The following is a 57,018-nucleotide window of genomic DNA, read 5'->3' as shown; positions in this document are numbered from 1 at the left end:
CACCGAAATTGTACATCGGCGCGCCGATGACGAGGAGATCGGCCGCCATCAGCTCGGCGGTCAGCCGGTCGCTCTCCGCCAGCACCGCGCGCTGCGCGTCGTCGCGCCGGTCCGGCGGGCAGAAGGCGGCCGCGATCCAGGCCGCCGAGACCGGATTCGGCGGCGCGGCTCCGACATCCCGGTCGGTGACCTCATCTCTGGGCCGGAGGGCGGACCAGCGGTCGACGAACCGGCGGCTCAGACGCCGCGTGTGGGAGCCGTGCCGGTCGCGGCCGGAGAGGCCCGGGCGGGCGCTGGAATCGATATGCAGGAGGCGCAGGGGTTCCGGGAGCGACATGGGGACGTCAGCCTCATCGACTCTGTTGCTGGCGACTGGACCATCGTCCATCAAAGCCCTGCTGACGAACGCGCATTGCTCACCCGATGGCTGAGTCTCCTTCATCCCTGCGGCGCCGCCGGCTGCCGCCCCTGGCGGCCCTGCGGGCCTTCGAGGCGGCCGCGCGCCATCTCAGCTTCCGCCGGGCCGCCGCCGAACTCGGGGTGACGCCGACCGCGATCAGCCATCAGATCCGGCTTCTCGAAGCGACCTTGGGCCTGGCCCTGTTCGTCCGCGCGGTCCGGCGCGTGGCCCTGACCGCGGCCGGCCAGTGGCTCTATCCGGCCCTGCGCGACGGCTTCGATGCCTTCGAACGCGGCCTCGCCGACCTGTCCCCGCAGACGGGCCGCAAGGCGGTGACGCTGACCGCCACGACCTTGTTCACGGCGCGCCGCCTGCTGCCGGCGCTGGGTGCGTTCCGCGCGCAGCATCCGAGCTTCGATCTGCGGCTGCACGCGTCGGACGCATTGGTCGAACTCGACGGGGGTGTCGCGGATATCGCCGTCCGTTACGGGGCAGGGCCTTTTCCCGGATTGGTCTCGGAACCGCTCCTGTCCGAGCGGTTCGGCGTCCTGTGCGCGCCGAGCCTCGGCCTGTCCGTCCCGGAGGACTTGAGGCGCGCCACGCTGCTGCACGTGGACTGGACACAGCCGAGCCTCGCGCCCGACTGGCGGCGCTGGGCACGGCTGGCGGGCCTGACCGGCCTCGCGGTCGATGCGGGGCCGCGCCTCACCGACGACGGCCACGGCCTTCAGGCGGCGGTCGCGGGCCACGGCGTCGTCGTGGCCAGCCTCGTGCTTGCGGCGCCCGAAATCGAGGCGGGCCTGCTCGTTCACCCGTTCGGCCCGGTGATCCCGGGCGAGACCTACCACGTGGCCGCGACCCCCGAGACCATGGCCTGCGCCGACATCCGCGCCGTGCGCGACTGGCTCAGGAACAGCGTGCGGTGATGCGGCCCGCTTTGGGGACGCTTATCCGGCATCACCTGAACGCATGCCGACCCTAGAGCCGCAACCGCGCCGGATGCGGGTCGGATCAGAAACGACTGCCGGCGTGGCGGTCGTCGTGATTCCGTTCGGAAGCCATCGGGACAGGGCAGCCTGGGTCTTGCGATGTCGATCACCGATCCACCCCCCGTCACGGTTCCCATGCGCAAGGAGGCCGAGCGCGCCCGGCGCATCCGAGCCGCCGATGCGATGGTGGCCCGGATGCGGGACTACGCGAGCCGCGAGGGCGGCCGGTTCGTCGTGTTCGGGTCCTTCGTTACGGGTCGCATGGGTCACGACAGCGACCTCGACGTGATGATCGACTTTCCCGACGCCGGGCGGCGGGCGGCGTGGGATTTTCTCGAAAACCTGTCCGCCGAGCACGGCCTCGCGCTGGACCCGTTCGATCAGGCGACGACGAAACCCGCGTTCGCGGCGCGCGTCGAGGCCACCGGGCTACACCTGCCGTGACGGATACGCGCTGGCTCGATGTCGAAGACGATCTCGCGGCGGCGACCCGCCATTTCCGCAATACCGCCCGCCTGTACGATGCGGGCGGCTTCGACGAGCCCGACCTCGACGGTTATCGGGCGCGGATGGGCCTTCAGCATGCGATGCAGGCCGGCTACACCGCGCTGGAAGGCGCCCTCCACCGCATCCTCGACATCCTGGGCGAAGAGGCTCCCACCGGTCCGAACGCCCACGCGGATCTCGTGCGCCGCGTCTCTCGCCCCGTGAGGCTGCCCGATCGGAGCCGGCCAGCGATCCTCACATCCGAGGCTGCGGCCGATGCCGATGAGGCGCGGCGGTTTCGCCACCGGGCCGCCCACGACTACGACAGCTTCCAGCCCGACCCGGCCGCGCCGTCGATCGCCGCCGCCCGCCGGCTGGCGGACTCGCTCGAACCCAGCATCCGCGCCTTTAGGGACCAGATCGATCCCCCGTCGACCGCCGGTTGACGAGGTCTCGCGACCTCCCGCACCCGGGGTGTTCCCTCACCCGAACACGTGCCCCCCGTTGATCCGCAGCCCCACCGGGTGCCCGGCGGCGTAGCGGACGCCGTCGGAATCCTCCACCGCCAGCACCCGCCCCTCCGCGTCGGCCACCTCGATCCGCTGGCGGCCTTGCGTCCGGTACGAGCTGCGCACGGTGCCGGACAGGTGCGCGGATTCGGGCTCGGCGAGCTGCAGCTGCCAGGGGCGGACGTAAAGCTTGACCGGGCCGATCGTGCCGGCCGGCGCGACGACCGGCGTCTCCCGCCCGCGCACCCGCACCCGGCCACCCTCGGCGATCGCCTCGACCTCGACGGAATCGCCCAGGAACTTCATCACCGTGGCGGAGGCCGGGTTCTCCTGCACCTCGTCCGGCGTACCGACCTGCTCCAGGCGGCCGCGATCCAGCACCGCCACCCGGTCGGACAGCTCCAGCGCCTCGTCCTGATCGTGGGTCACGAAGATCGTGGTCTGGCCGGTCCGGTCGTGGATCTCGCGCAGCCAGCGGCGCAGGTCCTTGCGCACCTGGGCGTCCAGCGCCCCGAAGGGCTCGTCGAGGAGCAGCACCCGCGGCTCGACCGCCAGCGCGCGTGCCAGCGCCACCCGCTGCCGCTGGCCGCCGGAGAGCTGGGACGGGTAGCGGTCGCCGAAGCCCGAGAGCCGGATCAGGTCGAGAAGGTCGCCGACCCGGCGCTTGATCTCGGCCTTGGCCGGACGGTCGGCGCGGCGGCGCGCGTTCAGCCCGTAGGCGATGTTGTCGGCCACGCTCATGTGCTTGAACAGGGCGTAGTGCTGGAACACGAAGCCCACCGCCCGCTCCTGCACGGCCAGCCCGGTGGCGTCGTCGTCGCCGAACAGGATCCGGCCCCGGTCCGGCGCGTCGAGCCCGGCGATGATCCGCAGGAGCGTCGTCTTGCCCGAGCCCGAGGGGCCGAGCAGGCCGATCAGCTCGCCCGCCCGCACGTCGAGGGACAGGTCGTGCAGCACCGCCGCCGTGTCGAAGGTCTTCGAGACGTTCTCGACCCGGATCGCCGTGGAGGGGCGATCCAGGGCGCCGTCAGTGCGCCCGGCCGTGCGCGAGTTCGCCGGCGAAGCGCCATTCGAGGACGGATTTGAGGACGAGGGTGATGAGGGCAAGGACGGCGAGGAGCGAAGCGACCGCGAATGCGGCGACGAAGTTGTACTCATTGTAGAGGATCTCCACGTGGAGTGGGATGGTGTTGGTCAGGCCGCGGATGTGGCCCGACACCACCGACACCGCTCCGAATTCGCCCATCGCCCGGGCATTGCAGAGGAGCACGCTGTAGAGCAGGCCCCAGCGGATATTGGGCAGCGTCACCGTGCGGAACGCGTGCAGGCCCGAGGCGCCGAGCGTCAGCGCGGCCTCCTCCTCCGCGGTGCCCTGCTCCTGCATCAGCGGGATCAGCTCGCGGGCGACGAACGGGAAGGTCACGAACACCGTCGCCAGCACGATGCCGGGCAGGGCGAACAGGATCTGGACGCCGTGGTTGATCAGCCAGGTGCCGAACAGGCCCTGGGAGCCGAACAGCAGCACGTAGATCAGGCCGGAGACCACCGGCGAGACCGAGAACGGCAGGTCGATCAAGGTGATCAGCAGCGCCTTGCCGGGGAACTCGAACTTGGCGATCGCCCAGGAAGCGGCCAGACCGAACACCACGTTGAACGGCACCGCGATCGCCGCCACGGTGAGCGTCAGGCGGATCGCGCTCCAGGCGTCGGGCTCCCGGAACGCGTCCAGGAAGGCGCCGAGCCCCTTCGAGAAGGCCTGGGCGAACACCGCGAAGAGCGGCAGGACCAGGAACACGGCCAGGAACGCCACCGCGATCCCGATCAGGACCACGCGGGTGACCGCCCCCTCGGAGGCGGCCGAGGCCGGCTTGGTCGCCGGCACGAAGGCGGGGGAAAAGATCTCAGACATAGCCGAACCGCCGCCGTGACCAGGCCTGGATGAGGTTGATGGCGAGCAGCGTCAGGAACGAGATTCCGAGCATGATCGTCGCGATGGCCGCCGCGCCGCCGTAGTCGAACTCGGACAGCTTGATGACGATCAGCAGGGGCGCGATCTCCGACACGTAGGGCAGGTTGCCGGCGATGAAGATGATCGAGCCGTACTCGCCGACCCCCCGGGCGAAGGCGAGGGCGAAGCCGGTGAGCACCGCCGGGATCAGCGGCGGCAGCACCACCCGGGTGAGGGTGACGAGGCGCGTCGCTCCGAGGGTGGCCGAGGCCTCCTCGATCTCCTTGTCGATCTCGGCGATCAGCGGCTGCACGGTCCGCACCGCGAAGGGCAGGCCGATGAACACCATGGCGATGAAGATGCCCACCGGCGTGTAGGCCGCCTGGATGCCGAGCCGGGCGAGCGGCGCCCCGAGCAGCCCGTCCGGCGCGTAGAGCGCGGCCAGCGCGATGCCGGCCACCGCGGTCGGCAGCGCGAAGGGCAGGTCGACGGCGGCGTCGACCAGCTTGCGGCCCGGGAAGCGGTAGCGGGTCAGCACCCAGGCCACCAGGAAGCCGAAGGCCGAGGCGACGAGCGCCGCGAGGGCCGAGACGCCGAAGCTGATCCGCAGGGCGCTGGCCACCCGCGGATCGGTGGCGACCTCCCAGATCCCCGACAGGCCGAGCCCGGAGGCCTTCACCACGAGGCCGGCCAGCGGCAGCAGGACGATCAGACCGAGGCAGGCCAGCGTGTAGCCGAAGCTGATCCCGAAACCCGGGATCACGCTCGGCCGGCGGAAGGTGCGTTTCAGACGGGGGGTCTCGACCATGGCGCGCGTCTCAGCGGCCAGCCCGGCTCAGCCGGTCGAACAGACCGCCAGCGTCGAAATTCCGCTTCTGGATCTCGTCCCAGGAGCCCTGCAGGTCCTCGATCTTGAACAGCTTGATCTCGGGGAGCTGGGCGAGGTCGGCCGGGGCCGCCGCCTCCCGCTTGATCGGCCGGTAATGGTGCTTGGCGAAGATCGCCTGCGCGCGGTCGCCGTAGAGGAAGTCGAGATAGGCCTGCGCGGCCTTGGTCGTCCCCTTGCGCTCGGCATTGGCCGCCACGAGGGCCACCGGCGGCTCGGCGTAGATCGAGCTCGGCGGCGAGACGATGTCGAACTTGTCGGCGCCGAACTCCTGAAGCACGAGGTAGGCCTCGTTCTCCCAGGTCGGCAGCACGTCGCCGAGCCCGCGCTGCGCGAAGGTCACGGTCGAGCCGCGGGCGCCGGTGTCGAGCACCGGCACGTTCCTGTAGACCTGCCCCACGAAGGCGTCGGCCTTGGCGGCATCCTGGTCCTGATTGTAGGCGTAGCCCCAGGCCGCGAGGAAGTTCCAGCGCCCGCCCGCCGAGGTCTTCGGGTTCGGGGTGATCACCTTCACGTCGGGCTTCACGAGGTCGGCCCAGTCCTTGACGCCCTTCGGATTGCCCTTGCGGACGAGGAACACCACCGTCGAGGTGTAGGGCGTCGCCGTGTTGGGCAGCTTGGTGCGCCAATCCTCCGGGATCTTGTGCGTGAGCTTGGCGATCGCATCGATGTCCGACGGGATGCCGAGGGTGACCACATCGGCGTCGACCCCGTCGATCACCGTGCGCGCCTGCGCGCCCGAACCGCCATGCGAGGCCCGCACCGTGATCGCCTCGCCGGTCTTGGTTTTCCAGTCCTCGGCGAAGGCGGCGTTGATCTCGCGGTAGAGTTCCCGGGTCGGATCGTAGGAGACGTTGAGCAGGGCCGTCTCGGCGGAGGCCGGCCCGATGCCGGCCCACAGCCCGGCGCCGGCCAGCAGGGACAGACCGATCGCCCGGATACCTCGCCCTCGCGCGGCAGCGTTCTTCATCACGTCCGATCCCCGGCGAGTCGCAGTCCATCGCGGGGCGGGAAAGCCCCGAAGAGCGTGCGAAATCGTTCTTTTTATCGAACGATGTCAAGCCGCGGACGTGGTCTTGCCGAGCCCGCCGGCCACCGCAAGATCGGCGGAACCGGCCAGAAAGCAAGCACTGTCAGCGCCCTATAGAGTCGGAATGCATGGATCTTCTCCGGCCGCTGCCGTGCGGGGAAGAATCTCAGCGTCTCCGGCGGTTTTACAGAACGAACGATCTGATGTGCGCTGGCGCACCCTCGAGCCGTCGTGGCTGGAGCGTCGCTGCCAGCGGGCTGCCCTGGATGGCAGCCTCGATCAGCCCTCTCGATCAGCCCTTGGGCTTCGCGAGTTGCGCGATGAGGGCCTCCAGCCGCTGGCTGACCGGTGCCGCGAGGGCTTCGGCGTAATGGGAGCGCAGGCTCCGGCCGAGATGGCGGCGGATGCCCGCGGCCAGGGGCGGTGTGTCGGGCGTCTGTTCCGACGGGGACGGACGCTCGGGATGCGGCTTCGGCATGGTCGGACATCCCCGCGGCGGTACTGCACGAGAGTCGCAGGGCTTGGTTAAGGACCCGTCACCGCGCATCCCGTCCGGACCGGGCCCACCCGGCCGTGGGGCCCGGAACGGGGCTGTCGCAGGCCGGAACTGGCGCCGCGGGGGACACGTTGCCCGCCCTTGAGACCCCCAAGTTGCCCGGAGCCGCGCGTGTCCCGTTCGATCGCCCTGATGACCCTGGCCATCCTCGCCGTGACGACGGCCGCCTCGCCGGGCCTCGCCCAGACGAAGCCGGGCGAGATCAAGGGCGTCGACGCGATGGGCGACAAATCCAGGAGCGCGCAGGACGGCTGGAGCCAGGCGCCCGTTCCGCGCGAGGAATCCGCCGCCAAGGATGCGCCGAACCCCGGCGGCCAGTCGATCAAGGAGAATGCCGACCGTCCGGTGCCCAAGGCGAACCCCGGCGGGTCCTCCGCGACCGAGCCTCAGGCGCCCCTCGACCACCGCACCGCGAGCCCGTCCGGCACGAATCCGGCCGCACCGAGCAAGTAAAAAAGATCATTTCCTAAGAGGATGATAACTAGTCGGGCGAACGTACTGGATCGCCCGAAACACAGCGGCCATCCGTGTCACATCTGTGTCACGCAACCGCACTTGCCTCGCGCACGCTTTTTTGGGACACCCTGGAATTATACCAGATCGCTTTTATGGAGCGGAGATGACGGTCCAGGTCTCAAGGCGTGGCCTGCTCAAGGGGGCCGGTGCCGGCCTCGCGGGCGGCTCGCTGGGCGCACTCGGGTTCGGCGGACTCGAGCCCGCCATGGCCGCCGCGGTGCGGCCCTTCAAGCTCGCGCAGATGCGCGAGACCCGCAACACCTGCCCGTACTGCTCGGTGGCGTGCGGCGTCATCCTGTACAGCCTGGGCGACCGTTCGAAGAACGCCCGGTCCTCGGTGATGCACATCGAGGGTGATCCCGATCACCCGATCAACCGCGGCACGCTCTGCCCGAAGGGCTCGGCGCTGCTCGACTTCGTGCATGCCGAGACCCGCACCAAGTACCCGCTCCACCGGGCGCCGGGCTCCTCCGAGTTCAAGCGCGTGTCCTGGGACTTCGCCCTCGACCGCATCGCGCAGCTCATGAAGGAGGACCGGGACAAGAACTTCGTGGCCAAGAACGGCGACCTCACGGTCAACCGCTGGACCACGATGGGCTTCCTCGGGGCCTCGGCCACCACCAACGAGACGGCGTGGCTGACCTACAAGACAGTCCGAAGCATGGGGGCCCTGGTCTTCGACAATCAGGCCAGGGTTTGACACGGTCCGTCGGTCGCCAGTTTGGCGCCCTCCTTCGGACGCGGTGCGATGACCAACCTCTGGATGGACATCAAGCACGCGGACGTGATCACCGTGATGGGCGGCAATGCCGCCGAGGCGCACCCCTGCGGCTTCAAGTGGGTCGTTGAGGCGAAAGCCCATAACAATGCCAAGCTGATCGTCGTCGATCCGCGCTTCACCCGCACGGCGTCGGTGGCCGATCTCTACTGCCCGATCCGGCAGGGGACCGACATCGCGTTCCTGTCGGGCGTGGCCAAGTACCTGCTCGACAACGACAAGCTGCAACACCGCTACGTGTCCGCCTACACCAACGCCGGGTACGTGGTCCGGGAGGGCTACGACTTCCAGGACGGGCTGTTCACGGGCTACGACGCGGACAAGCGCGACTACGACAAGACCACCTGGGACTACGAGATCGGCCCCGACGGCTACGCCGTGGTCGACGAGACGATGCAGCACCCGCGCTGCGTGATGCAGCTCCTGAAGAAGCACGTCTCGATCTACACCCCCGAGATGGTCGAGAAGATCTGCGGCTCGCCCAAGGAGACCTTCCTGAAGGTCTGCGAGTTGATGGCGACGACGGCCGCGCCCGAGCGCACCATGGCGTCGCTCTACGCGCTGGGCTGGACGCACCACTCGAAGGGTTCGCAGAACATCCGCTCGATGTGCGTCGTGCAGACCCTGCTCGGCAACATCGGCATGCTCGGCGGCGGTATGCAGGCGCTGCGCGGTCACTCCAACATTCAGGGGCTGACCGATATCGGGCTGATGTCGAACCTGATCCCCGGATATCTCAACATCCCGGTGGAGAAGGAGCCCGACTACGCGAGCTACATCGCCAAGCGGCAGTTCAAGCCGCTGCGTCCCGGACAGACGAGCTACTGGCAGAACTACAACAAGTTCTTCGTTTCGTTCCAGAAGGCGATGTGGGGCGACAAGGCCACCAAGGAGAACGACTGGGCGTACGATTACCTGCCCAAGCTCGACGTGCCGACCTACGACGTGCTGCGCGGGTTCGAGCTCGCCAAGCAGGGCAAGATGACCGGATACGTCATCCAGGGCTTCAACCCCCTGATGTCGTTCCCGAATCGCGCCAAGATGACGGAAGCCTTCTCCAAGATGAAGTTCATCGTGGTGATGGATCCGCTCAAGACGGAGACGGCCCGGTTCTGGGAAAACCACGGCGAGTACAACGACGTCGATCCGACCAAGATCCAGACCGAGGTGTTCGAGCTTCCGACCACCCTGTTCGTGGAGGAGGAAGGCTCGCTCTCGAACTCCAGCCGCTGGCTGCAGTGGCACTGGCAGGCGCAGGACGCGCCGGGCGAGTGCCGCTCCGACATCGAGATCATGTCGGAAATCTTCCTGCGGATCCGCAACGCCTACAAGAAGGACGGCGGGGCGTTCCCGGACGCGATCGTCAATCTGAAGTGGGATTACGCGATCGCCGAGTCGCCCACGCCGACGGAGCTCGCCCGCGAGCTCAACGGCTACACGGTGGCGCCGACCCCGGACCTCAACGGGACCATCATCCCGGCGGGCAAGCAGGTCGACGGCTTCGCGCAGCTCAAGGACGACGGGACCACGGCCTGCGGCTGCTGGATCTACTCGGGCTGCTACACCGAGAAGGGCAACACCATGGCCCGCCGGGACAATACGGATCCCGGCGACCGCGGCATCGCTCCGAACTGGGCCTTCGCGTGGCCGGCCAACCGGCGCGTGCTCTACAACCGCGCCTCGTGCGACCCCGAGGGGCGCCCGTGGTCGGAGAAGAAGAAGCTCATCGAGTGGAACGGCAAGCAGTGGATCGGCTTCGACGTGCCGGACTACGGCGTCACCGTCGCCCCCGATAAGGGCGTCGGCCCGTTCATCCTCAACCAGGAGGGCGTCGCCCGCCTGTGGACCCGGGGTCTCATGCGCGACGGGCCGTTCCCGACGCATTACGAGCCCTTCGAGTCCCCGGTGGCCAACCTCGCCTTCCCGCGGATCAAGGGCGCGCCCGCGTCCCGGATCTTCAAGGACGATCTGGCCGATCTCGGCGACGCGAAGGACTTTCCCTACGCGGCGACGAGCTACCGCCTGACCGAGCACTTCCACGGCTGGACCAAGCACGCCCGGATCAACGCGATCCTCCAGCCGGAGGCCTTCGTGGAGATCTCGGAGGAGCTCGCCAAGGAGAAGGGCATCGCCAAGGGCTCCTGGGTCCGCGTCTGGTCGAAGCGCGGCTCGCTCAAGGCCAAGGCCCTGGTGACCAAGCGCATCAAGCCGCTGATCTGCGACGGCAAGCCCGTCCACGTCGTCGGCATCCCGCAGCACTGGGGCTTCATGGGCCTGACCAAGAAAGGATGGCACCCGAACTCGCTGACGCCCGTCGTCGGCGACGCGAACACCGAGACGCCGGAGTTCAAGGCCTGGCTCGTGAATATCGAGCCGACCACGCCTCCGTCGGACGCGGTCGCGTAAGGGGGGAGCACGGAAATGGCCGACTACAGCTCCCTCGACATCCGCCAGCGCTCCGCCTCGACGGAGACGCCGCCGGAGATCCGCCGCCAGGTGGAGGTCGCCAAACTCATCGACGTGTCGAAGTGCATCGGCTGCAAGGCCTGCCAATCGGCCTGCGAGGAGTGGAACGACCTGCGCGACGACATCGGTGTCAACACGGGCACCTACCAGAACCCCCACGACCTCACGCCGAAGTCGTGGACCCTGATGCGGTTCACCGAGTACGAGAACCCGGAGACCAACAACCTCGAATGGCTGATCCGCAAGGACGGCTGCATGCACTGCACCGAGCCGGGCTGCCTGAAGGCCTGCCCGTCGCCGGGCGCGATCGTGCAGTACTCCAACGGCATCGTCGACTTCATCGAGGAGAACTGCATCGGCTGCGGCTACTGCGTGAAGGGTTGCCCCTTCAACATCCCGCGCATCAGCCAGACCGACCACAAGGCGTACAAGTGCACCCTGTGCTCGGACCGGGTGGCGGTGGGTCAGGCCCCGGCCTGCGCCAAGGCCTGCCCGACCGGCTCGATCATGTTCGGCACCAAGCAGGCCATGATCGAGCAGGCTGAGACCCGCGTCGAGGATCTGAAGTCGCGGGGCTTCGCGCATGCCGGGCTCTACGACCCGGCCGGCGTCGGCGGGACGCACGTCATGTACGTGCTGCACCATGCCGACCAGCCGAGCCTCTACGCGGGCCTGCCGAACGACCCGAAGATCTCGCCGCTCGTCGCCTTCTGGAAGGGCGGGGCCAAGGTGTTCGGTCTCGCCGCGATGGGCTTCGCCGCGGTGGCGGGCTTCTTCCACTACGTGACGGCCGGCCCCAATGAGGTCGTGCCCGAGGAAGAGGAAGAGGCGGTCGAGTACGACGAGGCCAAGCGCCGGGAGACCGGCGACGAGGCACGGCCGCATTGATCGGCATCCCGGGCTGCCAATGCGGCCCGGGAAACGCGACGCGCCCCCTCTCCCGTGCGGGAGAGGGTTGGGGTGAGGGTCGAGAAGGTTCAGGATCGAGCACGTCGTCGACGTGGGATCGGGTTGCGCCTTCTCCGGATCGTCCTCATCCCTCACCCTGTCCCTCTCCCGCACGGGAGAGGGGACCCGCGATCCCTTCGGAAACGGGCGGGATCGGATAACCGAAGACGGCGGGGCCCAGAGGCCCTATCCTGAATTTCAGAGCCCCCTCCGCCGAGGCGCAGGGCCGGCGCCGCATCAGGCAGGTGAAGGCCGATGACGATCCACAGCGATATCCGCGACGGCGATTCCCGCCCCCTGCACCACGCCAAGTCCGAGGCGCCGGAGGTGCTGTACGTCCCGCGCTACACGGGCGTGCAGCGCGTGAACCATTGGATCACCGCGATCCTGTTCACCCTGCTGACCCTTTCGGGTCTGGCGATGTTCACGCCCTACCTGTTCTCGCTCACCGGCCTGTTCGGCGGCGGGCAGGCGACCCGGGCGATCCACCCGTGGTTCGGCGTGGCGCTGGCGGTCAGCTTCTTCTTCCTGTTCGTCCGCTTCTGGAAGCTCAACATCCCCAACAAGGACGATGTCGAGTGGACGAAGCACATCGGCGACGTGGTCACCAACCGCGAGGACCGGCTTCCGGAACTCGGCAAGTACAATGCCGGCCAGAAGGGCGTGTTCTGGGGCCAGACCGCGCTGATCGGCGTGATGTTCGTCACCGGCCTCGTGATCTGGAACACCTATTTCGGCGGCTTCACCTCGATCGAGACCCAGCGCTGGGCGCTGCTGGCGCACTCGCTCGCCGCCGTGATCGCCATCGCGATCATCGTGGTGCACATCTATGCCGGCATCTGGGTGCGCGGCACCGGCCGGGCGATGGTCCGCGGCACGGTGACGGGCGGCTGGGCCTACCGGCATCACCGCAAGTGGTTCCGGCAGATCGCCGGCGGCAAGGCGCGCCACGGCTCGGTGGACAAGCGCGGATCCTGATTGGTGGCCAATTTCTTCAAGCGTAAACCCGCGGCTCCGGCCGCGGACAACACCCCGACGCAAGCCGAGGCGCCGAAGCCCCGCCGCCGGGACTTCAACGAGCTGAAGCCCGATCCCGACAAGATCGGGATTTCCGGCTCGGTGCCGTTCGTGCGCCTGCCGGACCCCACGACCCTGTTCGCCGACCGTGCGGCCCGTCTGGACGAGGCCGCCCCCGGGCACCCGCTGGAGGCCTATCTCCGGTTCGTCGCCGAGGTCGCCCGCGCTCAGGCCGCGATCCAGGCCCAGGTGGCGCTCCCGCCGCCGCCGGACGGCGCCGATCTGGCGCTGCGGAGCGAGCACGGGATGCCGCCCCTGTCCCGGCACAGCCTGGAGGCCGATCCGGGCTTCGACGACAGCCTGCTGGCGTTGCTCGACGCCGTGAATCTCGCGACCGCGCCCGAGGCCTCCGCGGCGGCGCGCGAGTCCCTGCGCGCGGCCTCCCGGGAGGACCGTCTCGACCTCGCCCTGCAGGTGTTCGAGGGGGCGCTGCCGGTGGACCGGATCGCCGAATGCGTGTTCGTCTCGGCGGCCCTGCAGGTCCGCCTCGCCGAGCAGGCGGCGCGGCTCGACAGCAAGATCCTGAAGCCGGTGGCCGACGGCGTCTGCCCCTGCTGCGGCGGCGCGCCTGTGGCGAGCGTCGTGGTCGGCTGGACCCCGGCCGACAAGGCCCGCTACCTCAGCTGCTCGCTGTGCGGCACCTACTGGAACCACGTCCGGATCCGCTGCACCGCCTGCGGCTCCGGCGAGGGGATCAGCTATTACGGCCTCGACGAGGTCTCAAAGGACGTCCAGGTCGAGACCTGCACGACCTGCCACAGCTACATCAAGCACCTGCACCAGCACCGGGCGCCGAGTCTCGACCCGGTGGCGGACGACATCGCGTCCTACGGGCTCGACCTCAAGATCGCCGAGGAAGGGTTCCGGCGCGCCGGGCTGAACCTGCTGTTCGTGATCTAGACCGGGCTACGCCTGTCCCATCCGGCCGCCTCAGCCTGAGGTGACCGCGACGCGGACCGCGAAGGATGTGTCCGGCCGGCCGCGCGATCCCTGAGGGCTCCTTCGAGGCCTCCGGTCGCTGCGGCACCTCAGAATGAGGGGGGTGGGTTGGACGAGCATCGAGGATCGAAGGCACGATCCCCGACGGCGGCGAAACCGGAAACCTCCGCGCTCAGCGGTAGCCGTAGCGGCTCTTGGCGGCGGCGAGCAGGTGCAGCGCCTCGCCCGACTTGCCGGCCGAACACTCCGCGGCGGCGTGGGCGAGGTCGGCATTGAAGCGGTCGCCCACGGGCTTGTTGAGGTTGCCGGTGGCGACGTCGCTGTCGACGATCGCCTTGGTGCGCGCGATCTCGGGGCCGCAGCCGCTGCCGGTCGGCAGGGCCAGGGGTGCCGGGATGACGGGCGCGGGCTCCATGACCGCCGGGGTGGCACGCTGCTGGCAGGCCGCCAGCGCCGCGACGGCGAGGGCGGCGAGGCTGAGGCGCATCGGAAGACGGGACGCGGGCACGGCGATCATCCTGTTGCGGCGCGGGGCTGCGCCGCCCGGTTTGTGAGCCGAGCTTGGCAGTGGATCAATCGCCGCCGCGACACGCTCTGCCCGCGTGGGACGCGGGACGCCGGACACCGATCCTGCCGAATTCCGCTGTCACGGGAGCGGGTTGGCGCGCGCTGCCATCATTCTCGGTTGAACGGCGCGCGCCGGATCGTGAGCGGCTACTTCGCCTTGTCGGCCAGCGCCTTCAGGCCGGAATCGTAGATGCCCTGGACCGCGTCGACTGCGACCGTGTCGGGGGCGCCCTTGGCGTTGAACGTCCCGGTCCACGTCACCTTCGAGCCGGAGCCCTCGGGGGCGACCGAGAGGGTCGACTTGTAGTCCGAGACCGGCAGGGGGCTTTCCAGGATCGTGTAGGTGTAGCTCATCACCTTGTCGTCCCGGGAGACCTGCTCCTCCTTGATGGTGCCGCCGCCCTTGAGGCTGAGGGTGCGGACCTTCATGCCGTCCTTGTCGGACAGGGCGCATTTCTCGATGGCCGGGTGCCAGTCGCCGATGCCGCAGAACTCGCCGATCGTCTGCCAGACCTTGGCCGGGGGCGCGGCGATGTCGGCCGTGCGCGTCACGTCCAGGGCGTAGCCCGGCACCGTGGCCGCGGCGAGCGCCAGGGCGGCGAGGGGGAGGGACCGGCAGAAAGCGAAAGGCATCTCGGGGGTGTCTCCGTCCGTGTCGGGTCGCGGCAGGGGCCGCGCGGGCTCTGTGGCCGCGGTGGAGCTAAGTCGGCACGACCGCCCCGGCAATGGGCGGGACCCGCGGCGCGTGACGTTTCCCGCGGACGCGACCTGTGCCGCGTGGGGCGCAGACGCCGGGCGGCGGGCTGGCCTACCAGCCGTCCATCGCGTCCGTATCGGCCGGATAACCGTAGGCGGGGGCCGGCACATAGGCCGGGCGGTAAGAGGCCGACGACCGGCGGCCCATCTGGTCGCCATCCGCCTGCAGCGAGTCGCCGTAGGGGCTGCGATGGCGGGCGAGGCGGATCCCGCCGCGCCCGCCATCGGCCACCGGCATGTCGGCCCCCTCGATCACCACCCGGGTCCGGCCCATGCCCTCGGCCTTCACGAGGTTGAACAGGGTCGCGGCGTTGCGCACCGACAGGCGCACGCAGCCATGCGACGCGGCCCGCCCCAGGTTGCGGACATGGTTGGTGCCGTGGATGGCATGGCCCTGGTTGGTGAAGAACATCGCGAAGGGCATCGGCGCATCGTCCCACTCCTTCGAGAAGTGGGTGCGCTCCATCCGGAACGGGCGGAAGGACCCGGAGGGGGTGTCGTGGCTCTCGACGCCGGTCGAGACGGGCCAGGAATAGCGCGGCTGCCCGTCGACCGTGACCTCCATGCGCTGCGCGCTCTTGTCGACATTGATCAGCACGTCCGCGGAGGCCGAAGCCGGGACGGCGGCCCACACGAGCAGGCCGGACAGGACCGAGACCAGACCGATACGCATGTGCCACTCCGCCTGCGAAACCGCGATGGTTTGCCGACACGCCAAGCCTTTGGCAACGCCAAGGTTCCGGCGGATTCCACCCCTGCGCAGTCACGCTTCGCGGAGCGCCCGGCCGGCGCGATCGAGCCCATGGATGTCGCGCCGGCACGAACCGTGCTGCCGCCGACCGCCGGTTGACAGCGGCCCGGGCCCGGGCGCCTCCTCCGGGTCAGACTTGGTTCGGAGTTCCCATGGCCCTCGACCCCACCCTCGCCGCCGAGATCGAAGCCTCCGTGGCGGAGGGGTTTGCCGATCAGGTCGCCCATACGCAGGCCCTGGTCCGGTTCGCCTCCGTGCGGGGCGAGGAGCATGCCTGCCAGGATTACGTGTTCGAGCAGTTCCGCGCCCGCGGCTACGCCACCGAGCGCTTCGCCATGGACCGGGACGCCATCGCAGCCCATCCCGGCGGCTCGAAGATCGACGCCACGCACCATTCGGACGCGCCGATCGTCGTCTGCCACCACCGGCCCGGCACCGAGACCGGGCGCTCGCTGATCCTGCAGGCCCATGTCGACGTGGTGCCGCCCGGCCCCCTCGACCTCTGGACCCATCGGCCATTCGATCCGGTGATCCAGGGCGACTGGATGTATGGCCGCGGCGCCGGCGACATGAAGGCCGGGCACGCCGCCAACCTGTTCGCCCTCGACGCACTCGCCCGCCTCGGCCTCCAGCCGGCGTCCTCGGTGACGGTGCAATCGGTGGTCGAGGAAGAATCTACCGGCAACGGCGCCCTGATGACCCATCTGCGCGGCTACCGGGCGGACGCCGTGCTGATCCCCGAGCCGGAGGACGAGAAGCTCGTGCGCGCCAATACCGGCGTGCTGTGGTTCACCGTCGAGGTCCGGGGCGTGCCGGTCCATGTCCGCGAGATGGGGGCGGGCGCCAACGCGATCGACGCCACCTATCGGGTGATCGGCGCGTTGCGCGAGATAGAGGCCCGCTGGAACGCCGAGAAGGCATCGCACCCGCATTTCGAGGCCGAGGATCACCCGATCAACCTCAACATCGGCAAGATCGAGGGCGGCGACTGGGCCTCCTCGGTCCCGGCCTGGTGCCGGATCGACTGTCGCATCGCGCTCTATCCAGGCGTGACCGCCGCGCAGGCCGCCGCCGAGATCGAGGCCGCGGTGACCAGCTTTTCCCGCACCGACCCGTTCCTGGCCAACAGCCCGCCGCGGGTGGTGTTCAACGGCTTCTTCGCCGAGGGCTACGTGCTGGAGGAAGGCTCCGAGGCCGAGGCCGTGCTCGGCCGCGCCCACGAGCGGGCGATCGGCGCACCACTCCAGAGCTTCATGACGGCGGGCTATCTCGATACCCGGGTCCACGCCCTCTACGACCGGGTGCCGGCCCTCTGCTACGGCCCGACCTCCCAGAACATCCACGGCTTCGACGAGCGGGTGAGCCTGGCCTCGGTGAAGCGCATCACCACCACCATGGCGCTGTTCGTGGCCGAGTGGTGCGGGACCGAGCGCAGGGCCGGGTGACGTCGACCGGGGCTTGGCGCAGGTCCCCTCTCCCGTGCGGGAGAGGGACAGGGTGAGGGATCAGGTCTTTCAGGACGGGGCGAGCCCGGCCAGCGCGTCGACGGTGTGCTCGGTCCTGAACCTTCTCGTCCCTCACCCCAACCCTCTCCCGCACGGGAGAGGGGGCATGTTGTGCTCGAAAGGCACCGAGGCGCGATATCCCGCTCGCGGTACCTCAGGGGATCAGCCGGTCCGCGCGCAGCTGGGCGAACAGATCGTAGAACGCGTCGTCGGTCGGCTGGTAGGCCGTGAAGCCGAGCCGCCGGCTCTTGCTCATGTCGGTCACGACCTCGATCGGCCGGCCGAGATCCGCATCCGTGTGCCAGGGGGAGGCCAGCTTCTTGAGGTTCGGCTCTGCCAGCCCGTAGCGCTGCGCGATCTCCGCCCAGGCCGGGTCGTCCTGCGCCATCCGGGGCTCCAGGGGCCGGTGCGTACCGTCGAACGGCACCGGCTCGATCCCGAACCACGCGGCGATCCGGCCCCACATCCAGCTCCAGCGGAAGACGTCGCCGTTCACGACGTTGAACGCCTCGTTGGCGGCCTTGGGCTCTGTCGACGCCCACAGCAGCTGGCGGGCGAGGAGCCGCGCGTCGGTCATGTCGGTGAGGCCGTTCCACTGGGCGGCCGAGCCCGGGAAGAGGAACGGGCGCCCCAGCTCCCGGCACAGGGTGGCGTAGCAGGCCAGCGTCGTGCCCATGTTCATGGCGTTGCCCACCGCCTTGCCGATGATCGTGTGCGGGCGGTGGACGCTCCAGGTGAAGCCGTCGCGGTCGGCGGCGGCGAACACCGCATCTTCTTGAGCGTAATAGAAATTCTCGATGTCGAGCCGGCCCTGGTCCTCGCGGAACGGCGTCTGCGGCAGGGTGCCTTTGCCGTAGGCCTCGAACGGGCCGAGATAGTGCTTCAGCCCGGTCACCAGGGCGACGTGGCGGACGCTCTTCTTGGGGCGAAGCGCGTCGAGCAGGTTCTCGATCATGGCCCGGTTGACGCGGATCATCTCCGCCTCGGTCGGGCGCCGCTGCCAAGTGGCGAGGAAGACGTGGCTCGGGGCGAGGTCGGCCAACGCCCGCTCCAGGGAGGCCGGATCCTGCAGGTCGCCGGCCACCGGCGCGACGCCGTCCTGCTGCACCGGGTGACGCGCGAGGCCCGCGACCCGCCAGCCCTCCTGGCTGAGCAGCGCCGCGGTGGCGCTGCCGACGATCCCGCTGGCGCCGACGATCAGAGCGGTGTTCGACATAAACTTCCTCGTGCCCGGCCAAAACCCGGGTCCGAGGCAGGTGGGCCCGGGTGGCATCGCGACAACCCCACCGTGTAGGGCAGGCACCTATGCGGCAGGCTCACGTCATGGTTTCGAAAGGTCGAGACCTTTCGCGGGTCCAGGGCGGAGCCCTGGTGTCGGGCTTTGCCCGGTGTCGGGCTTTGCCCGAGACGGTCAGACCTTCGCCCTGACAATTCACCAAAGGGCTGAAGCCCTTTGGAAACCCGGGTCCAAAGCCCTCAGGCGACCCGGTCGATCGCTGCGCCCAGCACGTCCACGATCTCGCCGATCTGGCTGCGCTCGATGATCAGCGGCGGCGAGAGCGCGATGATGTCGCCGGTCACCCGGGTGAGCAGGCCGCGCTCGAAGCAATCCACGAACACGTCGTAGGCGCGCTTGCCCGGCGCGTCCGGACGCGGCGCCAGCTCGATGCCGGCCACCAGCCCGAGGGTGCGGATGTCGATGACGCCCTTGCGCCCGCGCAGGTCGTGCATCGCCGCGGCCCAGTCGTCCGCGATATCGGCGACGCGGGTGAGGAGACCCTCCTCCCGGTAGATGTCCAGCGTCGCGAGGCCGGCCGCGCAGGCGATCGGGTGGCCGGAATAGGTGTAGCCGTGGAACAGCTCGATCCCGTCCGGGCCCTGCATCAGCGCGTCGTGGACCGCCCGGCTCGCGAAGACCGCACCCATCGGCACCGTGCCGTTGGTCAGGCCCTTGGCGCTGGTCACGAGGTCGGGGACGACGCCGAAATAGTCGGTGGCGAAGGGCGCGCCCAGGCGACCGAAGCCCGAGATCACCTCGTCGAAGATCAGCAGGATGCCGTGCTTGGTGCAGATCTCGCGCAGGCGCTCCAGGTAGCCCTTCGGCGGGATCAGCACGCCGGTCGAGCCCGCCACCGGCTCGACGATGCAGGCCGCGATGGTCTCCGCCCCGTGGAGCGCGACCAGCCGCTCCAGATCCTCGGCGAGTTCCGCCCCGTGCTCGGGCTGGCCCTTCACGAAGGCGTTGCGGGCCGGGTCGTGGGTGTGGCGCAGGTGGTCGGTGCCATTGAGGGTCGGGAAGACCCGCCGGTTCGACACGATGCCGCCGACCGACAGGCCGCCGAAGCCGACGCCGTGATAGCCGCGCTCGCGGCCGATAAGCCGGGTCCGCGTGCCCTGGCCGATCGCCCGCTGGTAGGCGAGGGCGATCTTGAGGGCGGTGTCGACCGATTCCGAGCCGGAATTGGTGAAGAACACCCGGTCGAGGCGCTTGTCCGGACCGCCCGGGGCGATCTCGGCCAGCCGCTCGGCGAACTCGAACGCGATGGGGTGGCCCATCTGGAAGGTCGGGGCGAAATCGAGGGTGGCGAGCTGGCGCTCCACCGCCGCCGCGATGCCCCGGCGGCCGTGGCCGGCATTGACGCACCAGAGGCCCGCGGAGCCGTCGAGGATCTTGCGGCCGTCGTCGGCGGTGTAGTGCATGCCCTCGGCCGACACGAGCAGGCGCGGCGCCGCCTTGAACTGGCGGTTGGCCGTGAACGGCATCCAGAAGGCGTCCATCGCGGGCGTGTTGCGGAGCGGATGGTCGGTCATGGGCGGTTCTCCGGGGCGGGGGGCGCGGATCGGGCGGCGGGACCAGGGGACACCTTCGCGGATCGGGCAACAAGTCCTTTTCTGATCGCCGCCAAGCCCTTGCAGGATCGGGGCCGCGGGTGGCACCGTTGCGGGATCCGCAACACCTGAAACGGGGCGTGCCCGGATGAGCATCGATGTCGGCGCCCGCCTGCGCTTCGTACGCGCGCGCCACGGCCTGTCGCAGCGGACGCTCGCCAAGCGCGCCGGGGTGACGAATTCCGCGATCTCGCTGATCGAGGCCAACCGGGTGAACCCCTCGGTGGGGGCGCTGAAGCGGATCCTCGACGGGGTGCCGATCGGTATGGCCGAGTTCTTCGCCCTGGAGCCGGAGCCGGAGCGCAAGGCGTTCTTCGCCGCCGAGGAACTCACCGAGATCGGCCGGCGCGCCGCCAAGGGGGCGATCTCGTACCGGCAGGTCGGCGACAGCCTGTTCGGGCGCAACCTCCAGATCCTCAAGGAGCGCTACGAGCCCGGCGCCGATACCGGCCGGGTGCCGCTCTCCCACGAGGGGGAGGAGGGCGGGATCGTGCTCTCCGGCCGCCTGGAGGTCACGGTGGATGCCGAGCGCCGGATCCTCGGCCCCGGCGACGCCTACAGCTTCGACAGCCGCCGCCCGCACCGGTTCCGCTGCGTCGGGCCCCACCCGTGCGAGGTGGTGAGCGCCTGCACGCCGCCGAGTTTTTAAGGCGCCAGCGATGGGCGTCTCTCTCCCCCCTCTGCAGGCTACCGGATGCACACTTCGCGGGCCGGGGCGCTCTCTCCTCCCCCTTGCGGGGAGGAGTTGGAGGTGGGGGTGGTGCAGAAGGTACCGTCACGCTCGATCCTGCACCACCCCCACCCCTGGCCCCTCCCCGCAAGGGGGAGGGAAAAGCGTTTTGTTCTGAGATGGTTGAGTGTGGGGTAGCGAAGCGTGATTCGACCAGCCGCTGCGGGGGAGGGAGGGACGCGGGTCTCTTCGCTCCCCTCCTCCATGCGCAATGGGTGAAACCAGCACTACCCTCAAACGCGGAGACGGTTCGGGCGCGCATCCCAATGAAACACCCACCCTGTCGCACGCAGGCGTTGCGGTCACCCGCCCGACGGGCGCATGCAGGGTGGCGTCTGAATGCATAATGCCGCGCGAGGATCGATGGCCGTCACGACCGCAAGCCCGGCCGGCAAGCCCGGACAGAACCAGTCCGCCCGGGCGGCGCTCGCGGCCTTCGTGGGCACCACGATCGAGTGGTACGACTTCTTCATCTACGGCACGGCGGCGGCCCTGGTGTTCGGGCCGCTCTTCTTCACGGCGGAATCCCCCTACATCGCGACGCTCTCGGCCTTCGGCACCTTCGCGGTGGGCTTCCTGGCCCGGCCGCTCGGCGGCCTGATCTTCGGGCATCTCGGCGACCGGTTCGGGCGCAAGCGGGCCCTCGTGGCGACACTCATCATGATGGGCATCGCCACCTCGGGGATCGGCCTGCTGCCGACCTACGCGTCGGTCGGCCTCTGGGCGCCGGTGATGCTGGTCGTCCTTCGGCTGATCCAGGGGCTCGCGGTCGGCGGTGAGTGGGGCGGGGCGGTGCTGATGGCCGCCGAGCACGCGCCCGCCGGGCGCAACACCTTCTTCGCCTCCTTCGCGCAGCTCGGCAGCCCCGCCGGGCAGATCCTGTCGCTCCTGGCCTTCCGGCTGGCCGGCCTCCTCGACAAGGAGAGTTTTCTGAGCTGGGGCTGGCGGGTGCCGTTCCTGGTGAGCATCCTGCTGCTCGCCGTGGGCCTCGCGATCCGCCTCGGCGTCGCGGAATCGCCGGCCTTCGAGAAGACCCGGGCCGCGGGCGGCCCGCCGCCGGCCCCCGTGCGCGAGGTGCTGACGACCCACCTCCGGCCGGTCCTGCTGGCGGCCGGCGCCAACACCTTCGCGATCGCCTCGGTCTACCTGTTCAACACCTTCATGATCGCGTTCACGACGCAGTATCTGGGCATCGCGCGGGCCACGATCCTCGACGCCCTGCTGATCGGCGCCGTGGTGCAGCTGATCATGACCCCCGTGGGCGCCCGGATCGCGGAGCTGATCCGCAACGAGCGGCTGTTCCTGCAGGGCACGCTGGTCTGGGCGATGCTGGCGCCCTATCCGCTGTTCTGGCTGGTGGAGACCAAGTCGGTGCCGCTGATCGTGCTGGGCCTCGCCCTCAACGTGATCGGCAGCGCGACCTTCTACGCGGTGATCGCCGGCTACCTCGCGGGCGCCTTCCCGGCCCGGGTGCGCTACTCGGCGATCTCCATTGCCTACCAGTTCTGCGGCGCCCTCGCCGGCGGCCTGACGCCGATCGTCGGAACGGTGCTGGCCGAGCGGTTCCAGGGCCATTGGTGGCCGATCGCCGTGTTCGGCACGGTGCTGGCGGGCGTGTCCTTCGTCTGCGTGACGCTGATTGGCGGCTACCGGGCGCGCCAGCGCGGCTTTCTGGACGGGTGAGGGCGGATCGCTCGAAAGCCGCGGATCCGGGTAACACCGGATTCAGGCGGGCGGTCTAGCCTCCGCGCATGGATCCCGTCTCCGTCGCCGCCGCCGTCCAGATGCTGGGCGCGGCCCAGAACCAGCAGATCGGCGTCGCCATCGCCCGGCAGCAGCTCGCGGCCGACAAGGCCGTGGCCGGCCTCGTGGCGGAGGGCGCCCAGAACGCGGCGAACGCCGGGCCGCCGGCGCCCCCCGGCCAGGGTCTGAGCGTCGACCTGCGGGTCTGAGCGCCCATGAGGGATCTCATCGGGGCACCGCCCTTTTCCCGGGCGCATGCAGCGAGAGCGGAATGCGACTCGGGATCCAGCGCAAGACATCGCGCAGCGTCCGACTGAAACAACCTGTGCCGCTGGCGCGGCGCTCCATGTGCTGGATCCCGGATCACCTTCCACTGCGTTCCAGGCGTCCGGGAAAGGGCGCGCTTTACGCGGACAGGTCGGAGCCCTGGTCAACACGATCCCCGCCAGCGCGTCGTCACGTGAACAGCGCGGTTCGCCCAGAAGAGATCAGCGCTTGCGCACGAACTCCGTGCGCAGGACCAAGCCCTTGATGGTGTCGTGGCGGCAATCGATCTCCTCGGGATCGTCCGTCAGGCGGATCGACCGGATCACCGTGCCCTGCTTCAGGGTCTGGTTCGCGCCCTTGACCTTCAGGTCCTTGATCAGCGTGACCGAATCGCCGTCGGCGAGCAGGTTGCCCGAGGCGTCGCGGACCTCGGCCCGGGCCGGCGCCGCCGAGGCCTGTCCCGGCGGGAGCCACTCGCCGGTCGCCTCGTCGTACACGTAAGTCTCGTCGTCGCCCGTCAAATCCCAAACCCCCGGTTCGGATCGGGCCGGGTCCGTCAGGATCTCTCGGGCCCGCATCCGCGCATCCCGCCACACCGAACCGGCAACCGATTCGGCGGGGGACGGCCGAGCTTAGCCGATCGGGCCGGCCCCGCGCGAGGGCGGGGCCGGGGAGGGGGGTGCGGACCGGGCCTTACCGCTTGAGCGGCCCGGCCTCGATCACGTCCTCGACGGTCCGCAAACCGGCGCGGGGCGAGTTGACCAGGCAGGCCATGTTGCCCGGCGGGTGCTGGTTCTTCCACATCTTGGTGTGGGCCTGGGGGATCTTGTCCCAGGGGAAGACCTCGCTCATGCAGGGGTCGATCCGCCGGTCGAGCACGAACTGGTTCGCCGCCGAGGCCTGCTTGAGGTGGGCGAAGTGCGAGCCCTGGATCCGCTTCTGCCGCATCCAGACGTAGCGGGCGTCGAAGGTGATGTTGAAGCCGGTCGTGCCGGCGCAGAACACCACCATGCCGCCGCGCTTCACCACCAGCGCCGAGACCGGGAAGGTCGCCTCGCCGGGATGCTCGAACACGATGTCGACATCCTGCTTGCCGGTGATGTCCCAGATCGCCTTGCCGAACTTGCGCGCCTCCTTGGTCCAGGCGTGGAACTCCGGCGAGTTCACCTTCGGGAGTTGGCCCCAGCAGTCGAAGTCCTTGCGGTTGATCACGCCCTTGGCACCGAGGCTCATCACGTAGTCGCGCTTCGACTCGTCCGAGATCACCGCGATGGCGTTGGCGCCGGACGCCGCGCAGAGCTGCACGCCGAACACGCCGAGGCCGCCCGAGGCCCCCCAGATCAGCACGTTCTGGCCCGGCTTCACCGTGTGGGGCGCGTGGCCGAACAGCATGCGGTAGGCGGTGGCCAGCGTCAGCGTGTAGCAGGCCGCCTCCTCCCAGGTGAGGTGCTTGGGCCGCGCCATCAGCTGGCGCGACTGCACCCGGCAGAACTGCGCGAAGGAGCCGTCCCCGGTCTCGTAGCCCCAGATGCGCTGCGAGGGCGAGAGCATCGGGTCGCCGCCGTTGCACTCTTCGTCGTCGCCGTCGTCGCGGTTGCAGTGGACGATGACCTCGTCGCCGACCTTCCAGCGCTTCACCTTGGAGCCGACCTTCCAGACGATGCCGGAGGCGTCGGAGCCCGCGATGTGGTACTCGCCCTTGTGGACGTCGAACGGCGAGATCGGCTCGCCGAGGCCGGCCCAGACGCCGTTGTAGTTGACGCCGGCGGCCATGACGTAGACCAGCACCTCGTCGTCGCCGATCTCCCAGACCGGCAGCACCTCGAGCTGGTGGGACTGCTCCGGGGGCCCGTGGCGCTCGCGCCGGATCGCCCAGGCATACATCTTGGCCGGCACGTGGCCGAGCGGCGGGATCTCACCCATCTCGTAGAGGTCCTTGACCTCCCCGCCCGTCGGACCGACCGCAGCGCTCGCCGCCATCTCGCTCTCCTCTCGTCCCGCGTGGTTCTTGAAGGCCGCGGTTCTCCCTCGCGCTATAGCGGCGTTGCGAAAGGCCTCCAAGTGGGTCGAAAGTCCAAACCCAGAGGATTTCGACGTAAAGACGCCGCCCGCACAGGGGCAGCGTCCACGTATTCAAATTCGGCTTTCCAGGAGACCAAGTATTATTCCGCGCGCCCGCGGCCAGCACCGGCCCCGAGACCTTGCGCGCGGCGCGGCAGGCGTCAGGTGGACTTTATACCAGCGATCGGGCGCCCTCCGGCCGCCTCCCTCAAATCCCGCTGTCGCGGCGCACAAGTTTTTTAAAGCTCCCCGGTGCCGCGCGGGGGCCTCTTGCACTTCCGTCGCGGATGACGCGTGCCCAAGCCTTCGCTACGGTGGCGGCAAGGCTGCGCCGCGCGCGCGGATACAAAGATCAGATGGAGGCCAGGATGGGCGCGAGCGCCGCGGAGACCCGGAGCGACAAGTCTAGCCGCGACAAGCCCTGGATCATCCGCACCTATGCGGGCCACTCCACCGCAACGGAGTCGAACAAGCTCTATCGCGGCAACCTCGCCAAGGGCCAGACCGGCCTGTCGGTGGCCTTCGATCTGCCGACCCAGACGGGCTACGATCCCGACCACGAGCTGTCGCGCGGCGAGGTCGGCAAGGTCGGCGTCTCGATCGCGCATCTCGGCGACATGCGGACCCTGTTCCAGGACATCCCGCTCGCCCAGATGAACACCTCCATGACGATCAACGCCACCGCCCCCTGGCTGCTGGCGCTCTATCTGGCGGTGGCCGAGGAGCAGGGCGCGCCGCTCGCCGCCCTCCAGGGCACGACCCAGAACGACATCATCAAGGAATACCTGTCGCGCGGCACCTACGTGTTCCCGCCCGCGCCCAGCTTACGGCTCACCAAGGACGTGATCCTCTTCACCACGAAGAACGTGCCGAAGTGGAACCCGATGAACGTCTGCTCCTACCACCTGCAGGAGGCGGGGGCGACGCCGGTCCAGGAGCTGTCCTACGCGCTGGCCATCGCGATCGCGGTGCTCGACACGGTGCGGGACGACCCCGAATTCGACGCCGCGAGTTTCTCCGACGTGTTCGGCCGGATCTCGTTCTTCGTGAACGCCGGCCTGCGGTTCGTCACCGAGATCTGCAAGATGCGGGCGTTCTCGGAACTCTGGGACGAGATCGCCCAGGAGCGCTACGGCATCGACGACCCGAAGAAGCGCATTTTTCGCTATGGCGTTCAGGTCAACAGCCTCGGATTGACGGAACAGCAGCCTGAGAACAACGTCCACCGCATCCTGATCGAGATGCTGGCGGTGACGCTCTCGAAGCGCGCCCGCGCCCGCGCCGTGCAGCTGCCGGCCTGGAACGAGGCGCTGGGCCTGCCGCGGCCCTGGGACCAGCAATGGTCCATGCGGATGCAGCAGATCCTGGCCTTCGAGACCGACCTTCTGGAATACGACGACATCTTCGACGGCAGCCACGTGATCGACGCCAAGGTCGAGGCGCTGAAGGCGCAGACCCGGGCCGAGCTGGAGCGGATCGGCGGCATCGGCGGTGCGGTGGCGGCGGTCGAGACCGGGGCGCTCAAGCGCGCGCTGGTCGAGTCGAACGCCCGGCGCATCTCGGCCATCGAGGCCGGCGAGCAGATCGTGGTCGGCGTCAACAAGTGGCAGCAGGGCGAGCCCTCGCCGCTCACCGCCGGGGAGGGGGCGATCTTCTCCGTCTCCGAGACGGTGGAGATGGAGGCGCAGGGCCGCATCCGCGAATGGCGCAGCCGCCGCGACGAGGGGGCCGTGGGCCAGGCCCTCGACGCCCTGGAGCAGGCGGCGCGCTCGGGCGCCAACATCATGCCGCCCTCGATCGAGGCCGCGAAGGCCGGCGTCACCACCGGCGAGTGGGGCGCGCGCCTGCGGACGGTGTTCGGCGAGTACCGGGCGCCCACGGGCGTCACCCTCGAGACGGTCTCGTCCGGGGCCGCCGAGGAGGCGAAGCTCCTGATCGCCGATCTCGGCGAGCGGCTCGGCGAGACGCCCAAGCTCGTGGTCGGCAAGCCCGGCCTCGACGGGCATTCCAACGGCGCAGAGCAGATCGCCCTGCGCGCCCGGGATGTCGGCTTCGACGTCACCTACGACGGCATCCGCCAGACCCCGGCCGAGATCGTCGCCAAGGCCAAGGAGACCGGCGCCCACGTGGTCGGCCTGTCGATCCTGTCGGGGAGCCACGTGCCGCTGGTGCGCGAGGTCCGGGCCAAGATGCGGGAGGCGGGGCTCGACCACATCCCGGTGGTGGTCGGCGGCATCATCTCGCCCGAGGACGAGCTGGTCCTGAAGAACATGGGCGTGCGCGCCGTCTACACGCCGAAGGATTACGCCATCGACCAGATCATGGTCGGGCTCGCCAAGGTGGTGGAGCGGAATCTCGCCCCGGCCGAGGCGCCGCCGAAGCGCGACGCCGTGTACTGAGCGGGGTCCACAGGGGCGGCCGCCGATCCCGCGGCGCGGAGCCCGTATCCGGACGGGGATCCGAAGCATCGTCCCGGGACTCGGAACCGGGGCGATTGCCCAGGCGCGGCCCCTCGGGACGAGGCGGAGGTTCGGACCGGGACGGCTGTCGCCCCGGCGCCCTGTCGCAAGATGTCGATCAATGCTGCGATCCGACCCCAGGTAGATAATACTGCGGCACCGAAGCTTCCGACAAGCGTCTGCCGCACCGACGACCGCGATTGTCACATTTGAGGCGAGAGAGAATTTGTAGCGTCGCCGGACTGCTTCAAGGGTCCGGGGATTCGCGATGGCGCTGTTCGAGTTCGTCAGCCTGCGGTGGCGCCTGCTGCTGGGCGCCGGCGCGCTGGGTGTCGGCGCGCTCGCCGCCGTGACGCTGTCCGGCTCGGCGTTCATGACGGCCGCCGGCGAGCGATCCGCCGACGGTCAGGTCCGCGCGCTCCTGGCCGAGTACACCCAGACCGTGTCGCGCGAGATCGGCCACGCGGTCGACGTCTCGGCGACCGTGGCGCAGGGCGTGTCGGGGCTGATCGCGGCCGGCAAGCCGATCGACCGCGACGGGATTCGCGGCCTCATGGGCAGCGTGATTCGCGCCAACCCGGACTTCGTCGGCCTGTCGGTGGGCATGGAGCCCGACGCGCTCGACGGCCGGGATGCCGAAGCCGGGCGCTTTGCCGTCTACGCATTCTCGCGGGGCGAGCAGGAGCCCGGGTTCGAGCCGCTTCCCCTGACGCAGGAAGCGGGTGCCGAACGCTGGTACGACACGCCGCTCCGCGAGAACCGGCGGGTCCTCGTCGATCCCTACGACTACGTCGTCGACGGCAAGACGGTGCTGATGACCACCGCGGTCGGGGTGATCAGGAACCGTGCGGGCGCGGCGATCGGCATGGCCGGGATCGACATGTCGCTCGCCGCCGCCAAGGCGTTCTGTGCCGGCCTGTCGCCCTTCGGCGTGGGGCGGGTCATGATCGCCGCCAAGGGCGTCTGGGTGTCCCATCCGGACCCTGCGCGCCTCGGCAAGCCCGTGACCGAGCCCGCCTTCGTGGATCTCCTGGGGAGGGTCGAGCGCGGGCGCGGGGACGGGGCCGAGGTCCGGATCGTGGCCGGGCCTGAGGGGGACGCCGAGTTCGTGGCGGCGGCACCGATCGCGTTCCCGGGCGTGACCGAGCGCTGGTCCATGATCATGACGGTGCCGCGCGCTGTCGCGCTGAGGGGCGCAACGGAGGCGCGGAACGCGATGACCCTCGTCGGCACCGCCATCCTCCTGGGACTTCTCGGCCTGGTCTGGCTCGGCTCGCGCGCCTTCGTGCATCCGACCATCGTGATGACCCGGTACATGCGCGATCTCGCCGAGGGTGCGGTCGGGGCGACGGTTCCCTACCTCACGCGTCGGGACGAGATCGGCGCCATGGCCCATGCCGTCGATGTCTTCCGCCAGAACGCGATCGTCCGGTCCGAGCTCGAGGCGGCCCAGCGCGCGGAGCACGAGGCGCGGCGGGGGCGCGTCGAGCGGATCGACGCCCTGGTGGCGGCCTTCCAGCGCACCGTCACCGGGTCGCTGGAGGTGGTCACGGCGGCGGCGTCCGCCCTCGACGGCACGGCGCGCACGATGGGCCGCCTCGCCGACATGACCCGCAGCCGAGCCGCCTCGGCGCAGCGTGCCGCCGGAGAGACGGCGGTCAACGTGCAGTCCGTGGCCGCGGCCGCGGAAGAGATGGTCGGCTCCCTCGCGGAGGTCGAGCGCCAGGTCGACCAATCCAGCACGGTGGCGGCTGATGCCGCGCGCGAAGCCGAAGCCAGCAGCCGCATCATGGAGAATCTGCGCTCCGCCACCGATCAGATCGGCGCCGCCGCGACCACGATCGCGTCGATCGCCTCCCAGACCAACCTCCTGGCGCTGAACGCCACGATCGAAGCCTCCCGCGCCGGCGCGGCGGGCCGGGGCTTCGCCGTGGTCGCCACCGAGATCAAGGCCCTGGCCGATCAGACACGCCGCGCCACGGAGGAGGTCGACCAGCAGATCGCCGGCATCCGGTCGGCGACGGAGGAGACCACGGCGGCGCTGCAGGCGATAAACCGCATCGTCACCTCCATGTCGACGATCAGCGGCACCATCGTCGAGGCGGTGCGGGCCCAGACCGGGGCGACCGGCGACATCTCCCGCAACGCGGGCGAGGCGGCCCAGGGCACGCTGACGGTGACGGATCACGCCGCCGGCGTGCTCACCGTCTCGACCGAAGCCAACGCGGCGGCGGATCAGGTGCTCGCGGCGGCGAAGAACCTCGCCGCACAGTCGCAGATCGTCAATCGGGAGGTCGACGCGTTCCTGCGCGACATCCGGGCCGCGTGACGCGGCGGACCTGACCCATAGCCCGCATCCTGCCGGCCCCGGTGCGCGCCAGGCGCGGATGAGCACAGGACATTTTTACTTCCCACAATGACGGACTCACATCGGAAGCCGCCGCCACAGTCTACGGCTTGCATTATCTGCGCGCCTCGATTTTCATTATCGACTTTGATACAATTTCATCTAGGGACACCTGAAGAAAAACAGATTTCGCGCCCCGCAACGGCTGTGTTATGCGACAGGAAACCTATGGAAGAAACCTCAAGATTCGACACGGGATAGAGGCACGACGCCATGCGCTCCAGCATCACGATCGCCACCAAGCTCGGCCTCAGCCTGGCTGCCCTGGTCCTCCTCATCGTGGCGACCTACGTCCTGGCGCTGGTGGAATTGCGCAGCGTGAACACCACCGCGGCGGAGATGCGGGACGTCCGCCTGCCGGCGACGGATACGCTGGGGCGGATCGGCATCCTCGTGATGCAGCTGCGGGTCAATGGCGGCCGCCTGATCACGGCCGACACGGATGACCTGCGGGCCTCCGTGAAGGCCAAGATCGCCAAGCGCGAGCAGCAACTCGCCGAGAACTATGCCCGCTTCGAAGCCCTGCCGCTCACCCAGCCCGAGCGCGACAGCTTCGCCAGCCTGCGCCGGCACATGGCGACCTACGATGCGGAGCAGGCCCGCGCCATGGCGATGGTTACGGCGGGCGATAGTCCCGGCGGGCTGCACCACTTCAACGCGACGATGTCGGAGCGGATCAACGACGTCCTGACGGATTGGGACCGCTTGGTGGCGCTGAACGCCGCCGGCAGCACGGCGAGCGGCGTCGAGCTCGCGCAGAGCTACGAGCGGGCCAACCTGTCGATGCTGGCGCTCGCCGCCCTCGCCCTCGTGGTCGCGGCCGGCGCCACGCTGCTCGTGATGCGCGGCGTCAGCCGGCCCCTCAAGGCCATCACGCGGGCGACGCAGCGCCTGGCCGGCGGCGACACCGAGGGCGAGATTCCCGAGCAGCAGCGCGGCGACGAGATCGGCCAGCTGGCCGGCGCGGTCGTGATTTTTCGCGACAGCCTGATCCGGACCCGCACCCTCGAGGCGGCCTCGGCCCAGGCCCAGATCGACAGCGAGCGCCGCGCAACCACGGCGGCGATGGCCGACGCGTTCGAGCAGGCGGTCGGCACGATCGTCGGCGGCGTCTCCACCTCCGCGGCCGCCCTGGAGGCGACGGCCCGGTCCCTGACGGCGAGCGCGGCGAAATCCTCCGGTCAGTGGAGCTCGGCCGCCTCCGCGGCGGGTGAGGCCGCCGCCAACGTCAGCACCGTGGCGGCGGCCGCCGAGGAGCTGGGCTCCTCCGTCGAGGAGATCGGCCGGCAGGTCAGCGGCTCGGCGCAGCTCGCCCGGACGGCGGTGAGCGAGGCCACCGAGACGGTGGCGCTGGTGCAGGATCTCAGCGCGGCGGCCGCGACGGTGAACGACGTCGTGGCGCTGATCTCCGGAATCGCGGCCCAGACCAACCTGCTGGCGCTCAACGCCACGATCGAGGCCGCCCGCGCGGGCGCGGCCGGCCGCGGCTTCGCGGTGGTGGCCAGCGAGGTCAAGGCGCTCGCCGAGCAGACCGCCAAGGCGACGGAGGAGATCACGGGCCAGATCGGCCGGATCCAGAACTCGACGGGTCGCGCGGCGGCGGCGATCGACGGGATCGGCCGGCGCATCCGCGAGATCGACGGCGTGGCGGCGAGCATCGCGGCCGCCGTGGAGCAGCAGGGGGCGGCGACCCAGGAGATCGTGCGCAACGTCGCGCAGGCGGCGGCCGGCACCGGCGCCGTCACGGGCACGATCGCGGACCTCGCCCAGGCCGCCGAGGAGACCGGCACGGCCGCCGCCCAGGCCCTCGGAGCCGCCACCGAGATGGCCCGGCAATCCGAGCATCTCACCGTCGAGGTTGGCCGATTCCTCGCGACGGTGCGGGCCGCGTGATCCGCCCCCTCACGGTCGCGTCAGGGATCGCGTAGGAGGGCGCCATGCCGTCCGCCCTGCCCACGATCCTCCTCCTCGCCGTCCCGCTGGCTGCAGCCCTCTCGGCGGGGCTGATCCTGCGCCTCTTCCCGCTGCTGCAGCGCTATGCCCTGGCGCGGCCGAACGCCCGTTCCAGCCACAGGGTACCGACCCCGCAAGGGGGCGGGATCGCCGTGGTGACGGGGCTGGTGACGATCTCGGGCCTGCTGATCGCGGCCCCCGAGATCGGCGGCCGGCCGGACTGGATCTGGCTGGCCGGCTGCACGCTGGCCCTGGCGGTTCTGGGCGCCGTGGACGACGTGCGCCCGCTGCCGGCCGGCCTTCGGCTCGTCGCGCAGGCCGTGGCGGTCGGCCTGCTGGTCTGGCACCTGGACGGACGGTTGCTGCCCGGCCTTCCCCTCGGACTCGAGCGCGGCCTCGCCCTCGTGGCCGGCCTGTGGTTCGTGAACCTGACGAACTTCATGGACGGGCTCGACTGGATGATCGTGGCCGAGATCGTCCCGGTCTCCGGCGCCCTGCTGCTGTTCGGCCTCGCCGGTCTCCTGCCGCCGCTGCCGACGCTGGTGGCCGCCTGCCTGCTCGGCGCGGTGCTGGGTTTCGCGCCGTTCAACCGGCCGGTCGCAAGGCTTTTCCTCGGAGATGTCGGCGCGCTGCCGATCGGGCTCGTCACGGCGTGGCTGCTCTGGCATCTCGCCTTGGCGAATAGCTCGGCGGGCGGTCTCGCGGCCGCCCTGCTGCTGCCGCTCACCTACCTCGCCGATGCCAGCCTCACCCTCGCCGCCCGAGCCCGCCGGAGGGAGCGGATCTGGGAGGCGCACCGGGGCCACTTCTACCAGCGGGCCACCGTGAACGGCCTCACGGTCCCGGGCGTGGTGGGGCGGGTCTTCGCGGTCAATCTCGCGCTGGCGGCGCTCGCCGCCGCGACCTTGTTTTGGCCGTCCTGGCCGGTCACCCTCGCGGCACTCGCGGCCGGGCTCGCCCTGGTCGCGGCCCTGCTCCGCCGCTTCGCCCGCGCCCCGGCGCCGGCCTCCGAAGGTGCCGCCCACCCGTGACCGGACTGATCGCGCTCACCGGGGCGACCGGGTTCATCGGTCGCCACCTGCTCGCCGACCTCACCGCCCGCGGCTACCGGGTGCGGGTGCTGCTGCGCCGGCCCACCGCCCTGCCGGAGGGCGCCGCGAGCGCGGTGGTGGGCGACCTGACGCGCCCGATCAACATGGCCGCCGCGCTGGCCGGCGTCGACGCGGTGGTGCATTCGGCGGGCCTCGCGCATGCCATGTCCGGAGCGCCGGAGGACGATTACCGCACCCTCAACACGGAGGCGACGCGCCGGCTCGCCGAGGCGGCGGCGCGCGCAAAGGTGCGCCGGTTCGTGTTCCTGTCCTCGATCCGCGCGCAGGTGGGGCCGAGCGCGCCGGGCGTGGTCGGGGAGGGTGATCCCGCCGCGCCCACCGACGCCTACGGCCGCTCCAAGCTGGAGGCCGAGCAGGCGCTCGCCGAGACCGGGCTCGACTGGGTCGCCCTGCGCCCGGTCTTGGTCTACGGCCCGGGGGTGAAGGGCAACATGGCCGCGCTCCTGCGGCTCGCCCGCAGCCCCTACCCACTGCCGCTCGGCGGCCTCGCGGCCCGGCGTTCGCTCATCGCCCTGGAGAGCCTGTCGGGGGCCGTCGACACGGTCCTGCGGGCGCCCGGCCCCGTGCGGGCAGCCCTGATCGCCGCCGATCCGGACCCGCTCAGCCTGCCCGAGATGATCGCGGCGCTCCGCGCGGGCCTCGGGCGCGGCCCGGGGCTCGTCCCGGTACCGGCCGGCCTTCTCAAGCTGGCCTGCCGGATGACCGGCCGGGACGCGCAGTTCGCGCGTATCGCCGAGGGGCTGGTGGCCCGCGCCGACGGCCTGGCGGCGCTGGGCTGGCAGCCGGCGGGATCGACCCGGGACGGGCTGGCGCGGCTGGCGCAGGCGGGCGGCTGAAGAGTCCGAGATCCCAAAGGGATCATCCCTTTGGCGGGTGTCGGGCAGAGCCCGACGAACCTCCCAGGGCATTGCCCTGGATCCCAGACAAGGGATGATCCCTCTCGAAACCCGGTTACGCCGCGCTCATCGCGGCAGCCGGCGCGCTTCGCGCCACCTGCTGGGCGTGACGCTCGCGGAAATGCGGCACCGCCGCCTCGAACACCGCCTCGGCGGCGGCCCGGTCGCCTTCCGCCACGGCGGTACGCAGCGCGGCCACCCAGGCATCGAGCCGCACCCGGTCGGCGAAGTTCGGCCGCGCCGCCATCACCCCGTCGATCCCTGGAAGCGCCACGCGCGGCTCGTCCCGGGCGAACAGGATCTCGTTGAGCCGCTCGCCGGGCCGCGCGCCGGTGAACGCAATCTCGATCTCCGCGCCGGGCTCGAAGCCGGCGAGCCGGATCATCCGCTCGGCGAGGTCGGCGATCCGCACCGGCTGGCCCATCTTGAGGACGTAGACCGCGGCGCGCTCCGAATCCGGCGCGGTGCGGGCCTCGCCGTCGGCGTGGGAGGCGGCCGTGAGGACGAGGTCGCAGGCCTCGCGCACGGTCATGAAGTAGCGGACCATCTCGGGATCGGTCACCGTCACCGGGCCGCCCCGGGCGATCTGCGCCTTGAATACCGGCACCACCGAGCCGGCCGAGCCCAGGACGTTGCCGAACCGCACGGCGATCAGCCGGGTGGGGTGATCGGGTCGGGTGGATTGCTCGGCGTCCAGCGCCTGGGCGACCATCTCGGCGAAGCGCTTGGTGACGCCGAGTTGCGAGACCGGTTCGATCGCCTTGTCGGTGGAGATCATCACGAGCGCCCGGGCGCGGGCCGCCACCGCGGCCTCGGCGACGTTGATCGAGCCGAACACGTTGGTCTTGATGCCCTCCTGCCAGTCCCGCTCCAGGTAGGGCACCTGCTTCAGGGCGGCGGCGTGGAGCACGTAATCCGGCCGGAACGCCGCGATGACCTGATGCGTCCGCTCCCGGTCGCGGATGTCGGCCAGGACCCCCGTCACCGCGGCCTCGGCGGCCAGGATCGCCGGGTGCGTGAGGATGCCGTGCAGGGCCGGCTCGGAGGCGTCGAGCACCAGCACGGCGGCGGCCCCGAACGCCACGGCGCGCAGGCAGATCTCGGAGCCGATCGAGCCGCCGCCCCCCGTCACCACCACCCGGCGTCCGGTGAGAAACGCCTCCAGGCGCGCCCGGTCGATCGGCACGGTCGGGCGCAGGAGCAGATCCTCGATCTCCAGCGGCGCCAGTTCCGGGCCTTGGTTCGCCCCTTGCGCGCCCTCGCCGAGGCCGGCCACCCGGGCGAGCGGCAGGCCGAGCCGGCGGGCGCGGGCGATCAGGTCGTCGGGCGACGCCTCCGGCACCAGGGCGCTCGGCGTCGCCACGAGGCGCCGCACCGGCTCGCCCCGGGATGCGAGATCGGCCACCACCCGCTCCAGATCCGGGAAACCGCCGAGCACGGCCACGCCGCGCATGAACTGGCCGCGCTCGTCCGCCCGCGGCGAGAGGATGCCCCGGGGCGCGAGCTTCTTCACCGAGCCCGCCTCGATCGCCCGGATCAGCACGTCGATATCGGCCCCGCGCCCGAGGAGCAGCGTCGGCACGGTGGCGGCCCGGGCGCTCGACTGCCGGGAGCGCGTGTCCTTGAGGTAGCGGAAGGCGAGGCGCGCCCCGCCGAGGAAGAAGATCTGCAGGACCCAGTAGAGCAGGATCGCGATCTTGCCGAAGAAGTAGAAGCCGTAGAGGTCGGCCGAGACCAGGACCCAGTCGGTCACCAGCAGGGCCAGCGCCAGCACGCTCGCCGCCCGGACGATGCCGGCGAGATCCTGCAGCGAGGCGAAGCGCCACTTGGTCCGGTAGAGCCGGAAGCGCGCGTAGACGAGGCCCGCGAAGGCCAGGAACGGCGGCAGCAGCAGGGGCAGGGCGTGCAGGCGCTCGTCCAGCATCCCGCCCTGGAAGCGGAACAGGAAGGTGAGCACCACGGCGGCGGCGGTCGCCGCGAGGTCGTGGGCCACCATCACCGCGGTCTTGTAGAAGCGCTGCTGCATCGGGGGCCGGATGGGGTGCCGCGGGGTATCCGTCGCGGCTCCCGTCCTGTCAACGCACCGCGGCCGCAGCGCGCCGAACGGACGCGCGGCCGTCCGCCGATTTACCTGAAGAGACCGCCGGAGAAGCCGGTCTTGAAATTCTTCTGATAGATCCGGCCCTTGACCGGATCGAGCTTGTCGACGAGCAGCAATCGGACGCGCTCGTTGAAGTCTTCGGTGGTTACGGTCTGTGCTCGACCGGTGATCAGGATTCTGGCCATCATCGCCTCCGCATCGTCGCCCAGGGCACAGGATTGCGCGGAGGGTCGTTTGAACTTGGGGTATGGGTGAGCAATTACAATCGGAACGGGTGACAATGGGTCGGCATCAGGTCAAAGCCCGGGCCGCTTCCCCGGCCGCATCGTCGACCCGGTCGATGTCCGGGGCTTCGATGTGCCGGTAACGGGCCTGAATCAGCCCGAAGGCCCCGAAGGCGGCGTGGCCCGCCGCCACGAGCCCGAGCAGGATCCAGCCGTAGGGCTGGGCGCGCAGCAGGGCGAAGGCCTCGGCCAGCCCCTTGGCGTCGGACGAGCGCTGGTGCCACGCCGCCGCGACGAGGAAGCCGCCGATGATCAGGAAGGCGAGGCCCCGCGCGGCGTAGCCGGAGCGGCCGATCGGCCCGGCCCAGCGCGCGCGGGCCCGACCGTCGAGGGCGAGCCGGTCGGTGACGTCCCCGCGCCACGCCTTCGCGAGGAAGCCGAAGCCGCCGCCGATCACCGCGAAGCCGCCGAGCGCCACGAGCCAGCGGCCAAAGGGCTTGGCGAGCAGCCACGCGGTGCCGTCGTGCATCCCGTCGCCGCCGCTCATCCCGAGCCCGAGGCTCAGGGATGCGGCGCTGGCGGCGAGGCCCACATAGAGCGCGGCGCTGACGAGATGCGCCCCGCGCACCGCCAGGCCCTTGATCCCCGTGCCACGCCGGTCGGCATCGGTGACGGCCTCGACGAGACGCCAGAGCGCGAAGCCGGCGAGCCCCAGGGCGATCAGGCCGACGATCGCCGCGCCGAAGGGCCCGGCCAGCACGGTGCGCAGGGCGTCCTTGCTGTCGCCGGCGCGTCCGCCATGGCCGAGCGCCGCCAGCAGGGCGAGCCCGCCGACCACGAGATAGACCACGCCACGGGCACCGTAGCCGAAACGGGCGACGCGCTCGATCGTGTTGCGGCCGCCGGGAAGGGTGCTCATGCCGGGATCTGCGTGCGGGGGATCGGACGTCCGATGCGGACCCGATCAACGCCCCGCGGGGCGTGCCCGATCCGTTGCCGGCACAGAGACCTGCACCGGTCTACATCGGCGTGCGCTCGGCCCGGCCGGTCAGCGCCACGTAGAAGCCGAGCCCATCCTGGGCCGGCAGGGTTTGCAGGCGCTCGATCAGGCCGCGGCGCTTCGCGTCGAGGAGCAGGCGCCCGGCCGGCTGGAACAGGGTTTCGCCGCCGCCCTCCGGGGGTGGGTCGAGCCGGATCGCCACGGTCTTGCCCTTGGCGAAGCGGCTGCGCTCCAGCATGTCCTTGAGGGAGGCCTCGGCCCGCGCCCGGTTGGCGCCGCGCAGGTCGAGCACCGATTCCGCGTCCGTCACCCCGAGGGAGCCGCGCAGCTTGGCCGCATAGAAATCTTCGAAATGGGGCAAGTCGGTGCCTTGGTGCTCTGCCGGGCCGGGGATCCGGCCCTTGAGTCGGGTGCGGCTCAGGACGTGAGCCCGCGATAGATGTCGCGCACCGGCACGGCGCCATCAAGCTCCGGCAGCGCCACGGTGCCGTCGAGCCCGACCGCCGTGCCGCCCCAATCCGCGGCCTCCCGCCGCCAGACCTCGACCCGGGCCTCGTCGGAATAGACGATCAGCAGAACCTTGAGGCTCGGCACCGTCCGGTAGAAGTCGAACTTGCGCCCGCGGTCCAGGCTCATGGTCGAGGGCGAGAGCACCTCGGCGACCAGCAGCGGATCCGCGGCATAGCCGTCCGGCAGGGGCGGGCCGCAGCGCACCATCACGTCGGGGATCGGCGCGAAGTCGTCCATCGCGTCGCTCAGAATCGCCAGACCCGGCAGGGCGCGGCAGCCGCGCGGCTCGGCCAACGCGTCGAGGCGTCCTGCCAGATTCATGACGATACGCTGATGCCGCTCCCGGGGCGGCGCCATGAGCACCAGCTCGCCGTCGAGCAGTTCCCAGCGCTCGTGCTCCGGGCGGGACTCCACCCAGAGCCGGAACCCCGGCACATCCATCCCTGCATCGCGCTTCACGGCCAGAGCCATCGCCGACCTCCGATCCGGTCTGAGGGTAGCACCGGCGCGGCGGCCCGCACCAGCGCCGGTTCAAAAGGTCACGCGGTCGTAGATCTCGGCCACCGGCAGGGTGCCGCCCAGTTCCGGCAGGTCCACGACACCGTCCGGTCCCACCACCCGCATGACCCAGTCGGCATCGCGCCGCCAGACCTCGATCCGGGCCTCGTTCTGGTAGACGATCAGCAGGGACTGGAGGCTCGGCACGGTGGCGTAGAAGGCGAGCTTGCGTCCCCGGTCGTTGGCCATGGTGCCGGGTGAGAGAACCTCGACGATCACCAGGGGATCGTCGACGAAGCCGGTCGGCGGCATCGGCCCGCAATGGACCACGACATCCGGGTAGGGCGCGTAATCGTCCATCGCATCGCTCAGGATCGCCAAGCCCGGATAGGCGCCGCAGCCGTGCGGCTCGGCGAGGCCATCAAGGCGCTTCACGAGGTTCGTGACGATGCGCTGGTGCCGCGCGCTCGGGGGCGCCATCAGCACCGGCTCGCCGTCGAGCAGTTCCCAACGCTCATCGTCCGGGCGGGGCTCCACCCAGCGCCTGTACGCGGCGACGCTCATGCGCGCGTCGCGCTTCACAGCCCGTGCCATGACGGCCTCCGATCGCGACTCGGAGCCTAGCACGGACCGGGTTCCGCGACGACGGTTTCAGTCGGCGTCATGCTGCGCGCGCGTCGCGCCAGCCGCCAGGAAGCGCTGCGGGTCGACCGGCACGCCGTCGATGCGGGTCTCGTAGTGCAGATGCGCCCCGGTGGAGCGTCCGGTCGATCCGACGGAGCCGATCATGTCGCCCGCGGCGACGCGCTGGCCGGGCGAGACCGCGATCCGGGCGAGATGGCCGAACCGGGTGGTCAGGCCGTGGCCGTGGTCGATTTCCACCATGTTGCCGTAGCCGCCCGCGGCCTCGGCGGCGATGACCCGGCCGGGGGCGGTGGCGCGGGCGGGTTCGCCGTACTCCGCCTTCAGGTCGAGCCCGGTGTGGAGCGCGAGGCCCCGGGTGAACGGGTCGAGCCGGGTTCCGAACGGGCTCGACACGACCGCCACGCCCCGGATCGGCCGGCCCAGCGGCAGCCCGGCGGCGGTCCGGCGCAGGCGCTCGCCATCCGCCAGGGTCCGGCGGGCCAGGGCGAGGCTCGCCTCGAAGCCGGCCCCGTCCAGGATCCGGCTGTCGAGGGGGACCAGCGGGCCGCCGATCCCGTCAGACGGCGCGTCGAAGCGCGCGGGATCGAGGCCGGTCCGACGGATCAGGCCGCGCAGCCGCCGGACCTCGTCGCCGGCCCGCGCGGCCAGGCCGGCGAGGCGCTCGCCCTGGGCCGCCTGCAGGCCCTCGAGGCGAGCTTCCAGGCGGATCAGCCCGGTCTCGGCCTCGAGGGCGCTTCGGCGCGGCTGGGCGTGGGTGGGCTCGGCGCCCTCGTCGGAGCGCAGGTCGGGCTCGTCGTCGACCGGCGTGAGCCCCGCACCCGGGCGCGGGGCCAGCGCGCCGGTGGCGGCCGGGTCGGGGGGCGTCTGCCGCCCGAGGCCGGCCAGGGAAGCGGTGCGGCGCTCCAGCTCGGCCTGCCGCTCCAGCGCCGCCGCGACGCGGTCCGCAAGCCCGGTCTCGGTGCCGGCCCGGTCGCGCCGGTCGCGGTCGAACCGGGCGCGCAGCTCCGCGAGCTGCGCCTCGTAGGCGTCGCGCATCGCCCCCTGCCGGGCCACGAAACCGGCCAGCACCTCGTCGTGGAAGACGATGAGGTACGTCGCGCCGAGCGCCCAGAGCAGCGCGAGCGCGAGCGCGCCGGCGAGCCACGGCGCGGCCCTGCCTGACGCGGAGCGGGAGACGATCTTCAAACCATGCATCGGGACGGCCCCGTAGGAGCCGTCATTCAATACTGGGTAAGGTTAAGGATCCGTCGAGAGTCGTATCGATGCGGCTCGTCTTGCCTCAAGGAAGCGCGCGGGCGGCCTCCAGCACCGCCTCGGCGTGGCTCGGGACCTTCACCTTCGACCAGACCTTCGCGATCCGGCCGTCGCGGTCGACCAGCACGGTGGTGCGCTCGACGCCCATATAGGTGCGCCCGTACATGCTCTTCTGGACCCAGACGCCGTAGGCTTCGAGCACGCCCTTGTCCTCATCCGAGGCGAGCGGGAACGTAAGGCCGTACTTGCCGCAGAACTTGTCGTGGCTCTTCACCGGGTCCGGCGAGAGGCCGACGACCTTCGCGTCGGCCGCCGTGAAATCCGGCAGCAGGCGGTTGAAGTCCTGCGCCTCCAGGGTGCAGCCGCTCGTGTCATCCTTCGGGTAGAAGTAGAGCACGACTTTGTGACCCTTGAGCGCGGACAGCGCGATGCGGCCTCCCGCAGAGGCGGGCAGGTCGAAATCCGGGGCCGGATCGCCCTCTGACAGCGGCATCGTGCCTTCCTTTCGGCCGATTGATGATGTGCAACCGATCCCGTGCCCGGCACCACGCAAACGCGCCGCGCACGCCCGAGCCAAAACCGGAGTCGCGGCCGCTGTAAAGCGCGGACGCGCTTCGATCCACCGGCCGCGGAGCCTGCGGGCTCTGCGGGCCACAATTCCCGCAACAAGGGTCCCGATGGCGGACGAGACGACGTCGGCACGCAGGCCCCGCGGGAGGGCACGGCGCGTAGGGGGCTTCTGCCTCGTGAGCGCGCTCGCCCTGGTGCTGGTCCTCGGCGCCGGGATCGGCCTCGTGGCCCTGCGCCTGTCGAACGGGCCTCTGCAGATCGATGGCCTGTCGCGCCGCGTCGCCGCCGCCGTGGCCGAGCGGATCGGCCCGGGCTGGAGCATCGGCATCCGCGGCAGCAGCCTCGAGATCGACCGCGAGAACGCCCTGAGCCTGCGCTTCTCCGGCCTCGACATCCGCAACCCGCAGGGCGACCTCGTGGTGCGCGCGCCCCTGGCCCTCGTCAGCCTCGACCTCTGGGGGCTGCTCCGGCTCAACCTGCAGCCGCGCTCCATCGAGTTCCGCGAGACGCAGACCACCGCGCTGCTGCACCGGGACGGCTCCATCGCGTTCGCGGCCTCGGAGGCCAATCACCCGGTCGACATCCAGCCGCACACGCCGCCGAGCGTCGACGCGGTCCGGGGCAGCGTGTCGCCGCTCTCGGCCGCCCTCGCGTCGATCTTCGGGGTCGTGCTCGATTCGAGCGGCGTGGTCGGCGCCCTCGACCGGGCCCGGATCACCGATGCGCGCCTGCGCCTGATCGACGACGACGGCCGCGAGCGTGCGGTCTTCGCCCGGGTCAACGGCCTGTTCGGACGCGATCCTGCCAACGGCACACGCACCTTCGAGCTGCGGCTCGACGGGCCGCACGGCGAGTGGCGGTTCGGCGGCGCCCTGCGCGACGGGGGCGAGGGCCAGGAGCGCTCGGGCGTCATCACCCTCGACGACCTGCCGGTCACCGACCTGCTGCTGCTCTCGGGCCAGTCGGGCCTGCCGCTGACCACCGACCTCAAGGTCTCGGCCCGCGCCGACGTGAGCCTCGCGGCCGGGCGCATCAAGACGATGACCGCCAAGGTTCATACCGGCGACGGCACCTTCCTGATCGAGGAGAAGGACTTCAACCCCGTCACGGTCGAAAGCCTCGACGCGACTCTGAACTGGGACGAGGCCGGCCGCGTGATGGCGCTGACCGGCCTGGATTACCGCGGGGCCGGCAACGCCGTGCACCTGACCGGTGCCTGGACCGGCAGCCCGGCGGACGCCGCCACGGCCTGGACGGCGACGCTCACGAGCCGGGACGCCACCCTGCGCGGGGCGACGCCGAAGGACGCGCCGGTGAAGATCGACGCCCTGGACGCGCAGCTCTCCGGCCGCGACGGTGGCATCGCAATCGACGCGCTCAATCTCGCCGCCCCGGGCGTGACCGGGACGATCACCGGGACGATCGGCACCACGGCCGACGACGGCGGCCTCAACCTCCACATCGTCGGCCATGACGGCGAGGTCCGGACGGGCCTGCGCCTCTGGCCGGAGCATATCGCGCCGCCGGCCCGGACCTATCTGGTGGACCAGCTCCGGCGCGGCCGCGTCGATTCGGTCGACATCCGGGTGAAAATGTCCGGGACGGTCCTGGCCGCCGCCACCCGGGGCGAGCCGGCGCCGGACGACGCGGTCCATATCGACTTCCACGTCTCGGACGCGGCGATCGACGTCACGGCCGATGCGCCGCCCGTGACCAAGGGCAACGTCGTCGGAACGATCACCGGGCGCTCGACCACGGTGCGCAACGTGACCGCCGAGGTCCACGGGCCGGACGGGCGCGGGCTGACGATCACGGACGGCAGCTTCGTCATCCCGCAGATCACCCCCGACCGGGTGGTGGCGCAGATCGGCATGCGGCTCACCGGGGGTGCCGACGGCATGGCCTCGGTGCTCCAGGCCAAGCTGTTCAAGAGCGTGATGAGCGTCGATCTCGACCCGGCCACGATCAAGGGCAGCGCCGACCTGCGGGTCGATTTCCCCCTCGACCTCAAGCACATCCCCGACCTGCCCGACCTGCCGCTGACCCTGACCGGCACGCTGGGCGATCTCGCGGTCGACAAGGTCATGGGCAAGGACCGGCTGGAGGCGGGCCGCTTCTCCCTGTCGTACGACCGCGGCGCCTTCACCCTGAAGGGCGATGGCCGGGTCGCGGGCGCCCCGATCTCCGTGGACCTGCGCCAGCCGAAGGTCGGCCAGCCGGGCGAGGCCGTGGTCAACCTCGCCCTCGACGACGCGGTCCGGGGCCGCAAGGGCCTGCCGACCGCGCCGCAGCTCACCGGCACGATCCCGGTCCGCGCCGTGGTGCCGATCGGCCGGCCCGGGACCGGCAAGCCGCCGATCCGGGTCGAGGCGGATCTCGCCAAGGCGGGGATCGACGGGCTGCTCCCGGGGCTGACGAAGCAAGCCGGCAAGCCGGGGCGGCTGACCTTCACCCTCGTGGATGGCGGCCAGGGGCTCGAACTGCGCGACTTCGCCTTCGATGCGGCCCCGGCGCAGGCCCGCGGCACCGTCTTGATCACGCCCGAGGGCGGCCTGGAGCGGGCCGATCTGACGAACTTCAAGCTCTCGCCCGGCGACGACCTGCGCGTCGGCCTCGACCGGACCGGCAGCGGCTACAAGGTGGTGGTCCGGGGCGCGGTGGTGGATGCCCGCCCGTTCCTGAAGTCGCTCGGCGGACCGGACGGGAAGGGCAAGGACACGAAGGACACGAACCCGAAGGATATCGACGCCGACATCCAGGTGCCGATCGTCACGGGCTTCAACGAGGAGGCGCTGACCGGCGCCAACCTGCGGCTGTCGCTGCACGGCAAGACTTTGCGGGCCGCCACCATCAGCGGTCGCTTCCGCGCGGCGCCCTTCGCGGCCTCCGTCACCCGGGGCGAGCGCGGCGTGCCGACGCTGGCGGTGGATTCGGCCGATGCCGGCGCGACGCTCCGCTTCGTCGACATCTACCGGCGGATGCATGGCGGGCGGCTCAATGCCGGGATCGGCCTCAACGACGGCCCGCAGGCCGGCGTCGTGCAGATCCGCGACTTCACCCTGCGCAACGAGCCGGCTTTGTCGAGCATCATGGCGCAGGGACCAGAGCCGGCCGACACCGACGCCGCCCGCGGCCGCCGGGTCGCCCCGGGCCGGGCGGCCGGCGACGTCACCTTCGACCGGATGCGCGCCAACTTCGTCCGCACGGGCACCCGGGTCGCCTTCAGCGACGCGGCGATCTCCAACGCCGCCATGGGCTTCACCCTGTCGGGCTGGCTCGATACCGGGCAGGAGCGCACCCTGATCGACGGCACCTTCGTGCCGCTCTACGGGCTGAACAACGTCGCCGCGCAATTGCCCCTGCTCGGGCCCCTGCTGGGCGGCGGCCACAACGAGGGCCTGTTCGCCGTCAACTTCCGCGTCTCCGGCAAGCTCGCCTCCCCGGACGTGAGCGTGAACCCGCTCTCGGCCATCGCCCCGGGCTTCCTGCGCAAGCTGTTCAGCGCCGGGGGCGGCCCCTTCGCCGACGGGATGCAGGCGGTGCCGCAGTAGAGTCTGGTTTCGAAAGGGCGAGCCCTTTCGCGGGTGCAGGGCAGAGCCCTGTTGTCGAGCTTCGCTCGATGTCGAGCTTCGCCCTGACGACCCACCGAAGGGCGTTGCCCTTCGGAAACCCGTGACACGCCCATCGCGAGTCGACAGACCGGAACCCCGTCAGGTCAGGGGCGGGCAGCCCGGAAGAGCCGCCCGCCGCCCCTCTCACCCGCGGATGAAATCCGCGATCACGGCCGGCGCCGCCGCGTCGAAGCCGACCACGTCGAGCATGCCGGGATCCTCCGGGTCGGCGATGCTGAAGCCGTTGGAGACGAGCCCCACGACAACCAGCTTCGCCGGGATCCCGGTCTTCTCCCGGTACGCCCGCAGCGCCTGGACCGGGTGGACCGGCCCCGCCCAGGTCTCCGAGTCCGTGTAGACCACGAACGCGTCGGCCTTGACGCCCCGCTCCAGCGCCCAGCGCATCGGCAGGGCGCAGTCGGTGGCGCCGAACGGCAGGTCGGCGGTCGCCCGCACCGCCTGATCGAGCCGCATCGACGGCCCGATCGTCAGCGGCGTCAGCGCGCTCCCCTGGTTCCAGGCCCGGCCGGCCTCGGCCGTGAAGCCGAGCACCTGCCAGCGCTCCTCGGTCGCCGCGGTGACGAGCGCCATCGCGGCGGCGGCCTCCCGGGCCGTGAGCGTCGAGCCCGCGACCCAGCTGCCGCCCATCGACCCCGACACGTCCAGCGCCAGGACCAGCCGCTTGCCGGTCGGCTCGACCGCGCTGAACGCCGTGTAGAACGCGGCGTTCAGCGCCTCGACGATCGCGTCGACCGGCTCCCAGGCGCGCTTGCCCCGCTGACCGTGCCCGGAGGCGTAGGTCTTGAGGGCCAGCAGCAGCGCCATCGGGTGGAGGCGCGCCCGGAGGATGCGCTCCCGATCCGACAGCACCGCCCGGACGTGCTCCGTGGCCTCCGAGAAGGGCGCGAGCACCCCCGCGGCGGTCAGGCGGCCGAGCTGGCGCACGAGGGTACCGACCGGCATCCGCGCGATCAGGGCCTCGTTCACCGCTGGGCTCGTCATCAGCCCGGTCGGCAGCGCCTCCCAGGGCAGGCCGTGCGCGCGCACCAGGGCGGCGGCCACCGCCCCGTCGACGCCCTCCGCCTGCACCTGCGCGAAGGCGTGGACGATTTCGGGGGCAGCCTCGGTCACGGTGCCGCGGCAGATCCAGTCGAACAGCGCCTTCCGGGCCGGCTCATCCGTCTCCGGATGGGCCAGCCGCAGGAGGTCGCGGTGCGACCAGCCCTGGCGCGCCCGATACTTCACCGCCTGGAAGGCCAGGGCCTCCACCGGCTTGGCGCAGTACCAGCCGCCGACCGCCCGGCGCAGGCCCCGGCCCCAGCCGCGCATCGCCTCGACGGCGTCGGCGAACTGGAACAGGTGCGTGCCGGTCCGACAGACGCGCGGCAGGGCCGCGAGCGCCGCCCGGCGCGTCGCCAGATCCGGGGACGCCGCCGCGAGCGCGAGGGCGAAGATCGCCGGGTCCTGCTTCGGAGCCCGGCCCGCCTCGCTCACCGCCACGATGGTGGCGACCGCCCGGGCGCCGTCCGCCGCGATGCAGCGCTGCACGGCGACCGCGTTCTCGACGGTCAGCGCGCGCGGGCTCGCGTAGTACGAACCGCCCTCGGAGCCGAGGATCAGGAACCGGTCGAGCCGGGTCCAGTCGCTGACCGCGAAGGCATGGCCTCCGGCGGCGTTCGGCACGGTGCCGGGAATCGGCTCCGCCTGCGGGGTGGCGCGGAGCCGGAACATCTGTGCAAGTTTCGTCATGGCGGGCTCCTCTCGTTCTCTCCTCTCTCCAGCGCGGCCCCTCGCGGGCCGGTGGCTCGTGACGGCGCGCGCAGACACGCGGAGGAGCGGGCATGCGCCGTCCTCCGCCCGCCCGGGCGGCCGAAATCGCGTGTCGTCAGGGGCCGGCGGACGGCCGTGCGGTCATGGGTTTGGAACGGGGTGACGCTCCCGGCTCGCGCCGGAGGGGTGGCTCACGCCGCCCGAGCGGCAGGCCTCGCGGCCTGCGGGATTCGAACCCGTTTCTCCAGATAACCCGTTCCTTTCGGCCCGCACGGCCGTGTTCCCGCCGGTCGATCCGGTCCTCGTCCCGGGCCGGCGGCGGCGAAGGGTTTGTCCGATGCTCCGCGTGAGCTACAGGCCTTGCACCCGCACCCTTCGGATTATCGAGAACCTTCGCCTTCCGGCCCGTGTCCGGGCGATGCGGTCGTGGTGTGAGGAACGGTGTTCGGTGCTCTACCCGCTGAGCTACAGGTCTCACAACCCGGCGGGATTCGAACCCGCGACACACGCCTTATCGAGGTAACCGTTCCTCTCCGGCCCGCATCGTTGGCCAGGATCCGCGCACGATCGGTTTCGCGGCGCCCTGCGGTCATGGTGTCGGGGACGGGTTGCTGAGCTCCGAGACCTTGCGGCCTCGACGGAATTCGAATCCGCAGCCTCCACGGGGCGAGCCCGCGGCGCTCATACCGATAACCGTCCCCTGTCGGCCCGCAGGGCCTTCGAAGGATCGTACAGGGATGTCTGATGAGCGACCTGGCGGCCGCGCCCGCCTTCAGCCTCTGAGGCCGAGGTCCCCAGGATACGGCCTCGATGGCCGCATCAGCCCGGGACGGGCAAACGCCGCGACGCCAATGCCGTCGTGCTGTCTCATGCCATGCTCCGTCCAAACGGGGCTTCGGGTGACGCGGGCATGCCGATGACGGCTCGGGATGGTCCGGTACAAGGATAACCGAGCGTCTCCGGCCCGCGCCGGTGAACGTTAACGGTCTGCCGGTCATGAACGATCGAGGCGGACTAGCCTTATCATCCCCTTGGCCCGAAAGCCGTAAGGGTCGGGGGTGATGCGATAACCTCAGATCACCGGCCCGGCAGGCCGATGGCGGGGGTGATACGGCTGCGCTTCGCTGCCGTCAACGGGAAACTTGAAGATTCTTTCAGTTTGCGCGATGACCGCCGCATGATCACTTCGGCCCAGATCCGCGCCGGTCGCGGACTCCTCAAGTGGACGCAAGGGGTTCTGGCGAGCCGCGCCGCAGTCTCCGCCGTCACCCTGAACATGATCGAGAGCGATCAGGTCCAACCCCGCAACCGGACCCTGGAGGCGATCCGCACCGTCCTGGAAGGGGAGGGGGTCCGGTTCTTCGGCGACGATCAGGACGGATACGGCGTGCTCCTGCGCCCCATCGAGCGGGCTGGTGCCGAGCCGGCACCCGAGCCGGCATCGGCACGAAAAAGCCCGGCGCGGCGGACCGCACCGGGCTGAAGCCAAGTCCCAAGAAAACTACTTCTCGACGAAGGCCTTCTCGATCACGTAGTGGGCCGCCTCGCCGTGGTTGCCCTCCTCGTAGCCGCGGGAGGTCAGGAGTTCCCGGGTGTCGCGGATCATGTCGGGGCTGCCGCAGAGCATGAAGCGGTCGTTCTCGATCGACATCTCCGGCAGGCCGATATCCGCGAACAACTTGCCCGAGACCATCAGGTCGGTGATCCGGCCGCGATTGCGGAACGGCTCGCGGGTCACGGTCGGGTAGTAGATCAGCTGGTTCGCGATCATCTCGCCCAGGAACTCATGCTTCGGCAGCGTCTCCGTGATGGTCTCGCCGTAGGCGAGTTCCTGCACCTGCCGGCAGCCGTGGACCAGCACGACCTTCTCGAACCGTTCGTAGGTCTCCGGATCCTTGATGATCGACAGGAACGGCGCCAGCCCCGTGCCGGTGCCGAGCAGGTAGAGGTGCCGGCCGGGCAGCAGATTGTCGAGCACCAGGGTGCCGGTCGGCTTCTTGCCGATGATGATCGGATCGCCGACCTTGAGGTGCTGGAGCTTGGAGGTCAGCGGCCCGTCCTGGACCTTGATCGAGAAGAACTCCAGCTCCTCCTCGTAATTGGCCGAGACCACCGAATAGGCGCGCAGCAGCGGCCGGCCCTCGACCTCCAGGCCGATCATGGTGAACTCGCCGTTGCGGAAGCGGAACGCCGGATCACGGGTCGTGCGGAACGAGAACAGGTTGTCGGTCCAGTGATGGACCGACAGGACGCGCTCCTCGTAGAACTTGCTCATCGACGGATCAGTCCTCGAATCCTCTGATGCCCGGTTCGGCAGATCCCCGCCGTCCCATCGGACGGGGGCGGATCCTTGCGAGACGGCCCGCCGGGATCCGGATATCAAACATATGCGCGCTGCTTCTTTCGCAGTTGCAGCACGCCCGTCAAGGCGCGACGGGATCACACCCGCGAAAGAAGTGAACGGCCTGGAATCGTTCAAAGATTTAGCGTCTTCGCGGACCCGGCACAGCCGCGCCGCGGACATGGGAGGGTTGCCGCCGACTGCGACGCTCACGCCACGGGGCCGGGACGCAACGGCTTCAGGCCGGCCTCGATCTCGGCCCGGCGCGGTTCGAGGAACGGCGGCAGGGCGAGGGCTTCGCCCAGGGTCTCCAGCGGCTCGTCTGCGGTGAAGCCGGGCCCGTCCGTGGCGATCTCGAACAGGATGCCGTTCGGCTCGCGGAAATAGAGGCTGCGGAAATAGTAGCGGTCGACCGGGCCGCTGGTCGGCACCCGGGCGGCCCGGAGCCGATCGGCCCAGGCCCCGTAATCGGCGTCCGGGATGCGGAAGGCGACGTGATGCACCGCCCCGGCGCCCTGCCGGGCCGGCGCGGAGGGGTCGGTCAGGAGCTGAATCTCGGCGGCCGGTCCGCCGGGGCCCATGGCGTAGACCTCGACCGGTCCGTCCGCCGTCTGGAACGCCCGGTCGCGACGCATGCCCAGCACTTGGGTCAGCACGGCGGCGGTGCGGCCGAGATCCGGCACCGAGAGCCGGATCGGCCCGAGGCCGCGGATCTGGTAGGCGGCCGGCACCGGCGAGCCGGCCCAGGGATGCTCCGGCCCGGTTCCGCCATCATCGACCAGGGCGAGGCGCTGCCCCTCGGGATCCTCGAAATCCAGGGTGAGGCGCCCGTCCCGCAGGACGGGCTCGGCCTCCACGATCCCGGCCTCGCGCAGGCGCGCGTGCCACCACGCCACGGCAGCCTCTCCGGGGACGCGCAGATGCGTCCGGGTGATGCTGTTCGAGCCCCGCCGCTCCCGGGGCGCCGGCCAGTCGAAGAAGGTGATGTCGGTCCCCGGGCTCGCCAGACCGTCCGCGTAGAACAGGTGGTAGGCCGAGACGTCGTCCTGGTTCACGGTCTTCTTGACGAGGCGCAGGCCCAGCGTGCCGGTGTAGAACGCGACGTTTTCCGCCGCGCGGGCGGTCACCGCGGTGAGGTGGTGGATGCCGGTGAGCTGCATGGGTGTCTCAGGGTTCGCGCCGATCTGGCACAGGTGGGGATTGGGGTCCGGGTTGCGAGAGTAGAGCCATCCTAGGCTCCGGCGGCAGATCCCGTATGCCCTTGATCGAGTCGTATCATTGCGTGATACATTGACGCTGTCCATGAGCGTCCAAGATGTCGATTGAGAGTTTTGCGAACGCGGCGACGGAGGCTGTCTTCCACGGACGTCATCCGAAGGGTCTACCCGCGGCGATCCTCGGTACCGCCCGGCGTAAGCTGCGTCAGATTCATGCGGCCACCTCGCTCGACGACCTCAAAGTCCCGCCTGGCAACAGGCTTCATCCGCTTATGAAAGATCGCAGCGGACAGCACGCCATCTGGATCAACGATCAATTCAGGATCTGCTTCCGCTGGACTGACACAGGACCGGCCGAGGTTGAGATCGTTGATTACCACTGACCAGGGGCACTGCCCCGCTCCTCTGGAGATAAGTCCATGGCCATCGCCTACGAAACCGATGTCGTCCTGCCGCCGCTGCATCCCGGTGAGGTTCTGCGGGAAGACTTCCTGATTCCTTTAGGATTGTCCGCCGGGTCGGTCGCGCGCGCCTGCCACGTTCCGCGCACCCGGATCGAGCGGATCGCCGCCGAGCAGATCGGGATCTCCACCGATACGGCCCTTCGCCTCGGCCGCTATTTCGGAACGAGCGCGGAGTTCTGGCTCAACCTGCAACGCCAGTTCGAACTGGATACGCTGAGCCAGACCCTCGGTCCGGAGATCGAGCGGATCGCGCCTCTGACGAGAGAGGCGGCTTGACGATAGCGACGCAGAATAGTCGATGTGGCTCAGGGCGCGGTCGATCTGCTGCAAGGCGCGCCGCTGAAAAAGCAGCTTCGAAGGCGATACTTGGACAGGACGGCCTCGACTTCGGCCGCCGTCGCGAAGTCCCCGCGCATCCCCGCGCATCCTCTCGGCCTGCGCCGCGACGAGATCGGCGACTTCATCAGCTGTCAGTTCGACCACCGCCTCGTCCCGGCCCGCATAGGCCAGCACGAGGCGAGCAATCTCATCCTGCATCTCGGGCGACAGTGCACGGGCGGTTTTCATCGCCCGATCCAAGAGGTCGGTCATGCCTTCGGTATGCACCGATCGCCGCCCGAGAAAAGTGGTGCAGCCCTCAGAGCCCGACCGGCCGCCCCGCGGCCACCACCAGCATCCGGCCGTCCGCGAAGGTCCGCGCGGCGGCGCGGCGGATATCGGCCTGCGTCACGGCCCCCACCAGGGCGTTGCGGCGGGCGATGTAGTCCATGCCCAGCTCCTCGAAGGCGATCTGCACCAGCTGGTGGGCGATCTTGGTCGAGGTGTCGAAGCCGAGCGCGTAGGAGCCGGTGAGGTAGTCCTTGGCCTTCTGCAACTCGTCGTCGTCCGGCCCGTCCGTGATCAGCCGGCCGATCTCGTCGCCGATCACCGACAGCGCCTCGCCGACACGCTCGTTCTTGGTGGCGGTGTAGCCCCAGGTCATCGCGGCCGAGCGGTGGCTGACCAGCGAAGTCCCCACCGAGTAGGCCAGACCGCGCTTCTCGCGCACCTCCTGGAACAGGCGCGACGTGAAGGCGCCGCCGCCCAGGATGTGATTCAGCACGTAGGCCGGGATGAAGTCCGGATCCCGCCAGGGCACGCCCGCCATGCCGAACCGGATCACCGATTGCGGCACGTCGAGATCGACCACGATGCGCCGGCCGAGATCCTGCACCTCGGTGCGCGGCACCGCCTTGAGCTCACCGGCCTCCGGCAGCGCCCCGAAGGCGCGGTTCAGACCCTCGGCGAGCTGCTCGGCGCCGATCGCACCGACCGCCGCGACCTTCACCCGGCCGCGCCCGATGATGCGGGCATGCATCGCCAGGAGGTCGTCCCGGGTGATCGCCGTGACGCTCTCGACCGTTCCGGAGGAGGGGCGCGCATAGGGGTGGCCGGCGAACGCCTCCTTGAAGAAGCGGCGGGAGGCCAGCACCCCCGGATCGTTCTGCTGGTAGCGCAGGCCGGCGATGACCTGGCCGCGCACACGCTCGATCGCGTCCGGGTCGAAGCGGGGCTTGGCCAGGGCCAGGGCCAGGAGCCCGATCGCCTCGTCGGCGTGCTTGACCAGCATCTTCAGCGAGCCGCCGATCGCGTCCGGCCCGGCATGGAAGGACAGCTCGATCGCCCGGGCGGCCAGCCGCTCCTGGAACAGGTCGGAGGTCAGGTCGCCCGCGCCCTCGTCGAGGAGCCGCGCCAGCATCTGCGCGCAGCCCGACTTGCCGGCCGGGTCCTGCGCGGCGCCGCCCTCGAAGGTGAAGGCGAGGGCGATCAGCGGCACGACGGGCGATTCGACGTGCCACGCCTCGATGCCGGGGGCGGTCACGACCGGCAGCGCCGTGGTGGGCGAACTGGCGGGGGTTGCGGTCTCGACCAGGGTCTCGGTCAAGCTCATGGGAACCTCGTATCTCTATCTCGGGCGACGGCGGAGCGGGCCAAGGCTCCCGGGCGGCACGCCCCGTCGCGGCCCCGTGCGGGGCCGCCGGGACGCAGCCGGGGTTACTCGGCGGCCATCGCGACCGGGGCGTCGGGATCCTGCGCCTTCGTCAGGTAGCCGGTGATCGAGCGGGCCGGGGTCAGCCAGCGCTCGGCGGCGTTCTTCAGGCGGTCCTGCGTCACCGCCTCGATGTCGGTCGGCCAGCGGCGGACCTCCTCGATGGTCTCGCCGATCGCCAATGCCGAGCCGTAGATCCGCGCCAGCGACGACTGGCTGTCGGAGGAATAGACCGTCTCGGCCACGAGGCGGGTCTTGGCCCGCTCGATCGCCTCGGCGTCCAGCGCCTCCGCGGGGGCGCGGCGCAGCACCTTGTCGACGGCCTCCTCCAGCTTCTCCAGGGGCACGCCCTCGGCCGGCACCGCGTAGACGGAGAAGCGGGTGTCGTCGATCGCCGAGCCCATGTACCAGGCGCCGGCATTGACCGCGAGGCCGGTCTCCATGACCAGCTTGCGGTAGAGGTAGGAGGTCGAGCCGCCGCCCAGAACCTCGGCCAGCAGCTCGAGATCGTGGCAGCCGCCGTCCCGGGCGGTGATGCAGGAGGGGGTCAGGTAGAGCCGCTGCAGGGTCGGCTGCTCGACCTTCGGGTCGGCCACCGCGACGCGGCGGAGCGCCTTCGGCTCCGGCTCTCGGGCCCGGACACGCTCGGGCCGGGCGCCCTGGGGCGTCACGCGGCCGTAGGTGGTCTCGGCGAGACGGCGGACCTCGTCCGGGGTCACGTCGCCCGCCACCACCAGGATGGCGTTCTCGGGCGTGTAGAAGCGCTTGTAGTAGGCCAGCGCGTGCTCGCGGTTCAGCCCCTCGATCTCGTGCATCCAGCCAATGATCGGGATGCCGTAGGGGTGATGCACGAACAGGCCGGCCGCCATCGCCTCGGAGAGCTGGGCGGACGGGTCGGTCTCGACCCGCATGCGCCGCTCCTCCAGCACCACGTCGCGCTCCGGCGCCACGACGGCGTCGTCGAGGACGAGGCCGCTCATCCGGTCGGCCTCGAATTCCATCATGGTGCCGAGGTGATCCCGGGCGACCCGCTGGAAATAGGCGGTGTAGTCGTAGCTGGTGAAGGCGTTCTCCTGGCCGCCGAGGCCCGACACCGCCTTCGAGAAGGCGCCGACCGGGTGCGTCTCGGTGCCCTTGAACATCAGGTGCTCGAGGAAGTGGGCGATGCCCGACTGGCCGAGCGGATCATCGGCCGAGCCGTTGCGGTACCAGATCATGTGGGTGGCGACGGGCGCCCGGTGGTCGGGCACGACCACGACGTCGAGGCCGTTGTCGAGGGTGAAGGCCGTCACCTCGGGCCCGCCCGCCTCGGACCGCCCGAACGGCGCGGCATCGCCCCGGCCGGCGCTGGCGCCGTAGGCCGAGCCCGGACGCTGCGGGAAGAGGGGGGGCGTCGCCTTCCTGAACAGGTGCATTCCGCTTTCCTTCTGCCGGCCCCGTCACCCGACGCCGCGCGTCGGAACGCCTGTGCGGATCGGGGCCGTCTGGGTCGCCGGCGCGCAAGAACCGCACCGGGACGATCATCTCATGTTGCCATGCCGTGGCGCCGTTGCAACAGCGACACGGCGTTCCGGTTACTGCTGCGCGCGCTGACGGAGGTAGGCCCTGGGATCGGACTCCTCCTTCTCGCGGCTGGCATTGTTGATCGGGTCGCTCGACGGGGGGCGCGCCAGCTTCTTGGGCGACTGCCGGTAGCCGGTCGGCGGATCCGTCAGCACGTCGCGGCTCGGTTCCACGTCGGAGGGCTCCGCGTTGGCGCTCTTGCCCTTGAGCAGGTCGAACGGGCTGAGCAGGCTGTCGTCGCGGTTGTTGTCGCCGGGCTTGCGCTCGGCCTCGGTGGTCAGGCTCGCCCCGGCCCGGCGGCCGTTGCGCATCTCATCCACGGAGAGCGTGGCGTTGTTGTCGTCGTAGCGGCCCCGGGCCTGGGTACCCCTGGGGTTGCGCCGCTCAACCGCCGCGCGCTCGCGCTCGACGATCTCGGGATCCTTCGGCCACGCGGTGCTGGTGGACCGGGCCCGGGGCTGGGGCAGGGCCTTGCCGTCGAGCTTGGGCGGCATCACCAGGGGCGGGCGCTCGTGATAGTCGATCGGGTCCTGGCGCTTCTCCAGGAGGCCGATGCCCGACAGGGCATCGCGCATGAACTCGCCGCGCTCCTGCGCCTGGGCGCCGACCGACAGCAGCGGCGTCAGGGCGAACGCGGCGGGGAGGAGGAGTCGAAGCCTGCGATGCCCGGTCATGCTGCCTCACGGGTTCCGGCCGGGGAGTCCGGCTCGGGGACGGCCGCGGCGCGGCCTGATCCGACGGGTCCCGGCCTGAGACCGGTTTCCGGCGATCGTATGGCGCCTTGACCACGGCAGGCTCGCGCGAGGCTGTCGCCCGGCCGCTGTGGTGCGTGCATCACAGGCGCGCCGCCGGGTCGCCGGGCGCGGTTTCCCCCTGGCGCCGGCCGGCCGGGAACAAGCTGTCGAGGATCAGGCCGATGACGCCGGCCACGATCGCCGCGTCGGCGACATTGAACACGTACCAGGACCATTGGCCGGCATGCAGATGGACGAAGTCGAACACCGCCCCGTAGACCGCCCGGTCGATGGCGTTGCCGAGCGCCCCGCCGACGATCAGCCCGAGGGCGGTCCCGAGGAGCCGCGAGCCCGCCCGGCGCATCCAGAGCCCGAGGCCCAGAGCGGCCGCGAGCGACAGGGCGACGAGCAGCCAGCGCCCGAGCCCGCCCTCCTGCTGGAACAGGCCGTAGGAGACACCCCGGTTCCACACCACCACGAAGTCGGCGAAGGGCGTGAGCCGCCAGGGCTGGGTGAGGACGAGGTCGGTGCCGAAATACAGGCCGAGCTTGGAGGCTTGGTCGAGGAGGAGGGTGAGGAAGAGGGCCGTGAGGCCGGCGCGGAAGGGAGTCATAGGCGGGCAACGAGGCGCGCGTCTCCCTCCCCCCTCTGCGGGGGAGGGTACCCTGCGAAGCAGGGGGGGAGAGGGGCAGCGCGACGATGCGGGTTTCGGCGCCCGGCGCGACCCCTCCGGCACCGTCGCTCCCCTCTCCCGACCCCCTTCGGGGGCCACCCTCCCCCGCAGAGGGGGGAGGGAGATGTAGCGGGGATGATCACGCCGCGCTCGCCTCCGGATGCGCCGCGTCCCACTCGCGCAGGGCCTGGGCGTCGCGGGGGGTCACGTCCGGATAGTCCGGATCGCCGCCCACCTCCGGGCTGACCCGCCAGGAGCGGGCGCATTTGCGCCCCTCGGCCGGGCTCGGCACCACGGCGACGCCGCGCACCTCGTCGAGCCGGAAGGCGTCCGCCGGGCCCTCGCCCGCCACCACGGTGATGGCGGACGTGATGCAGGTATCGGCGAAATCGCAGCCTTCCAGCGCCGCCAGAAGCTCCGGATCCGCCACGTGGACCTGCGGGGCCGCCTCCAGGCTCGCGCCGATGCGCTTAGCCGCACGCTCGATCTCCAGGGCACCGGTCACCACCCGCCGCACCCGCCGGATTTTTTGCCAGCGCTCCGCGAGGGCGGGGTCGAGCCAGGCGGCCGGGGTCTCCGGCAGGGTCTGGAGATGCACCGAGCCGTCCTCGGACGGGTAGCGCTCGAGCCACGCCTCCTCGGCCGTGAAGGCGAGCACCGGGGCGAGCCAGATCGCCGCCCGCCGGAAGGCCTCGTCGATCACCTGCAGGGCCGCCCGGCGGCGCACCGAGGAGACGGGATCGCAGTACAGGGCGTCCTTGCGCACGTCGAAGTAGAAGGACGACAGGTCGCCGGTCATGAAGCCGTTGAGCAGCGCCACCACCCGCTTGGTGTCGAAGGTCGCGTAGGCCTCGCGGATCTCGCCGTCGAGCTCGGCCAGCCGGTGCAGGATCAGCCGCTCCAGCTCCGGCATCTCTTCGTACGCCACGTCTTCGCCCGGGACCCGGTGGGCGAGGGAGCCCAGCATCCAGCGCAGGGAATTCCTGAGCTTCCGGTAGGTCTCGGCAAACGTCTTGATGATCTCCGGGCCGATGCGCAGGTCGTCGGTGTAGTCGGAGGCCGCGACCCACAGGCGCAGGATGTCGGCGCCCGAATCCTTGATGACGCTCTGCGGCGCGACGACGTTGCCCTTCGACTTCGACATCTTCAGGCCCTTGCCGTCGAGCACGAAGCCGTGGGTCAGGACGATGTCGTAGGGCGCCCGGCCGCGGGTGCCGGAGGATTCGAGGAGCGAGGACTGGAACCAGCCGCGGTGCTGGTCGGACCCCTCCAGGTACATGACCCGGTCCTGCCCGCCGTCACGGATGCGGGTGACGCCTGCGAGGCCCGGGAAAGCCTCGGGATCGTCCAGCACGAAGGCGTGGGTCGAGCCCGAATCGAACCAGACGTCGAGGACGTCGGTGACCTTCTCGTAGGCGGCCGGGTCGTGCTCGGGGGCGAGGAAGCGCGCGGCGGCCTCGTCCCGGAACCACGCATCGGCCCCCTCGGCCGCGAAGGCGTCGCGGATGCGGGCGTTGACGGCCGCGTCCCTCAGGATCTCGCCCGTCTCCCGATGGACGAACACGGTGATCGGCACGCCCCAGGCGCGCTGGCGCGACACCACCCAGTCCGGCCGGTTGGCGACCATGCCGGTGATCCGGTTCTTGCCCTGGGTCGGCACCCACTGGGTGTCGTCGATGCCCTGGAGCGCCACCTCACGCAGGGACCGGTTGCCGAGCGAATCGACAGGCCGGTCCATGGCGATGAACCACTGCGGCGTGTTGCGGAAGATCACCGGCTTCTTGGAGCGCCAGGAATGCGGGTACTGGTGGCGCAGCACCCCGCGGGCGACGAGCGCCCCCGCCTCGGTCAGCGCCGCGATGACCGCCTTGTTGGCGTCGCCCTTCTCGCCCTTGTCGGTGAGGACGCGCTTGCCCTCGAAGCCCGGCGCGGCCTTGGTCAGCGCGCCGTCGGCATCCACCGTGTAGGGGATGGTCGGGTCGATGCCGCGCTCGGCGAGCAGGCGGCCGCTCGCCATCCAGAGCTCGAAATCCTCGCGGCCGTGACCCGGGGCCGTGTGGACGAAGCCCGTGCCGGACTCGTCGGTGACGTGGTCGCCGTCGAGCATCGGCACCGCGAAGCCGTAGCCGAGCGCCGCAAGGGGATGAGCCAGGGCGAGACCGGCGAGCACCTCCGGGCGCACGTCGCCGA

Annotated in this window: 50 protein-coding genes (2 of these 50 only partly in view); 21 read left to right on the top strand and 29 right to left on the bottom strand. The window is 70.6% G+C overall.

The features are described 5' to 3' along the window. Positions 1-337, bottom strand: partial view of an FMN-dependent NADH-azoreductase gene (locus AAHG09_RS22025; RefSeq protein WP_342109634.1) — the start only. Its footprint begins 392 nt before the window's first position; 337 of the gene's 729 nt are visible here — the first part of the coding sequence; its start codon is at positions 335-337; its stop codon lies beyond the left edge, outside the window. Positions 338-423: 86 nt separating this feature from the next. On the opposite strand from AAHG09_RS22025, the gene AAHG09_RS22020 reads away from it, so the two are divergent. The 3 genes from AAHG09_RS22020 (at position 424) to AAHG09_RS22010 (ending at position 2,321) form a co-directional block, all read left to right on the top strand. Next, entirely contained in the window at positions 424-1,326 is a 903-nt protein-coding gene (locus tag AAHG09_RS22020; RefSeq protein WP_342109633.1) for a LysR substrate-binding domain-containing protein, read from the top strand. A 162-nt stretch (positions 1,327-1,488) separates the two neighbouring features. Further along, entirely contained in the window at positions 1,489-1,833 is a 345-nt protein-coding gene (locus tag AAHG09_RS22015) for a nucleotidyltransferase family protein (protein ID WP_342109632.1), read from the top strand. Then, the gene (locus tag AAHG09_RS22010) at positions 1,830-2,321 is read left to right on the top strand and encodes a ribonuclease toxin HepT-like protein (RefSeq protein ID WP_342109631.1); all 492 of its coding nucleotides are present in this window, start codon (positions 1,830-1,832) and stop codon (positions 2,319-2,321) included. The genes AAHG09_RS22015 and AAHG09_RS22010 overlap by 4 nt, the downstream gene beginning before the upstream one ends. Positions 2,322-2,357: 36 nt before the next feature. Here the strand turns inward: AAHG09_RS22010 and AAHG09_RS22005 are convergent, their stop codons facing one another. The 5 genes from AAHG09_RS22005 to AAHG09_RS21985 form a co-directional block, all read right to left on the bottom strand. Beyond that, on the bottom strand, positions 2,358-3,341 hold the full coding sequence (locus AAHG09_RS22005) for a sulfate/molybdate ABC transporter ATP-binding protein (RefSeq protein ID WP_412760074.1): 984 nt from the start codon (positions 3,339-3,341) through the stop codon (positions 2,358-2,360). Positions 3,342-3,411: 70 nt separating this feature from the next. Continuing rightward, entirely contained in the window at positions 3,412-4,293 is an 882-nt protein-coding gene (gene cysW, locus AAHG09_RS22000; RefSeq protein ID WP_342109630.1) for a sulfate ABC transporter permease subunit CysW, read from the bottom strand. Next, the gene (gene cysT / locus AAHG09_RS21995) at positions 4,286-5,140 is read right to left on the bottom strand and encodes a sulfate ABC transporter permease subunit CysT (RefSeq protein ID WP_342109629.1); all 855 of its coding nucleotides are present in this window, start codon (positions 5,138-5,140) and stop codon (positions 4,286-4,288) included. Before cysT ends, cysW begins: the two co-directional genes overlap by 8 nt. A 10-nt stretch (positions 5,141-5,150) precedes the next feature. Beyond that, positions 5,151-6,188, bottom strand: coding sequence for a sulfate ABC transporter substrate-binding protein (locus AAHG09_RS21990; protein ID WP_342109628.1), 1,038 nt, complete (start codon positions 6,186-6,188; stop codon positions 5,151-5,153). Between the two features lie 352 nt (positions 6,189-6,540). Continuing rightward, entirely contained in the window at positions 6,541-6,726 is a 186-nt protein-coding gene (locus AAHG09_RS21985; protein WP_342109627.1) for a hypothetical protein, read from the bottom strand. A gap of 189 nt (positions 6,727-6,915) precedes the next feature. Between AAHG09_RS21985 and AAHG09_RS21980 the strand changes: the two genes are divergently transcribed. From AAHG09_RS21980 to fdhE, 5 genes are all read left to right on the top strand, one after another. Next, positions 6,916-7,257: a hypothetical protein gene (locus AAHG09_RS21980; protein ID WP_342109626.1), complete on the top strand. Its 342-nt coding sequence runs from the start codon at positions 6,916-6,918 to the stop codon at positions 7,255-7,257. Between the two features lie 166 nt (positions 7,258-7,423). Further along, positions 7,424-10,504, top strand: coding sequence for a formate dehydrogenase-N subunit alpha (gene fdnG / locus AAHG09_RS21975; RefSeq protein ID WP_342109625.1), 3,081 nt, complete (start codon positions 7,424-7,426; stop codon positions 10,502-10,504). 15 nt (positions 10,505-10,519) lie between these two features. Continuing rightward, positions 10,520-11,452, top strand: coding sequence for a formate dehydrogenase subunit beta (gene fdxH, locus AAHG09_RS21970; protein WP_342109624.1), 933 nt, complete (start codon positions 10,520-10,522; stop codon positions 11,450-11,452). A 315-nt stretch (positions 11,453-11,767) separates the two neighbouring features. Beyond that, positions 11,768-12,490 (top strand): formate dehydrogenase subunit gamma, encoded by a 723-nt coding sequence (locus tag AAHG09_RS21965; RefSeq protein WP_342109623.1) that lies wholly within the window; start codon positions 11,768-11,770, stop codon positions 12,488-12,490. Positions 12,491-12,493: 3 nt separating this feature from the next. Continuing rightward, positions 12,494-13,489 carry a formate dehydrogenase accessory protein FdhE gene (gene fdhE / locus AAHG09_RS21960; protein WP_342109622.1) on the top strand — a complete coding sequence of 332 codons (996 nt, stop codon included), beginning with the start codon at positions 12,494-12,496 and terminating at the stop codon, positions 13,487-13,489. Between the two features lie 211 nt (positions 13,490-13,700). Here fdhE and AAHG09_RS21955 read toward each other — a convergent pair whose 3' ends face one another. The 3 genes from AAHG09_RS21955 to AAHG09_RS21945 all read right to left on the bottom strand — a co-directional run bounded on the left by AAHG09_RS21955 (position 13,701) and on the right by AAHG09_RS21945 (position 15,524). Beyond that, the gene (locus AAHG09_RS21955; protein ID WP_342109621.1) at positions 13,701-14,045 is read right to left on the bottom strand and encodes a hypothetical protein; all 345 of its coding nucleotides are present in this window, start codon (positions 14,043-14,045) and stop codon (positions 13,701-13,703) included. Between the two features lie 197 nt (positions 14,046-14,242). Next, on the bottom strand, positions 14,243-14,728 hold the full coding sequence (locus AAHG09_RS21950) for an SRPBCC family protein (protein WP_342109619.1): 486 nt from the start codon (positions 14,726-14,728) through the stop codon (positions 14,243-14,245). Positions 14,729-14,903: 175 nt separating this feature from the next. Then, positions 14,904-15,524 (bottom strand): L,D-transpeptidase, encoded by a 621-nt coding sequence (locus tag AAHG09_RS21945; protein WP_342109617.1) that lies wholly within the window; start codon positions 15,522-15,524, stop codon positions 14,904-14,906. A 230-nt stretch (positions 15,525-15,754) separates the two neighbouring features. Between AAHG09_RS21945 and AAHG09_RS21940 the strand changes: the two genes are divergently transcribed. Continuing rightward, the gene (locus AAHG09_RS21940; protein WP_342109616.1) at positions 15,755-17,047 is read left to right on the top strand and encodes an ArgE/DapE family deacylase; all 1,293 of its coding nucleotides are present in this window, start codon (positions 15,755-15,757) and stop codon (positions 17,045-17,047) included. A gap of 214 nt (positions 17,048-17,261) precedes the next feature. On the opposite strand, the gene AAHG09_RS21935 is transcribed toward AAHG09_RS21940, so the two are convergent. Beyond that, positions 17,262-18,323 (bottom strand): SDR family oxidoreductase, encoded by a 1,062-nt coding sequence (locus tag AAHG09_RS21935; protein WP_342109615.1) that lies wholly within the window; start codon positions 18,321-18,323, stop codon positions 17,262-17,264. 260 nt (positions 18,324-18,583) lie between these two features. Next, on the bottom strand, positions 18,584-19,918 hold the full coding sequence (aptA, locus tag AAHG09_RS21930) for an omega-aminotransferase AptA (RefSeq protein WP_342109614.1): 1,335 nt from the start codon (positions 19,916-19,918) through the stop codon (positions 18,584-18,586). A 166-nt stretch (positions 19,919-20,084) separates the two neighbouring features. Between aptA and AAHG09_RS21925 the strand changes: the two genes are divergently transcribed. The 3 genes from AAHG09_RS21925 (at position 20,085) to AAHG09_RS21915 (ending at position 22,678) form a co-directional block, all read left to right on the top strand. Further along, entirely contained in the window at positions 20,085-20,645 is a 561-nt protein-coding gene (locus AAHG09_RS21925) for a cupin domain-containing protein (RefSeq protein WP_342109613.1), read from the top strand. Between the two features lie 444 nt (positions 20,646-21,089). Beyond that, positions 21,090-22,409: an MFS transporter gene (locus tag AAHG09_RS21920; protein WP_342109612.1), complete on the top strand. Its 1,320-nt coding sequence runs from the start codon at positions 21,090-21,092 to the stop codon at positions 22,407-22,409. Between the two features lie 68 nt (positions 22,410-22,477). Continuing rightward, positions 22,478-22,678 (top strand): hypothetical protein, encoded by a 201-nt coding sequence (locus AAHG09_RS21915; protein ID WP_342109611.1) that lies wholly within the window; start codon positions 22,478-22,480, stop codon positions 22,676-22,678. 279 nt (positions 22,679-22,957) lie between these two features. On the opposite strand, the gene AAHG09_RS21910 is transcribed toward AAHG09_RS21915, so the two are convergent. Both AAHG09_RS21910 and ccrA read right to left on the bottom strand, forming a co-directional pair. Then, positions 22,958-23,257 carry an alkylphosphonate utilization protein gene (locus AAHG09_RS21910; RefSeq protein ID WP_342109694.1) on the bottom strand — a complete coding sequence of 100 codons (300 nt, stop codon included), beginning with the start codon at positions 23,255-23,257 and terminating at the stop codon, positions 22,958-22,960. A gap of 172 nt (positions 23,258-23,429) precedes the next feature. Then, a complete protein-coding gene (ccrA, locus tag AAHG09_RS21905) occupies positions 23,430-24,716 on the bottom strand; it encodes a crotonyl-CoA carboxylase/reductase (RefSeq protein ID WP_342109610.1) in 1,287 nt (428 codons plus the stop codon). Positions 24,717-25,165: 449 nt separating this feature from the next. On the opposite strand from ccrA, the gene AAHG09_RS21900 reads away from it, so the two are divergent. The 5 genes from AAHG09_RS21900 (at position 25,166) to AAHG09_RS21880 (ending at position 33,564) form a co-directional block, all read left to right on the top strand. Further along, entirely contained in the window at positions 25,166-27,196 is a 2,031-nt protein-coding gene (locus tag AAHG09_RS21900; protein ID WP_412760073.1) for a protein meaA, read from the top strand. A 328-nt stretch (positions 27,197-27,524) separates the two neighbouring features. Then, positions 27,525-29,585 (top strand): methyl-accepting chemotaxis protein, encoded by a 2,061-nt coding sequence (locus AAHG09_RS21895; protein ID WP_342109608.1) that lies wholly within the window; start codon positions 27,525-27,527, stop codon positions 29,583-29,585. A 291-nt stretch (positions 29,586-29,876) separates the two neighbouring features. Continuing rightward, positions 29,877-31,556, top strand: a complete 1,680-nt coding sequence (locus tag AAHG09_RS21890; protein ID WP_342109607.1) for a methyl-accepting chemotaxis protein — start codon at positions 29,877-29,879, stop codon at positions 31,554-31,556. 44 nt (positions 31,557-31,600) lie between these two features. After that, entirely contained in the window at positions 31,601-32,647 is a 1,047-nt protein-coding gene (locus AAHG09_RS21885; protein WP_342109606.1) for an MraY family glycosyltransferase, read from the top strand. After that, entirely contained in the window at positions 32,644-33,564 is a 921-nt protein-coding gene (locus AAHG09_RS21880) for an NAD-dependent epimerase/dehydratase family protein (RefSeq protein WP_342109605.1), read from the top strand. The genes AAHG09_RS21885 and AAHG09_RS21880 overlap by 4 nt, the downstream gene beginning before the upstream one ends. Before the next feature lie 115 nt (positions 33,565-33,679). Here the strand turns inward: AAHG09_RS21880 and AAHG09_RS21875 are convergent, their stop codons facing one another. From AAHG09_RS21875 to AAHG09_RS21840, 8 genes are all read right to left on the bottom strand, one after another. Next, complete coding sequence (locus AAHG09_RS21875) at positions 33,680-35,650, bottom strand: SDR family NAD(P)-dependent oxidoreductase (RefSeq protein WP_342109604.1); 1,971 nt, start codon at positions 35,648-35,650, stop codon at positions 33,680-33,682. Between the two features lie 101 nt (positions 35,651-35,751). Then, the gene (locus AAHG09_RS21870) at positions 35,752-35,913 is read right to left on the bottom strand and encodes a hypothetical protein (protein WP_342109603.1); all 162 of its coding nucleotides are present in this window, start codon (positions 35,911-35,913) and stop codon (positions 35,752-35,754) included. Between the two features lie 103 nt (positions 35,914-36,016). After that, entirely contained in the window at positions 36,017-36,868 is an 852-nt protein-coding gene (locus AAHG09_RS21865) for a DUF1206 domain-containing protein (RefSeq protein WP_342109602.1), read from the bottom strand. A 100-nt stretch (positions 36,869-36,968) separates the two neighbouring features. Then, positions 36,969-37,310 (bottom strand): hypothetical protein, encoded by a 342-nt coding sequence (locus tag AAHG09_RS21860; protein WP_342109601.1) that lies wholly within the window; start codon positions 37,308-37,310, stop codon positions 36,969-36,971. 56 nt (positions 37,311-37,366) lie between these two features. Next, the gene (locus AAHG09_RS21855; protein ID WP_342109600.1) at positions 37,367-37,930 is read right to left on the bottom strand and encodes a Uma2 family endonuclease; all 564 of its coding nucleotides are present in this window, start codon (positions 37,928-37,930) and stop codon (positions 37,367-37,369) included. Positions 37,931-37,990: 60 nt separating this feature from the next. Next, positions 37,991-38,551 carry a Uma2 family endonuclease gene (locus tag AAHG09_RS21850; protein WP_342109599.1) on the bottom strand — a complete coding sequence of 187 codons (561 nt, stop codon included), beginning with the start codon at positions 38,549-38,551 and terminating at the stop codon, positions 37,991-37,993. 57 nt (positions 38,552-38,608) lie between these two features. After that, a complete protein-coding gene (locus AAHG09_RS21845) occupies positions 38,609-39,796 on the bottom strand; it encodes a M23 family metallopeptidase (RefSeq protein ID WP_342109598.1) in 1,188 nt (395 codons plus the stop codon). Between the two features lie 85 nt (positions 39,797-39,881). Further along, positions 39,882-40,349, bottom strand: coding sequence for a peroxiredoxin (locus AAHG09_RS21840; RefSeq protein WP_342109597.1), 468 nt, complete (start codon positions 40,347-40,349; stop codon positions 39,882-39,884). 184 nt (positions 40,350-40,533) lie between these two features. On the opposite strand from AAHG09_RS21840, the gene AAHG09_RS21835 reads away from it, so the two are divergent. Continuing rightward, complete coding sequence (locus tag AAHG09_RS21835) at positions 40,534-43,977, top strand: hypothetical protein (RefSeq protein WP_412760072.1); 3,444 nt, start codon at positions 40,534-40,536, stop codon at positions 43,975-43,977. Positions 43,978-44,181: 204 nt separating this feature from the next. Here AAHG09_RS21835 and AAHG09_RS21830 read toward each other — a convergent pair whose 3' ends face one another. Continuing rightward, positions 44,182-45,786, bottom strand: a complete 1,605-nt coding sequence (locus AAHG09_RS21830; RefSeq protein WP_342109595.1) for a TROVE domain-containing protein — start codon at positions 45,784-45,786, stop codon at positions 44,182-44,184. A gap of 1,198 nt (positions 45,787-46,984) precedes the next feature. On the opposite strand from AAHG09_RS21830, the gene AAHG09_RS21825 reads away from it, so the two are divergent. Continuing rightward, entirely contained in the window at positions 46,985-47,290 is a 306-nt protein-coding gene (locus tag AAHG09_RS21825; protein WP_342109594.1) for a helix-turn-helix domain-containing protein, read from the top strand. Positions 47,291-47,308: 18 nt separating this feature from the next. On the opposite strand, the gene AAHG09_RS21820 is transcribed toward AAHG09_RS21825, so the two are convergent. Next, positions 47,309-48,082, bottom strand: a complete 774-nt coding sequence (locus tag AAHG09_RS21820; RefSeq protein WP_342109593.1) for a ferredoxin--NADP reductase — start codon at positions 48,080-48,082, stop codon at positions 47,309-47,311. 275 nt (positions 48,083-48,357) lie between these two features. Further along, positions 48,358-49,308 (bottom strand): ring-cleaving dioxygenase, encoded by a 951-nt coding sequence (locus AAHG09_RS21815; protein ID WP_342109592.1) that lies wholly within the window; start codon positions 49,306-49,308, stop codon positions 48,358-48,360. Positions 49,309-49,463: 155 nt separating this feature from the next. On the opposite strand from AAHG09_RS21815, the gene AAHG09_RS21810 reads away from it, so the two are divergent. Then, positions 49,464-49,748 (top strand): type II toxin-antitoxin system RelE/ParE family toxin, encoded by a 285-nt coding sequence (locus AAHG09_RS21810; RefSeq protein WP_342109591.1) that lies wholly within the window; start codon positions 49,464-49,466, stop codon positions 49,746-49,748. A 36-nt stretch (positions 49,749-49,784) separates the two neighbouring features. Further along, on the top strand, positions 49,785-50,105 hold the full coding sequence (locus AAHG09_RS21805; protein ID WP_342109590.1) for a HigA family addiction module antitoxin: 321 nt from the start codon (positions 49,785-49,787) through the stop codon (positions 50,103-50,105). A gap of 361 nt (positions 50,106-50,466) precedes the next feature. Here AAHG09_RS21805 and AAHG09_RS21800 read toward each other — a convergent pair whose 3' ends face one another. The 5 genes from AAHG09_RS21800 to ileS form a co-directional block, all read right to left on the bottom strand. Next, positions 50,467-51,759, bottom strand: a complete 1,293-nt coding sequence (locus tag AAHG09_RS21800; protein WP_342109589.1) for a M16 family metallopeptidase — start codon at positions 51,757-51,759, stop codon at positions 50,467-50,469. Positions 51,760-51,863: 104 nt separating this feature from the next. After that, positions 51,864-53,273 (bottom strand): M16 family metallopeptidase, encoded by a 1,410-nt coding sequence (locus AAHG09_RS21795; RefSeq protein WP_342109588.1) that lies wholly within the window; start codon positions 53,271-53,273, stop codon positions 51,864-51,866. A gap of 159 nt (positions 53,274-53,432) precedes the next feature. Continuing rightward, a complete protein-coding gene (locus AAHG09_RS21790) occupies positions 53,433-54,095 on the bottom strand; it encodes a hypothetical protein (RefSeq protein ID WP_342109587.1) in 663 nt (220 codons plus the stop codon). A 160-nt stretch (positions 54,096-54,255) separates the two neighbouring features. Next, positions 54,256-54,768, bottom strand: a complete 513-nt coding sequence (gene lspA / locus AAHG09_RS21785) for a signal peptidase II (RefSeq protein WP_342109586.1) — start codon at positions 54,766-54,768, stop codon at positions 54,256-54,258. Positions 54,769-54,967: 199 nt separating this feature from the next. Further along, positions 54,968-57,018 carry the 3' portion of an isoleucine--tRNA ligase gene (ileS, locus tag AAHG09_RS21780; RefSeq protein WP_342109585.1) on the bottom strand. 916 nt of this gene lie beyond the right edge of the window, so the window shows 2,051 of its 2,967 coding nt (coding positions 917-2,967); the start codon falls outside the window, past its right edge; its stop codon occupies positions 54,968-54,970.

This window comes from Methylobacterium guangdongense (assembly GCF_038442355.1).
Classification (GTDB): Bacteria; Pseudomonadota; Alphaproteobacteria; order Rhizobiales; family Beijerinckiaceae; genus Methylobacterium; species Methylobacterium guangdongense.
The sequence above is the reverse complement of the archived record's forward strand: the minus strand, read 5'-3'. Positions and strand labels throughout refer to the sequence as shown.

Bases quoted from the DNA above. Each gene is read 5' to 3' on its own strand.
- AAHG09_RS22020 (WP_342109633.1), top strand. From the start codon at position 424: ATGGCTGAGTCTCCTTCATCCCTGCGGCGCCGCCGGCTGCCGCCCCTG.
- AAHG09_RS22015 (WP_342109632.1), top strand. From the start codon at position 1,489: ATGTCGATCACCGATCCACCCCCCGTCACGGTTCCCATGCGCAAGGAG.
- cysW (WP_342109630.1), bottom strand. From the start codon at position 4,293: ATGTCTGAGATCTTTTCCCCCGCCTTCGTGCCGGCGACCAAGCCGGCC.
- cysT (WP_342109629.1), bottom strand. From the start codon at position 5,140: ATGGTCGAGACCCCCCGTCTGAAACGCACCTTCCGCCGGCCGAGCGTG.
- AAHG09_RS21990 (WP_342109628.1), bottom strand. From the start codon at position 6,188: ATGAAGAACGCTGCCGCGCGAGGGCGAGGTATCCGGGCGATCGGTCTG.
- AAHG09_RS21985 (WP_342109627.1), bottom strand. From the start codon at position 6,726: ATGCCGAAGCCGCATCCCGAGCGTCCGTCCCCGTCGGAACAGACGCCC.
- fdxH (WP_342109624.1), top strand. From the start codon at position 10,520: ATGGCCGACTACAGCTCCCTCGACATCCGCCAGCGCTCCGCCTCGACG.
- AAHG09_RS21965 (WP_342109623.1), top strand. From the start codon at position 11,768: ATGACGATCCACAGCGATATCCGCGACGGCGATTCCCGCCCCCTGCAC.
- AAHG09_RS21955 (WP_342109621.1), bottom strand. From the start codon at position 14,045: ATGATCGCCGTGCCCGCGTCCCGTCTTCCGATGCGCCTCAGCCTCGCC.
- AAHG09_RS21950 (WP_342109619.1), bottom strand. From the start codon at position 14,728: ATGCCTTTCGCTTTCTGCCGGTCCCTCCCCCTCGCCGCCCTGGCGCTC.
- AAHG09_RS21945 (WP_342109617.1), bottom strand. From the start codon at position 15,524: ATGCGTATCGGTCTGGTCTCGGTCCTGTCCGGCCTGCTCGTGTGGGCC.
- AAHG09_RS21940 (WP_342109616.1), top strand. From the start codon at position 15,755: ATGGCCCTCGACCCCACCCTCGCCGCCGAGATCGAAGCCTCCGTGGCG.
- AAHG09_RS21935 (WP_342109615.1), bottom strand. From the start codon at position 18,323: ATGTCGAACACCGCTCTGATCGTCGGCGCCAGCGGGATCGTCGGCAGC.
- aptA (WP_342109614.1), bottom strand. From the start codon at position 19,918: ATGACCGACCATCCGCTCCGCAACACGCCCGCGATGGACGCCTTCTGG.
- AAHG09_RS21925 (WP_342109613.1), top strand. From the start codon at position 20,085: ATGAGCATCGATGTCGGCGCCCGCCTGCGCTTCGTACGCGCGCGCCAC.
- AAHG09_RS21920 (WP_342109612.1), top strand. From the start codon at position 21,090: ATGGCCGTCACGACCGCAAGCCCGGCCGGCAAGCCCGGACAGAACCAG.
- AAHG09_RS21915 (WP_342109611.1), top strand. From the start codon at position 22,478: ATGGATCCCGTCTCCGTCGCCGCCGCCGTCCAGATGCTGGGCGCGGCC.
- ccrA (WP_342109610.1), bottom strand. From the start codon at position 24,716: ATGGCGGCGAGCGCTGCGGTCGGTCCGACGGGCGGGGAGGTCAAGGAC.
- AAHG09_RS21900 (WP_412760073.1), top strand. From the start codon at position 25,166: ATGGGCGCGAGCGCCGCGGAGACCCGGAGCGACAAGTCTAGCCGCGAC.
- AAHG09_RS21895 (WP_342109608.1), top strand. From the start codon at position 27,525: ATGGCGCTGTTCGAGTTCGTCAGCCTGCGGTGGCGCCTGCTGCTGGGC.
- AAHG09_RS21890 (WP_342109607.1), top strand. From the start codon at position 29,877: ATGCGCTCCAGCATCACGATCGCCACCAAGCTCGGCCTCAGCCTGGCT.
- AAHG09_RS21885 (WP_342109606.1), top strand. From the start codon at position 31,601: ATGCCGTCCGCCCTGCCCACGATCCTCCTCCTCGCCGTCCCGCTGGCT.
- AAHG09_RS21875 (WP_342109604.1), bottom strand. From the start codon at position 35,650: ATGCAGCAGCGCTTCTACAAGACCGCGGTGATGGTGGCCCACGACCTC.
- AAHG09_RS21870 (WP_342109603.1), bottom strand. From the start codon at position 35,913: ATGATGGCCAGAATCCTGATCACCGGTCGAGCACAGACCGTAACCACC.
- AAHG09_RS21865 (WP_342109602.1), bottom strand. From the start codon at position 36,868: ATGAGCACCCTTCCCGGCGGCCGCAACACGATCGAGCGCGTCGCCCGT.
- AAHG09_RS21855 (WP_342109600.1), bottom strand. From the start codon at position 37,930: ATGGCTCTGGCCGTGAAGCGCGATGCAGGGATGGATGTGCCGGGGTTC.
- AAHG09_RS21850 (WP_342109599.1), bottom strand. From the start codon at position 38,551: ATGGCACGGGCTGTGAAGCGCGACGCGCGCATGAGCGTCGCCGCGTAC.
- AAHG09_RS21845 (WP_342109598.1), bottom strand. From the start codon at position 39,796: ATGCATGGTTTGAAGATCGTCTCCCGCTCCGCGTCAGGCAGGGCCGCG.
- AAHG09_RS21840 (WP_342109597.1), bottom strand. From the start codon at position 40,349: ATGCCGCTGTCAGAGGGCGATCCGGCCCCGGATTTCGACCTGCCCGCC.
- AAHG09_RS21835 (WP_412760072.1), top strand. From the start codon at position 40,534: ATGGCGGACGAGACGACGTCGGCACGCAGGCCCCGCGGGAGGGCACGG.
- AAHG09_RS21830 (WP_342109595.1), bottom strand. From the start codon at position 45,786: ATGACGAAACTTGCACAGATGTTCCGGCTCCGCGCCACCCCGCAGGCG.
- AAHG09_RS21825 (WP_342109594.1), top strand. From the start codon at position 46,985: ATGATCACTTCGGCCCAGATCCGCGCCGGTCGCGGACTCCTCAAGTGG.
- AAHG09_RS21820 (WP_342109593.1), bottom strand. From the start codon at position 48,082: ATGAGCAAGTTCTACGAGGAGCGCGTCCTGTCGGTCCATCACTGGACC.
- AAHG09_RS21815 (WP_342109592.1), bottom strand. From the start codon at position 49,308: ATGCAGCTCACCGGCATCCACCACCTCACCGCGGTGACCGCCCGCGCG.
- AAHG09_RS21810 (WP_342109591.1), top strand. From the start codon at position 49,464: ATGTCGATTGAGAGTTTTGCGAACGCGGCGACGGAGGCTGTCTTCCAC.
- AAHG09_RS21805 (WP_342109590.1), top strand. From the start codon at position 49,785: ATGGCCATCGCCTACGAAACCGATGTCGTCCTGCCGCCGCTGCATCCC.
- AAHG09_RS21800 (WP_342109589.1), bottom strand. From the start codon at position 51,759: ATGAGCTTGACCGAGACCCTGGTCGAGACCGCAACCCCCGCCAGTTCG.
- AAHG09_RS21795 (WP_342109588.1), bottom strand. From the start codon at position 53,273: ATGCACCTGTTCAGGAAGGCGACGCCCCCCCTCTTCCCGCAGCGTCCG.
- AAHG09_RS21790 (WP_342109587.1), bottom strand. From the start codon at position 54,095: ATGACCGGGCATCGCAGGCTTCGACTCCTCCTCCCCGCCGCGTTCGCC.
- lspA (WP_342109586.1), bottom strand. From the start codon at position 54,768: ATGACTCCCTTCCGCGCCGGCCTCACGGCCCTCTTCCTCACCCTCCTC.